Origin of the sequence: Lysinibacillus telephonicus (genome assembly GCF_003966145.1) — a bacterium.
In the GTDB taxonomy this organism is placed as follows: domain Bacteria; phylum Bacillota; class Bacilli; order Bacillales_A; family Planococcaceae; genus Ureibacillus; species Ureibacillus telephonicus.
In genome coordinates, this window is the sequence record NZ_RXNR01000016.1 from 1 (window position 1) to 57,671 (window position 57,671).

The following is a 57,671-nucleotide window of genomic DNA, read 5'->3' on the forward strand; positions in this document are numbered from 1 at the left end:
GACTTGCATGTATTAGGCACGCCGCCAGCGTTCGTCCTGAGCCAGGATCAAACTCTCCATAAAAGAAAATTTGATAAAAGCTCTAAATTACACTGGCATCATATTTGATGTCCAAAATTTTTGTTTCGTTCACTGACGAGGGTCAGTTACTAAAAACTATATTTCATTAACGTTTTGTTGTTCAGTTTTCAAGGTTCATTTTGTTGTCATGTCTTAGCGACTTACTTATAATAACAAGGTTTTATATTTAAGTCAACACTTTTTCGTAAAAATATATTTTAAAGTTAAATAAAGATTAATAAGCTATTATTATATTAACTATTTAAAGAATAAGGAAATAAAATATACTTCCCTATTCTTTATTTGTAATAATTCTTGAAATGTAAAAACTACGGTTTTTTGCTAGATCAATTATCTCGCCTGTAGTCGATAATTTAACGAGAGGTCGAGTAGGCGAATAACTATTAAGGAACATAATCTCTCCGCGTTCTAAATTAGACAATTCAATCTTAGTTCCAATTGGTAAGCTTGCTACATTATCAATAAGTGCTTGTACAACTTTTATATTGAATTTGCCGAATTCGGATTCCTTTATCATTTCAATTACTTTAAAAGGAGATTCTTTCGAGCGATAAAGACGCTGACTTGTCATGGCATGAAATGTATCTGCAACGGCAATGACTTGAGAAAACAGAGAAACCTTATCCATTTTTGCTCCATCCATATATCCGCTTCCATCTAAGCGCTCGTGATGTTGATAAATCGCTACCTTCATTTCTTCTTTTATCGCTGGCAGGCTTTTTACCATTTGAAAGCTATAAAGAGGATGTTTTCGAATTTCAATGAACTCTGCTTGATTCAATGCTTCCTTTTTTTCTCTTATGCGAGTTGGTATTTTAGCCATCCCACAATCAGCCAATGCTCCGGCTATAGCCATTTGAAGTATATATCCACGTTCATACCCCATTTTTTGGGTCAATGCTGCGGAAATCAATCCAGTTGCTATGCAATGGTGATATAAATAATCCTTCGGGTTTGAATAAGCATTTAGATCAAAAATTATTGAACGATCTTCTATTATATTTTCAACTAATGGCAAAATAATTCCTCGAACCTTTGTAATGTCTACTTTCGAACCAGCTTCCCAGCCTATAAATAATTTTTTATATTCTTTTACAGCCGTACGATAGTTCTTCTCAAATGTATCAGCCGTTTTTAGGTTATCAATTAAAGTTGCTCCATAGGAAGTTCCCTCTGGTTCCAATTTATCTCTATCTTTATCTTCTTCAATTTCGGTATAAATAGGAACTTTAAAAATATGAAAAGCCTTGAATACATGTAAATGTTCCGATGAAACTTTTGTATTCTTATAAACGATTGGATATTGAGTATTAGCATAAATATCTTCTGCTACAATTTTCCCAATACGAAGGTCATTAATACCTACATATTTAGCTTCCAATCTTAAAACCCCTCTCCATATATATGTTAATTTGATTGTATCGAATTACTTTACTGTTACTTTTATGTGAAAATTATACTATATATATCTAATAAAATAATTGAACAAATTAAAATTATTTTATAACTTACAAAGATGTTAAAGAAAAAAACCAGAAACAAGTAATATTACTTGTTCCTGGTTTTAAAGTTTTCTATATTATTCATCTTCAGATTCAGAAGAATCATTTGCAGTATTTTCTACATTATTAGAAAGCTCTTCTGTTTCTATACTTTCTAATTCTTCTGTTTGTTCTTCTGTATCTTCTTCATCTTTTTTAACGCGTGCTACAGTTGCAACAAGCTCATCATCCGCTAGACGAATCAAACGAACTCCTTGTGTGCTGCGACCAATAATTGAAATATCATTGACATCCATACGGATCAACATGCCGTTAATTGTAATTAACATTAAATCTTCAGTTCCGTCTACTGTTTTAACCGCGCACATTGGACCATTTTTATCTGTAATTTGAATTGTCTTTATTCCAACACCACCGCGGCTTTGCAAACGATACTCAGATTCTGGTGTTCGCTTACCATAACCTTTTTCAGTGACTACTAAAATTTCTTGGCCAGGTTCGATAATTTCCATTCCAACTACATAATCACCTTCACGAAGTTTAATACCTCGTACCCCAGCAGCAGAACGTCCCATTGAACGGATATCTTCTTCTTTGAAACGAATTAGCATTCCTTCATGAGTACCGATTATCACTTCTTTTGTTCCATCAGTTAGACGAACAGAGATTAAATCATCCTCTTCATGTAAACTAATTGCAATTAGACCATTTGTGCGAATATTAGCAAATTGCGAAAGTTGTGTACGCTTCGTAATACCTGTTTTCGTTGTAAAGATGAAATATGCATCTTCTTTAAACTCATCAACTCGAATCATGGCTGTTACTTTTTCTTCTTTATCTAAACTCAATAAGTTAACAATTGGCAGCCCTTTCGCTGTACGTCCGTACTCCGGAATTTCATATCCTTTTGAACGGTATACTTTCCCTTTTGTTGTAAAGAATAAAATTGTATCATGCGTAGAAGTGAATAATAAATGTTCAACGAAGTCATCTTCATGTGTTCCCATTCCTTGAACACCACGACCACCGCGTTTTTGGCTGCGATACGTGTTTGCAGCAAGTCTCTTTATATAGCCATTATGCGTTAATGTAATAACAGAATCTTCACGTGGAATTAAATCTTCATCTTCTATCATTTCAATGCCGCCCATTGTAATTTCAGTTCGGCGTGTGTCATTATATTTTTCTTTAATTTCTAACATTTCAGTGCGAATAATAGCTAATATCTCTCCTTCATCGGCTAAAATAGCTTTTAATTTCGCAATTAACTCTTGAAGTTCCTGATATTCATTTTCAATTTTTTCACGTTCTAGTCCACTTAAACGAACAAGACGCATATCTAAAATTGCTTGAGCTTGTCGATCAGTTAAATTAAAGCGTTCCATTAATACTGGTTTTGCCTCTTCACCAGTACGTGAAGAACGTATAATACTAATAATTTCGTCGATATGATCAAGTGCAATTCGTAAACCTTCTAAAATATGAGCACGATCTTCAGCTTTTCTTAACTCGAATTGAGTACGACGAGTAATAACTACTTTTTGGTGCTCTAAGTAATAATGCAATACTTCCTTTAAGCTTAATACTTTAGGTTGACCATCAACTAAAGCAAGCATATTAACACCAAAGTTTGATTGCATCGCAGTATTTTTATACAAATTATTTAAAATAACATTGGCATTTGCATCTCTTCGCACTTCAATTACGATACGCATTCCACGACGATCGGACTCGTCGCGTAAATTAGTAATACCATCAATTCTTTTATCCCGAACTAATTCTGCAATTTTCTCAATCAATTTTGCTTTATTGACCTGATAAGGCAATTCATTAACGATAATTGTTTCTTTACCATTAGAACTTTGCTCAATTTCAACTTTAGCACGAACAACAATTGAACCACGACCAGTTTCATATGCACGGCGAATACCACTTCTTCCAAGTATTAATCCGCCAGTTGGAAAGTCTGGTCCTGGAATGTATTGCATTAATTCGTCTGTTGTAATAGCAGGATTCTCAGATAAAGCAATTACTGCATCAATTGTTTCTCCTAATTGATGTGGTGGAATATTAGTTGCCATACCAACAGCAATACCCGATGCACCGTTTAATAATAAATTCGGAATACGAGCTGGTAAAACAATTGGCTCTTTTTCATTGCCATCATAGTTATCTTGATAGTCAATTGTATCTTTATTTATGTCACGCAGCATTTCCATCGCGATTTTCGACATACGTGATTCTGTATAACGCATTGCTGCAGCGCCATCACCGTCTACAGAACCGAAGTTACCGTGCCCGTCTACGAGCATATATCGATAACTGAAATCTTGCGCCATACGTACCATAGCATCATAAATTGAAGAGTCTCCGTGAGGGTGATATTTACCCATAACGTCCCCTACAATACGGGCAGATTTTTTATAAGGTTTATCTGAATAATTCCCTAGCTCATGCATTCCATATAAAATACGACGATGTACTGGTTTTAAACCATCTCTTACATCTGGTAGAGCACGGGAAACAATAACGCTCATTGCATAGCTTAAAAACGATGTTTGTACTTCTTCACTAATTTTTATTCCCTTTACACCTGAGTGTTCAGTTTCAGACACTTGAAGAACCTCCTTTCAAAAAACTTATATATCTAAATTCTGTACATAAACTGCATTTTCTTCAATGAATTGTCTACGAGGTTCTACCTCATCACCCATTAATTGTTCAAATATTTTGTCCGCTTTCATTGCATCATCTAATTCTACTTGAAGCAATGTACGATTTTTAGGGTCCATTGTTGTATCCCATAACTGTTCAGCGTTCATTTCACCCAAACCTTTGTAGCGTTGTACTACTGGCTTTGGCATACTTGGTAAACGATTCAATATTTCTTGCAATTGTTCATCCGAATAACAGTACTCCACATGCTTACCTTGCTTAATTTGATAAAGCGGTGGTTGAGCAGCATACACATAACCCGCTTCAATTAGTGGACGCATGAAACGGAAGAAGAATGTAAGTAATAAAATACGAATGTGAGCGCCGTCTACGTCAGCATCGGTCATGATAACAATTTTATGGTAACGTGCTTTTTCTAAATCGAACTCTTCCCCTATACCAGTACCAAAAGCAGTAATCATAGCACGAATTTCAGCATTCGATAAAATACGGTTTAAGTTTGCCTTTTCTACGTTCAAAATTTTACCGCGCAATGGCAAAATCGCTTGGAAGTAGCGATCACGGCCTGATTTCGCAGATCCACCGGCAGAGTCACCCTCAACAATATAAATTTCAGACTCAGCAGGGTTAGTTGACGTACAATCTGCTAATTTACCAGGTAAACTTGATACTTCTAGTGCAGATTTACGACGTGTAAATTCACGTGCCTTTTTAGCTGCAACTCGTGCGCGAGCAGCCATTAACCCTTTTTCAATTATCTTACGTGCAACTGAAGGATTTTCTAACATAAACCGTTCGAAGCCTTCAGAGAATAGTGAATTCGTAATTGAACTTACTTCTGAGTTTCCTAATTTAGTTTTTGTTTGTCCTTCAAATTGTGGATCAGGATGTTTAACAGAAACAATTGCTGTTAAACCTTCACGTACATCTTCACCTGTAAGGTTAGCATCAGAATCTTTTAACATGCCATTTTTACGTGCATAATCATTAATTACACGAGTCAAAGCTGTTTTAAATCCCGATTCGTGTGTACCGCCTTCATACGTATTAATATTATTAGCAAATGAGTAGATGATAGAAGAGAATCCAGCATTATATTGCATAGCAATTTCAACTGAAATTCCATCCTTTTCGCCTCTAACATCAATTGGATCATGAATAGGTTCTTTTGATTTATTTAAATGCTCTACATATTCACGAATTCCGCCCTCGAAGTGGTAGCTATCAGAACGTACTTCCTCTTCACGTTCATCTTGAATTGTAATGCGAATACCACGATTCAAGTAAGCTAATTCTCGAATACGAGTAGCTAATATTTCATACTCATAAACTGTAGTTTCTTTAAAAATTTCTGGATCTGCTTTAAAGCGAGTTGTTGTACCAGTTTCATCAGAATCACCAATTATTTGTAAAGGCTGTACCGTTTGGCCACGTTCAAATTTAATCGAGTGAATATGACCATCACGTTTTACATAAACTTCAGTCGCAACTGATAAAGCATTTACTACAGATGCCCCTACACCGTGTAATCCTCCTGAAACTTTGTATCCTCCGCCGCCAAATTTCCCTCCGGCATGAAGAACAGTCATAATTACTTCAACAGCTGGCATACCCATCTTTTCTTGAATACTAACTGGAATACCACGACCATTATCTTCTACTCGAATCCAATTGTCTTTTTCAATAGCAACAGTAATTTTTGAACAATAACCCGCTAAAGCTTCGTCAATACTGTTATCCACGATTTCCCAAACTAAATGGTGAAGCCCTTTAGAGCTTGTGGAGCCGATATACATCCCTGGACGCTTACGAACCGCTTCTAAACCTTCTAATACTTGTATTTGATCAGCATCATAAGCTTGTTGAACTTGTTTCTCTTCTAAAGCCACCATGTTCACCTACTCTTTCATTACATCAGTATGTGTCAAAATTTAAAACCTTTATCAAAATTTCTAAAACTTTCTATGCATAATTTTAGTATTTAATTATTTTCTATTTCTCCTTGTTTCACGTGAAACATTTTTGCATGTTGTATTGTTTCATGATGAATCCCATCAACACTTGTAGTTGTGACAAACGTTTGTACTTCACCTTGAATGGTATTTAATAAATGTGATTGGCGATAATCATCTAATTCGGACAAAACATCATCTAAAAGCAAAATAGGAGCTTCTTTTGTTTCTTGCTTTATCAACTCTATTTCAGCCATTTTCAAAGAAAGTGCTGTAGTCCGCTGTTGACCTTGAGATCCATAGGTTTGAACATCATAATCATTTACTAAAAATTGCAAATCATCCCGATGTGGTCCAACTAATGTAATCCCTCTTTCCAACTCTCTCTTTTTTACTTCAGCTAGTTTTTCTTCCAAATATGTAGCCATTTCCTTTTCAGTCCAACTAGAGTTCAAACCTGTAATTGGACGATATTTGATTGTTAATTTTTCTAGGCCACGAGAAATACCTGAATGAATTTTTTCAGCCCATTCCTGTAAAAGTTCAACAAATTGAAATCTTTTACGAATAATTTGGACAGCCGATTGAATATATTGTTCTGTATAAATAGCAAATAACACATCATCTATTTGTTGCTTGCCTTGATTAATTTTAAGCAAATGATTACGCTGTTTTAATAATTTTTGAAAAGTAAGTAACTCGTGCAAATAGACAGGTGATATTTGGCCGATTTCCATGTCAATAAAACGGCGCCTTACTTGAGGGCTCCCTTTTACTACATTCAAATCTTCTGGAGCAAACATAACAACATTCATTTGCCCAATATAGTTACTTAGCTTCAATTGCTCTAAATGGTTTATTTTACCTTTTTTACCTTTTTTTGTGATGGATAATTCTATTGGAAAGCTGCCGTATCGGTTTTGCACAACACCTTCTATTTTACCATAGTCTGCTTCCCAACGGATTAATTCTTTATCGTTACTTGTTCGATGAGATTTTGCCATGGCTAAAGCATAAATAGATTCCATAACATTTGTTTTGCCCTGTGCATTTTCTCCAATAAATACGTTGATTTTTGGAGAAAAATCTAACTTTAATGTTTCATAGTTACGATAATTTGTTAATTGTAAATGCTCGATGAACATTTAGTTTTCTCCGTTCTTATTGACGATTACAAATCTACCGCAGCCAGGGATATTAATTACATCACCATGTCGTAATTTTCGTCCTCGTCGATTATCTATTTCACCGTTTACGTAGACATCATTTTCTTGTAAAAACCATTTAGCCATACCGCCAGAACTTATAGCATCAGTCACTTTTAATGCTTGGCCAAGCGTAATAAATTCTGTATCAATTACAATTTCATCCAAAGTAAATTCATCCTCCGATTCACGAACATCTATCTAACTATCATACCTAAAAACCATAAAAAAATCCAAGGAAAGCAGAAATGAGCTAGTTTAATCATGACAGTTATTCGTAAATAAAAAATAAAAAAGATAGCCGAAATGACTATCTTTTATAATTAATAAGTTCTTACAGGTAAGATTAGTTGTAATATTGCATCATCGTGTACTGAACGTAAAATGAATGGTCTCATTGCACCTGTAAATTGAATGACAACATCTTGTCCATCAATTGCCTTTAACGCTTCCATCATATATTTCGCACTGAAGGAAATTTTTAAGTGTTCTCCTTCTAATGATTCAACTTGAATTTGCTCTTCTACTTTCCCTATTTCAGGAGAATTTGATGAAATTTCAATAACGTTCCCTTCTAATGTTTCAAAACGAACTACATTATTGCGATCTTCACGAGCTAATAGAGATGCACGATCAATCGCCTGTAATAGTGATTTACCATTGATAGTAATATCCGTTTTAAATTCTTCTGGAATTAAACGAGATGTTTCTGGATAATTCCCTTCTAACAAGCGTGAGAAAAATAATACATTTTCAGTTTTAAATAAAACTTGTTGATTTGTAATAACGATTTCAACCGCATCTGTTGACTCACCAAGTATTTTATTTAATTCATTTAAACTTTTACCTGGAATAACAACTGAACTTACATCAGTTGGCAAATGTTCAAGATTTGTTTTTCTTCTAGCTAAACGATGGCTATCTGTAGCTACGCATATTAATTCATTCCCTTGAATTTGCCAGTTAACACCTGTTAATACAGGACGGCTTTCAGATGTTGCAACAGCAAAAACTGTTTCACGAATAATGGATTTTAATAAATCAGCTGGAATTGAAAATTGACGATCTGTTGAAACCTCAGGCAGTAATGGATATTCTGACGCATCAGAGCCAATAAGGTGAAACTCTGACTTACCAGAGCGAATATGTGTTTGTAAGCCGTTTGAAACTTCAATTTCCACATCATTTGTTGGTAATTTTCTAACAATCTCGTTAAACATACGTGCTTGCAAGACAATTGAGCCTGTTTCAGAAATATTGATTAATTGATCTCCATTTTCTTCGACCGGAATAAACGTTTGAATTGTAATATCAGCATCGCTACCTGTTAATGTTACTCCTTCATTCGTTACATCAATTTTAATCCCCGTTAGAATTGGAATAGTTGTCTTTGAACTTACTGCCTTCATTACATCGTTTAATCCATCTAATAAACGATCTCGCATTATATCAAATTTCATCGGTATACCTCTCTTATTAATATATTATTTTTTAAAGAATTTAAATAGATATAGTAATAGGCCTTGTGGATTTGTGGATAACCTATTTTTTAGCTATAAAAATCAATCTATCCACATGTTGATAAGTTGTGCATAAAGTTGTGTGGTATTTTTAATGTTATCCACAACCCTATTTTCCTAACATGCTGCGAATTTGTTTAATATCTTGCTGGAGAAGTTGATCTTCCTTTAACATAGATGAAATTTTCTCATGGGCATGAATAACCGTTGTATGGTCTCGTCCTCCGAATTCTTCTCCTATTTTAGGCAAAGAGAAATCTGTTAACTCCCGTGATAAATACATAGCTACTTGTCTTGGGAATGCAATTGATTTCGTCCTTCTCTTAGCAGAAAAGTCTTCCAGCTTAATGTGATAATGTTCACCAACAGCAGTTTGTATATCTAATATTGAAATCATACGTGGTTTTGAGTTTGGAATTATATCTTTTAATGCTTCAGCGGCAAGCTCGGTAGTGATATCTTTATTAACCAATGAAGAAAAGGCAACAACGCGGATTAGAGCGCCCTCCAACTCACGTATGTTTGTATCTATTTGATTTGCAATATAATGCATCACTTCGTTGGATATATCTAGTCCATCAGCTTTTGCTTTTTTACGCAAAATAGCAATACGCGTTTCTAAATCAGGTGGTGTAATGTCCGTGATTAACCCCCATTCGAAACGAGAGCGAAGGCGATCTTCCAATGTTGGAATTTCTTTAGGTGGCCGATCACTAGAAATTACGATTTGCTTTGATTCAGTATGCAAAGTATTAAAAGTATGGAAAAATTCCTCTTGAGTTGATTCTTTACCAGCTAAAAATTGAATATCATCGATTAGTAAGACGTCGACATTGCGGTATTTATTACGAAAATCTACTGCTTTGTTGTCTCTAATTGAGTTAATAAATTCATTCGTAAATTTTTCCGAAGATAAGTAAACTACTTTTGCATTTGGATTATGCTCAAGAACATAGTGTCCAATTGCATGCATTAAGTGAGTTTTACCTAATCCTACTCCCCCATAAATAAAAAATGGGTTATAGGCATTTGCCGGTGCCTCAGCAACTGCAAGTGAAGCAGCATGTGCAAATCGATTCCCAGAACCAATTACAAACGTGTCGAACGTATATTTTGGATTCAACATTCCTGGTGAAATTTCAGCATGTTCATCATTACTTTTTGTTTGGATTACCGGTACAGGCAAATCTAAACTATCATCATCCTGATCCTTTTGAACAACAAATTTAATAAGCAAGTCTTCTCCTGTTAATTCAGATAAAATGCCCGCGATTAGGTGAACGTAATGATTTTCTAGCCAATCACGAGCAAATGAGTTAGGCGCGGCAATGGTTACTGTAGACCCTTTATAGGATAGTAACTTCGTAGATTTTAGCCACGTCTCAAAGCTTGGTTTTGAAATTTTTTGTTCTACTTGAGCCAGGACATTTTTCCATAATTCTTCTAAATGTTCCAAGCTTTTTTGACTCCTTTTTATGAATTTTTTCAAACATAAAACAATATAATTTTCTATATAAGTAATAATAGAATTAATAGTAAACACATAATCACAGCATGTGGATAACTGTTATCCATATACTGTGTTAAAGTTTGTCCACAAGTTATTAACATTTGTGGATAAAATATTTCCCGTACAACATTTCCACAAAAGAAAACACATTTATCGTAACAAAAAACTATAGCTATTTCAATAGTTGGTGAAACTTATCCACACAACTATTTTTTATTCACTATTTAATTGTCCACAGGCTATGAATTTGTGAAAAAGTTGTCGATAAGTTGTGTGGATAAAAATTAAATGGAAAATATTATCCACAACCTGTCATTTTATTCAGGTGACAAAGTTGTGGATAATTATTTTGTTTAAGTTAAGTGGGGAAAAACGATGCTTCAAATAATTAATTGACAAGCCATTTCTTTTTTATATATAATGTTATGGTCTGTATGTAGGATAGAATAATTAACTTTCATTTGGAGGTGTAATATATAATGAAACGCACGTATCAACCAAAAAAACGTAAACATAGCAAAGTACACGGATTCCGCGCACGCATGAGCACAAAAAACGGACGCAAAGTATTAGCAGCTCGTCGTCGTAAAGGAAGAAAAGTATTATCAGCATAAGTCCACTGAGCCTCTTCAGTGGTCTTTTTTTTCTTCATTTTTGGAAAGAATATAAAAGAAAGTAATGATTGAAGTAGGTGTAGAAATGAAGAAGCGACAACGAATAAAGAAGAATGACGATTTTCAGAAGGTATTTAAAAAAGGAAAGTCCTTCGCAAATCGCCAGTTTGTTGTTTATTGTTTACAAAAAGAGGATCAAAGTGAATTCCGAATTGGATTGTCGGTAGGCAAAAAAATTGGGAAGGCAGTAACTAGAGTGCAAGTCAAACGCTATTTACGACAGGCCTTCTTAGAATTAAAAGATGAAATAAGACAAGATATGGATTATGTTATTATCGCCAGAAACCCGGCGGCCGCTTTAGATTTTCATGAAACAAAAAAAAGTATAGAGCATGTTTTAAAAATTGCAAAAGTCTTAAAAAGAAAATAGTTTATGAATTTTAAATATCATTTGTAATATTTTGTTCGAATATTTAGAATAAGTTAACTGCTATTAATGATAATATATTAAAATGAAACAATTAGTAGAGTGAAAGCGTAAACACATGGTAAAATAACTACAATTAAATGAATAGTGCTGTAGGAGGAAGAAGGTTGAAAAAAAGATTTTGGATTGTTCTGTCTCTAGTTTCAGTAGCATTGCTGCTTACTGGATGTTCAGAGTTTAATCAGCCAATTTCATCTGAAAGCGAAGGCTTTTGGAATGAATTTATTGTATGGCCATTAGTATCAGTTATTAAGTATTTCTCAGATTTATTAGGTTCATATGGTTTAGGAATTATCGCTGTTACGATTATCATTCGTTTAGCAATTCTTCCATTGACAATTAAGCAAGTAAAAAGTTCAAAGAAAATGCAAGAAATCCAACCTAAAATGAAAGAATTGCAACAGAAGTATGCTTCTAAAGATGCCGTTACTCAACAAAAGTATCAACAAGAAATGATGGCATTAATGCAAAATTCTGGTGTGAATCCAATGGCAGGATGTTTACCAGTAATCATTCAAATGCCAGTTTTGATTGGTTTTTATCATGCGATAAGTCGAATGGATGCAACACCTGCTTTTGATTTAGGAACTTTTCTTATCTTCCCATTAGGGGAGCAAAGTATTGTACTAGCTGTCTTAGCTGGTTTAATTCAGTTTGTCGTACTAATGACGGGACCTGCAATTGATAATCCACAAATGAAAATCATGATGTATATTATGCCGATCATGATTATTAGTTTTGGTATCGTACTACCAGCGGCATTATCGCTATATTGGGTTGTCGGAAATATCATCTCAGTTATACAAAACCTTGTTATTTATAAACCTTTTAATAAAAATAAAACAGAACCTGCTGTAACTGGAGGAGCGAAAAAGTGAATCAAACTACGCAATTAGGCGCAACAGTTGAAGAAGCGATCTCATTAGCGTTACAAAAGCTCGGGGCATCCCGTAATGAAGTAGATGTTGAAGTTTTACAAGAAGGTAAAAAAGGATTTTTAGGTTTTGGGGCACGTCCAGCCGAAGTACGTGTCACAGTAAAAGAAGTTGACTCAATTATTGAAAAAAGTGAGGAAAGTCATCAGACTGAATCAGATAACATTGCTGTAAAAGAAGTGGTTGTTGATAATATTGAGTCAGAAGATGAAGCGGTAAGCGAAAAGCAGCAAGAAGAAGATCCAGTTGAAGCCGCGAAAAGCTATTTAGTCGATATTGCAAAAGAATTAGGGATTGAAGATTTACAAATCAAAGCAGTAACTGAGGGAAAAAACATTTTATTAAAGCTAGAAAGTGAAAAAGCTGCACTTTTAATAGGGAAACGCGGTGCAACATTGAATGCTTTGCAGCAATTAACACAACTTGTCGTAAATAAAAGTGCAAAATCTTTCTTATTGGTAAAACTAGATGTAGAAAATTACCGTGAACGTCGCCAAGCAGCATTAGAACAATTGGCAGAGCGAATGGCTGATAAAGCAGTTTATACGGGAAAAAAAGTATCATTAGAACCGATGCCTTCATATGAAAGAAAAGTAATTCATAATGCATTGGCAAATCGTATTGATATTGAAACATATTCTGAGGGAACAGAGCCAAATCGCCATCTAGTTATAGAACCAATAAAATAATGTTAACAAGTGCATACAGACATTTATTGAAAGACGGTCTAAATATAGGCCGTTTTTTTGTGAATATTTTTCTTATCAACCAGAGAAATCACGAATGACAATAACTAAATCGGTCTTTTTGGCCGTTTTTATTTTGCCTAAAAGATAGGATTTTAAACCTTATAAAAATCTTTTTAACAGTTATCCACTTGTGGAAAATGCTTTGCTTTCGTATTTCGAAAAAATATGGTACCCTAAGTTGTTAGTAAATAAAGTTCGTTGAAGTTATTCACATGTGGATAACTTCGTTTGATATAAAGTAAGAAATAGCCGGATAGTACACAATAATTACATCTAGATGTAATTATTTAAGTAGGAGGATTTAATCATGGAATATGATACGATTGCCGCGATATCCACACCGATGGGAGAAGGCGCTATTGCCATTGTTCGTTTAAGCGGTGATGATGCAGTAATGATTGCTGATAAAATATTTAAAGCACCAAGTGGGAAAAAGTTAACTGAAGAAAAAACACATACAATTCACTATGGTCATTTAATCGACCCGACTACAGAGGAAGTAGTTGAGGAAGTAATGGTATCGCTTATGCGTGCTCCAAAAACGTTTACTCGTGAGGATGTAATAGAAATAAACTGTCACGGTGGGATTGTTTCAGTAAACCGAGTGCTGCAGCTTGTATTGAAAAATGGTGCAAGACTTGCTGAACCAGGTGAATTTACAAAACGTGCCTTTTTAAATTGTCGAATTGATTTATCTCAAGCCGAGGCTGTAATGGATTTAATTCGTGCGAAAACAGATCGAGCGATGAATGTAGCTCTTGGCCAAATGGATGGAAAGCTATCAAGATTAATTGGAGATTTACGCCAAGCATTAATTGAGACATTAGCGCATGTAGAGGTTAATATAGATTATCCTGAGTATGATGATGTAGAAGAAATGACAATCCCGGTATTACTTGAAAAATGTACTTGGGTGCGAAATGAAATTGCGAAGCTTTTACAAACTTCAACACAAGGGAAAATTTTACGAGAAGGACTTTCAACAGTTATTTTAGGTCGACCAAATGTAGGAAAGTCTTCGCTGTTGAATAGTTTAGTACACGAGAATAAAGCAATTGTTACTGATGTTGCAGGTACAACTCGTGATATTATAGAAGAGTATGTCAATGTACGTGGCGTACCTTTGCGTTTAGTCGATACTGCTGGGATTCGTGAAACAGAAGATATCGTTGAGCGTATAGGGGTAGAAAGATCACGTCAAGTATTGAAAGAAGCAGACTTAATCTTACTTGTTTTAAACTCTGCAGAAAATCTAACTGAAGAAGATGAACGTCTGTTTGAAACAATTAAAAATATGGACTTCATCGTAGTTGTAAATAAAACAGATTTACCGCGAAAAATCGATTTGGAGAAAGTAAAGGAACTAGCGAATGGGAGACCAATCGTGACTACTTCCATATTGCAAGAACAAGGTGTCATAGAATTAGAGGAAGCAATTGCTAAAACTTTCTTTGAAGGCCAGGTTGAATCCAGTGACTTAACATATGTTTCAAATGCACGCCACATCGCATTACTTCATCAAGCAAAAGCTACAATTGAGGACGCCATTAACGCAGCAGAATCAGGTGTACCTGTTGATATGATTCAAATTGATGTAACAAAAACGTGGGAGCTGTTAGGGGAAATCGTCGGTGATACTGTGCAGGAAAGCTTGATAAATCAGCTATTCTCACAATTCTGTTTAGGAAAATAAATTTAAAAAATAGAGAGGAAGAGACGGCATGACAACAACATATGAAGCTGGCCAATATGATGTAATTGTCATCGGTGCTGGCCATGCAGGTGTAGAATCAGCATATGCCGCAGCAAAAATGGGTGCGAAAACACTCATGGTGACAATTAATTTAGATATGATAGCCTTTATGCCATGTAATCCATCAGTTGGTGGACCAGCAAAAGGAATCGTAGTTCGTGAAATTGACGCATTAGGCGGTGTGATGGGGAAAGTAATAGATAAAACACATATTCAAATGCGTATGTTAAATACAGGGAAAGGTCCTGCAGTTCGTGCTTTACGTGCACAAGCAGACAAAGTCCTTTACCAACGTGAAATGAAACGTTTGCTAGAGGAAGAAGAAAATTTAACGATTCATCAATCAATTGTCGATGAATTAATCATTGAAGATGATACTGTTCGCGGTGTTATAACACAAACAGGTGCTATTTACCGAGCAAAAGCTGTTATTATAACAACTGGTACGTACTTGCGCGGGGAAATTATTATTGGAGAATTAAAATATTCAAGCGGACCAAATAATCAACAACCATCCATTAAATTAGCAGATAATTTGCGTGACCTTGGCTTTGAAATGGTTCGATTTAAAACTGGTACACCACCGCGTGTAGATAGTAAAACAATTGATTATAGCAAAACAGAAATTCAACCTGGTGATGATGTACCACGTGCATTTAGTTTTGAAACAACTGAGTTCATTATGGATCAAATTCCATGTTGGTTAACGTATACTAGTCCAGAAACACATCAAATTATTAACGATAATCTAGATAAAGCACCTATGTATACAGGTGCAATTACAGGTACAGGACCACGTTATTGCCCATCGATTGAAACAAAAATTGTTCGTTTTAACGATAAACCTCGCCACCAATTATTTTTAGAACCGGAAGGCAGAGATACTCAAGAGGTGTACGTACAAGGTCTATCAACAAGTTTGCCTGAACACATTCAACGTCAAATGCTTCAAACAATCCCAGGTTTAGAAAAAGCAGAAATGATGCGTGCAGGTTATGCAATCGAATATGATTCAATCGTTCCAACTCAACTATGGCCAACATTAGAAACAAAACGTATTAAAAATCTTTATACAGCAGGTCAAATCAATGGTACTAGCGGCTATGAAGAAGCAGCTGGTCAAGGGTTAATGGCAGGTATTAATGCTGCTGCAAAAGTTTTAGGAAAAGAAGAAGTAATCTTAAAACGATCAGAAGCTTATATTGGAGTATTAATTGATGATTTAGTAACAAAAGGGACAAATGAACCTTATCGTTTACTAACTTCACGTGCAGAATATCGATTATTGCTTCGCCATGATAATGCAGATTTACGTTTAACGGAATTAGGCTACAAATTAGGTTTAATTTCAGAAGAACGTTTTGCAAAATTCACTGAGAAAAAAGAGCAAATTGAAAATGAAATTGCTCGTCTTCGTGAAGTCATCATTAAACCAAATGAAACAACTCAAGCAGTTATCCGTTCTGTTGGCGGTGCAGAGCTAAAAGACGGAATTCGCGCTGCGGACTTGGTAAAACGAACTGAAATGACATATGATTTAGTTGCTTCGTTATCACCAGCAGAATATGAATTTAGCGAAGAAGTAAAAGAACAAATTGAAGTTCAATTAAAATATGAAGGATATATCCAAAAAGCATTACAACAAGTGGAAAAACTTCATAAAATGGAAAATAAAAAAATACCTGAAGACATTGATTATGATGAAATATCAAGTTTAGCAACTGAAGCTCGCGAAAAATTAAAAGAAGTACGACCATTATCAATCGCACAAGCATCACGTATTTCAGGTGTAAACCCAGCTGATATCTCTATCTTACTTGTTTATATCGAACAAGGGAAAATCGCACGAATAAGTAACGAATAAATGTTAAATGAGCGTTCGAGCACCCTCTATTTCCTCGGACGCTCGTTCATTTTTATAAAATAGGTAGTAGTAGTCATATCCTCAATCGATTAAAGGAGATCCAAATGAACGAACAACAATTTATTGAAGCATTAAGCAAACAGGGAATTGAACTTAACGAGAAGCAAATTGCACAGTTTAAAAAGTATTTTGAGTTATTAGTTGAGTGGAATGAAAAAATGAATTTAACAGCCATTACAGATTTAGAAGGCGTTTATTTAAAACATTTTTATGATTCCATTAGCGCGAGCTTTTACTTTGATTTTACAAAAGTAAATTCTGTTTGTGACGTAGGTGCAGGTGCAGGTTTTCCAAGTTTACCAATTAAAATTTGTTTCCCGCATTTACATGTGACAATTGTTGATTCCTTGAATAAACGAATTTCGTTTTTAAATCATTTGAGTGAGCAATTACAATTGGACAATGTTGAATTTGTCCACGCACGTGCAGAAGAATTTGGTCAAAATACAAAATATCGTGAGAGTTTTGATGTTGTAACTGCACGCGCGGTTGCACGCTTATCAGTACTATCAGAACTTTGTCTACCATTAGTTAAACAAGGAGGATATTTTGTAGCATTAAAGGCTGCAGCGGGTCCAGATGAGTTAAAAGATGCTAAAAAGGCGATTACAACTCTTGGTGCATCTCTAAAAGAAGAATTTGCTTATCTATTACCTGTTGAAGAAAGTGAACGAACTCTTTATATTTTTGATAAAATAAAACAAACACCAAAAAAATATCCACGAAAACCTGGTATACCTAATAAGACACCGATACAATAAAAATAGAATCATACGACTCGGGTATTTATAGCTATTAGGGGCTCTGTAAAACTTTTAACTATGCTAGATGAGCCCCGGCTATTTTCTTGTTTCACGTGAAACATTTTTTGTAAAATCATAAAATTTTTATTATATTTTAGAAATAATTTCCCCATTTGATGCATACATATTTTATATTTATGTTATTTTAATAGATTTGCTTCTATAGGACTCTGTACAATTCATAGATAATAAGAAATAATATTTATATGAGTATTGAGCAAGATAGTTTCTAAAAGGTGGTGCCTAATGAATGAAAAGTCCTTTTTCACGTTTTTTCGGAGGCGGAGAAAAACTAGTTTCTGAAGTTAAAAATGAAGTAGAAGAAGTAGAGCAGCTAGAAAACAGTAAAACTACTGAAGAAGTAGTAAAAATTCCAATAGATAAAGTTATTCCAAACCGGTTCCAACCTCGTGCTGTTTTTGACGAAGAAAAAATTGAAGAATTATCAAGAACCATTCATACACACGGTGTGATTCAACCTATTGTTGTTCGTCATTTTGATGAGGAACGCTATGAAATTATTGCAGGTGAGCGTCGCTACCGTGCGATGAAAAAACTAAATTGGACTGAAGTGCCGGCAATTGTTCGTAATTTAAATGATAAAGAAACTGCTTCTATTGCACTAATAGAGAATCTTCAACGTGAAGAATTAACAGCAATCGAGGAAGCATTAGCTTATCAGCAATTGTTAGAACTTCATTCACTTACACAAGAAGCACTTGCTCAACGTTTAGGAAAAGGTCAATCAACAGTAGCAAATAAATTGCGTTTATTAAAATTACCGCAATCGGTACAAGAGGCAATATTAAAAAGAGAGATTACAGAACGTCATGCAAGAGCCCTTATTTCAATTAAAGACGAAGAAACTCAAATTAATATTGTTAATTTGATAAAAGAAAATGATTGGAATGTTCGTCAGCTTGAGGATTATATCCAACAACTTACTTCTCCGAAAGAAGAAGAAGAGAAAAAGGAAAAACCTAAGCGCAAAGCAATTAGTAAGGATATTCGCATAGCATTAAATACAATCAAACAATCTCTTTCAATGGTCACAAAAAGTGGTATTCAACTAAAAACGGAAGAGGAAGATACAGATGATTACTACCAAATCACTGTAAAAATCCCTAAGAAAAAGGCATAAATGCAATTGGTTCCTAGAATTAACTATAGGAACCTTTTTTCTATAACAAAATCCTAGTTTTCTTTACTGTGAAAAATTCCTGTCTTTAATTTTCAAAAATTTCATACTTTCTTATTAAAATTAAATAATATATGTTTAGATTATGATACAACTAGAATCTAAATTTGATAAAATGAAAGAAGTCAGTCCAATCCTATTGGTTGGTAAGATAATACAGAATGTTTTAAGAAATTGATTGATGAAAGCAGGTGCAAGGATTGGGAAGAATTATAGCCATAACAAACCAAAAAGGTGGTGTAGGTAAAACTACAACATCTGTAAATTTGAGCGCTTGTCTTGCTTATTTAGGGAAAAAAGTACTGCTAATAGACATTGATCCACAAGGTAATGCAACAAGTGGTGTTGGGATAAATAAAGGCGAAATTCAAAGTTGTATCTATGATGTATTAATTGATGATGAAGATGTAAAAAACGTTACACAGCAGTCAAAAGTAGAAAATTTACACGTAGTACCGGCGACCATTTCTTTAGCAGGTGCTGAAATTGAACTTGTCTCCACGATTTCCCGTGAAGTGAGATTAAAACATGCTTTGCAAAATATAAAAGATCAGTACGATTTTATTATTATTGATTGTCCGCCTTCACTAGGGTTATTAACAATTAATGCATTAACTGCATCTGATGCTGTTATAATCCCAGTACAATGTGAGTACTACGCTCTAGAAGGTTTAAGTCAGCTCCTATCAACTGTTCGTCTAGTTCAAAAACATTTAAATCAGCATTTATATATAGACGGTGTTTTATTGACAATGTTGGATGCCCGTACAAATCTAGGATTACAAGTAATTGAGGAAGTAAAAAAATATTTCCAAGATAAAGTATATAAAACCATTATCCCGCGTAACGTTCGTTTAAGTGAAGCACCAAGCTTTGGTGAGCCGATTATTATCTATGATGCAAAATCTCGTGGAGCAGAAGTGTATTTAGAGTTAGCAAGGGAAGTGATAAAAAATGGCTAGAGGGTTAGGAAAAGGAATTGGAGCATTATTCCCAACGGAAACATTAGAAGAATTGCATAACGAAGACACAATTGAAAAAATTGAACTGCAAAAACTTGTTGTTAATCCATTTCAACCACGTAAAACTTTTGATGATGAAGCAATTGAAGAACTGGCACAATCCATTGTTGAACACGGAATTATTCAACCAATCGTAGTGCGAAAAAAGGGGAAAAAGTTTGAAATCGTTGTAGGTGAAAGAAGATTTCGAGCTGCTAAATTAGCAAATATACAAGAAATCCCCGCTATTGTAAGGGATATGACAGAAGAGCAAATGATGGAAGTAGCTATTTTAGAAAATCTTCAACGTGAAGATTTAACTCCTATCGAAGAAGCAGAAGCCTATCAAAGCTTAATTGAAAAATTGAATTTCACTCAAGAAGAATTGGCGAAACGATTGGGTAAAAGTAGACCTCATATTACAAACCATATGCGACTACTGCAATTACCAGAGGATGTACGTAGTTTAGTAAATGATGGAACACTATCAATGGGACATGGTCGTACACTCTTAGGTTTAAAAAACAAAAGAAAAATATCTGAAGTGGCGCAAAAAGTTATTAAACTTTCGTTAAATGTTCGACAATTAGAAGCTTTGATTAAACAATATAACGAAGAAGTTTCACGTGAAACAGAGAAGCCAGTGAAGAAAGATATATTTGTACAAGCGAAGGAAACACAATTACGCGAATATTTCGGTACAAATGTACAAATAAAGAAATCAAAAAATAAAGGGAAAATAGAAATTGAATTTTACTCGGAAGATGACCTAGAAAGAATTTTAGAGATATTACAATTAGAGCAAGAATAGGTAGTGAGCGCCAGGATTTAGGCGCTCTATTTTTCTGCTTAGTTAAGGAAGTATAAAATTTTGAACAGCGTCAAGCAGACAAATAGTCCCTCGAGTTTGTAGTTTGTCCTCGGGTAAAAGCTGAAAAAGGTATGTTTTTCGCCATTCTGACATACATGGATGTACGGGTGGCTACATTGTCTTACACTTTTGTTAATGTCGAACAGAGCTTAATGTGAATCCTATCGGCAAGACATAAGGTGTCACGCATAGACGACGTAGCTAAAGTGCTTGCGCTTTCTGAGAAAGAGGTTAATCAATGATATTGTTAGGCTCGTTAGTGAATGCATTATTAATTATTTTAGGTTCAATTATAGGGAGACTATTTAAAAACATCCCTGATACCATGAAAAATACTGTATTATCAATTATTGGCCTAGCTGTTGCAGTATTAGGAATACAGATGGGTTTTAAATCAAGCAATTTTATTATTGTTATTGTTAGTCTTGTTTTAGGTGCTGTGATTGGGGAATGGCTTGATTTAGATAAACAATTAATTCGTTTAGGTAAATGGGTTGAATCAAAACTAGGGAAAAAAACGTCTCAAAATAGTATCTCCGAAGGATTCGTAAATGCTACACTTATTTTTTTAATAGGATCCATGGGGGTACTCGGTGCGTTAGATAGTGGCTTAAGAAATGATCATTCAGTTCTTATAACAAAAGGGATAATTGATGGTTTTACCTCAATTGTATTATCATCAACGTTAGGAATTGGTGTTTTATTATCAGCAATCCCTGTATTTTTGTATCAGGGGATTATTGCCGTTTTCTCTGGATTTATAAGTGCATACATATCTGAAGCAGCATTAAATTTATTTATACAAGAGATGACGGCAACGGGAGGGGTCATGATTTTTGCTATTGGATTAAATATTGTAGGATTAACGAAAATTCGAGTAGCCAATCTGTTGCCGAGCATTGGAATAGTCGGTATTATCATCCCCATCATATTTCTTTTTCAATAAATGGCGCTGCCAAGATAGTAAAAGTGCACGAGCAATTTTATTACTCATTGAATAAGTCACATTTAAACGTGTATTTTGTAAAACAAGCATTTCCATAAAGCCTCCAACATTGACGATTCCTTTTATAGAAATGTCTCCGATTGGAGGTAATTCCTTTTTAACAGCTTTTCCAGGGAATAACGGCCCTTCCTGAACAACAATTTGACCAATATTTTTCTCATTGCCTAAACATGCGTCAATTGCAATAACAAATGGAGCAGTGGGTCTTTGTTGAATTTCTTCCAAGGTAGATGCTAAATTGATTGCATGTAGTGGGTTTTCAAGAGTACCAATTACTTCAAATGGAAACGAATGAAAATTTGATAAAAAACTGCCGGTTAATGGACCAAGGGCATCACCTGTTGAACGATCTGTACCAATACAACAAAAAATAAGCTGTTCATTATCGAAAGGAACATGTTGTAAAAATAAATCGCTTAAATGCCATAACGCACCAGTTTGCTCATGATGAACAGAAGCGTTTAACGTTTCATTTACTTTCTGCATGGACGATTCTCGCTTTCTTTATAAAATGTTAAAAATTTATCTTTTATGGTAAAAAATAAGCTATATTGTTATGAAGTATATTCAAATTTTTAGTTAGTTATACAAGGAGTGGAAAAATGGCTGAAGAAGTTATTGAAACAAATGCAAAAGGATTTGCAAAATGGACAGAAAAGACATGGGATTATCTAACGAGTGAGGAATTTTGGAGTGTAATATTACTCGCTTCTATTAAAATAATTGCAATTATTATTGCTTCTTATTTAGTCGTATTTATAGGGAAGAGAATTATTAGTCGCGTTTTAAGTTTAAGAATAAAGTCGCCATTAGGAAATTCAGAAAGGCGCCAACAAACAATTATTAAATTGCTTCAAAGTGTGCTTTCTTACTTAGTGTATTTTTCAGCAATTGTAGGGATTCTATCTGCTGTTAATATTCAAATTGCTGGGTTGCTTGCTGGAGCTGGGATTGCTTCTGTTGCAATCGCTTTTGGAGCACAAAGCTTAGTAAAAGATATTATTACAGGATTTTTTATTATTCTTGAAGATCAATTTGGCGTAGGTGATTATATCCGTTTAAATAATGCGGAAGGTACTGTCACTGAGATTGGATTACGTACTACAAAAATTCTAGGAATTACAGGTGAACAATATATTATTCCAAATGGCCAAATTTTAGATGTAGTGAATTTTTCCGTAAATAACTCAAAAGCAATTATCGATATGCAGGTCGGTATTGATGCTGATATAGAAAAAGTTGAAAAGTTATTAACGGAGTACTTAAAAACATTGCCTGCAAAATATGAAGAATTAATAGATGTACCGACATTTCTAGGTGTTCAAAATGTAGTAGGAACAGAAGTGACGATTCGAATTGTTGCCGAGACTAAGCCGTTGGAGCATTATGGCATTGCTCGTATTATTCGCAGAGATGTAAAAGAAATTTTAGATAAAAATGGAATACCGATGGCGTACCCGAAAATGATGCTTTATGATCGAGGTAATAAAGAATCAGGGAGGAATGAAGCATAATGGAAGCAAAATCATTTGAATTACATGATATTGTGGAGATGAAAAAACAGCATCCATGTGGATCAAATGCATGGAAAATTATTCGTATGGGAGCAGATATACGAATAAAATGCCAAGGATGTGGTCACAGCGTCATGATTCCTCGCCGTGAGTTTGAGAAAAAAATGAAAAAAGTCTTAGTAAAGGCAAATCAAGAATAAATTCATGACTAATTAGACTTTTTCACAACTTATCCAATATAATAAACAAAGGTTTAAAACGAAAATACATTAACTTGATAGAATTTTAGAAAGGTCGTGTCAAACGAATGTCTTTAACAGCAGGAATCGTAGGATTACCGAACGTTGGAAAATCAACATTATTTAACGCAATTACAAAAGCAGGTGCATTAGCGGCTAACTATCCATTCGCTACAATTGACCCTAATGTTGGGGTTGTAGAAGTTCCGGATGCGCGTCTAGATAAATTAACTGAACTAGTAGAACCGAAAAAAACAGTACCTACTGCCTTTGAATTTACTGATATTGCAGGGATTGTAAAAGGAGCTTCAAAAGGAGAAGGGCTAGGAAATAAATTCTTATCTCATATTCGCGAAGTAGATGCAATTTGCCAAGTAGTCCGTTGTTTTGAAGATGAAAATATTACCCACGTTTCAGGCTCAGTAAACCCAATTGATGATATCGAGGTTATTAATTTAGAGCTTATTTTAGCTGATATGGAATCAGTTGAAAAACGTCTTCAACGTGTAAGTAAAATGGCAAAGCAAAAAGATAAAGAGGCTTTGATTGAAGAGCCAGTACTTTTGAAAGTTAAAGAAGCATTAGAAAATGAAAAACCTGCACGATCTGTTGAATTATCTGATGATGAGCTAAAAGTTATAAAAGGGCTGCACCTTCTAACGATTAAACCAATGTTGTATGTTGCAAATGTATCTGAGGATGAGGTAGCGGATGCAGTGAACAATCAATATGTAAAACAAGTTCGTGAATACGCAGCAGCAGAAGGAGCACAGGTTATTACAGTTTGTGCCAAAATTGAAGAAGAAATTTCAGAGCTGGACAATGAAGAAAAAGCGATGTTCCTTGAAGAGCTTGGAATTGAAGAATCTGGTTTAGACCAACTAATTCGTGCATCTTATGACTTATTAGGCTTAGCAACATATTTCACAGCGGGTGTACAAGAAGTTCGTGCATGGACATTCCGCAAAGGAATGAAAGCTCCACAATGCGCGGGTATTATTCACTCTGATTTTGAAAGAGGATTTATTCGTGCGGAAACAGTTGCTTATGATGACCTAGTTGAAGCTGGTTCAATGGCAGCTGCGAAGGAAGCAGGAAAAGTAAGATTAGAAGGAAAAGACTATGTCGTTCAAGATGGCGATGTAATGTTGTTCCGCTTTAATGTTTAATTAGAAACGCACAAGCGTTCTGATTATCTCAGAATCGATGAGCTTATCCCACTTTAAACTTGAATGCAAATCGTCTCAAGGCTGGATAGCTTTCATAAGATATAATTATTAATAAAAGCAGGTAGTTCGATTTTTAATCGATATCTACCTGCTTATTTGTATAAATATATAACCTTGGCAGCTCGGGATCATCCTTCACTAGTACATCCTTTGGGAATTTACGAAGTTCCTTATACATGAAAAAGTCTCCGATTGCTCCGGCAATTAAAAAAGCTCCTAAAAGTACAAATAAATACGAATCATAAGCGAACCCTATTAATGATGGAATAACACCTGTTGTCCAAAATGGCAGCAGCAATGCTTTCTTCATAGCATCATTTCGCAAAGGTTTCGTAGTGGTTGCATAGGCAACACCTAGCTTTAAATTTAAACCATAATTTAGATCGCTATATTTTGCCTTTCCAAAAAGCATAAACCCTATTAAATGAAAAATTTCATGCAATACAATTAATACAATATAACCAAGGAAAAAAAGCACAATACTCCAAAAAGAAAATGAAACAGAGTATCTCTGATGTATGATACTATTCATGATGAAAAAGACAATACTTAAGACAAGCGTAAACCATATATTATATTTTGCGACTTTTTTCATTTCGAGTTCAATAATTATTGGCTGAGTGTTTTCAAACATCGTTTCACCGTCCTTTCTTTTAAAGTATAAAACTATCAGAAGATTATAGAAAGTAAAAGCACTAATTACTAGAGGAGAGAAAGTGGGACGCTTGCGCTTTTCTTATTGCATCTAGTTTAATTATATGATACAATTCTACGATGTGAGTATAGTATTACTTGCTCCTTGCTCTCTATTTAAAGAGAGCCAAAGTCCATAAGGAGGTGCAAAATAGATGACAAAGTATGAATTAATGTACATTGTTCGCCCAAACATTGAAGATGAAGCGAAAAAAGCATTAGTTGAACGCTTCAACGAAGTATTAACTTCAAACGGCGCTGAAATCATCGAAGCTAAAGAGTGGGGTAAACGCCGCTTAGCTTATGAAATCAACGACTTCCGCGAAGGTTACTACCAAATCGTGAAAGCTAACGCTGGTTCAGAAGCTATCAACGAATTTACTCGTCTAGCAAACATCAGCGAAGACATCATTCGTCACATCGCTATTCGTGAAGAAGCATAATAAAAACTAACTAAAACGCTGAAAAAGGAGGTTGTAATTGTGATAAACCATGTCGTATTAGTTGGAAGACTTACGAAGGATCCAGAACTTCGTTATACACCAAGTGGAGTTCCGATGACTCGCTTTACAGTCGCTGTAAATAGAGCATTTTCGAACCAATCTGGTGAGCGCGAAGCTGATTTTATCGGATGTATCGCTTGGAGAAAACAAGCCGAAAACTTAGCAAACTTTATGAGAAAAGGAAGTTTGATTGGTGTTGAAGGCCGCATTCAAACAGGCAGCTACGAGGGTCAGGATGGAAAACGTGTTTACACAACAGACGTTGTAGCGGATTCTGTACAATTTTTAGAGCCGCGAAACGCTGGTGGCGGAGCAAATATGCCAAATCAACAGTATGGAGGGCAATCATATGGGGGCAACCAACCTACATATAACACAAGCCAACCAAACCAACAATTTGGTAACCAGGGTCAAGATCCTTTTGCTTCATATCCACAAAGTCAACCTTCTGGAAATCAGCAAAATTATACACGTGTAGATGAGGATCCTTTTGCATCAAGCAAAGGTCCAATCGAAGTTTCTGAGGACGACTTACCGTTCTAAATGGAAAAGCGGAAGCGGTTCGTTAAGGCTCGAGACACGTTGGAAACTCCGACTAGAAGGCGCTTTTTGCCTTCGCTGGAGGAGTTGAAGCGATGCGAGAGCCTAGCCGCTAGCTAGACATTAAAAAAGCTTCGTGCACTTGGTCGTCAAACGCTCGAAGCAAGACAGGAAACTTAAAAAATAATAAAGGAGGATATCGAAATGGCACAACGTCGCGGAGGCCGCAAACGCCGTAAAGTTTGCTACTTCACTTCTAACAACATTACGCACATCGACTACAAAGATGTAGATTTACTTAAAAAGTTCATTTCTGAACGCGGTAAAATTTTACCACGTCGCGTAACTGGTACAAGTGCAAAATACCAACGTAAATTAACTACAGCTATTAAACGTGCTCGCATCATGGCACTACTTCCATTCGTAGCTGAAGATAAATAAGATATCTAAATTAAAGCACAACAAGGTTTAATCAAACTTTGTTGTGCTTTTTTTATAGGATTCCTACAATAGGCACTTTAAATTGCTTTGCCATATATATAAAATTTAAAAATCTAGCCGATACTGTATTTTTTATAAACAATAACTATTTCGGGTGGAACTGGTTAGGCTAATTTCTCCTGTTTAAGGGCATTAGAAAATGTAGAATTTGCAAGAAACAGTAATAGCTTGATGACTCTATACAACATTATGTAACAGCCTTATAAAATGCTAATCGTTGTAAGTCCACATACAATAAGCTTTTTGTTCAAAGCATTAGTGGAACACTAGCTATACGTATTTTCATTAAATAAAATCTTCTAATGTTCTAAAGGGGCTTTTTAATTTGAAGAAAATATTATTATTTTTCTCAATATTGTTTTCTACTACTGTAATTGTAATAGGAATATATTTGTTTTTCGGATTACCTTGGAAGCATCACGAATTAAAAGATGAAATGGTTCAGTATTTAGAAAATCGTTATAAAGATGATTTTTCTTTAGGAACACTTCATTATCAAATTGTAAATAAAAACGTGTATCATACAATGGCTACAGCAAAATCTACAAGTGTTTCATTTCATATTGAAATAACGCCCGATGGTAAAACAATAGAGGATGCTTATTCCATTGAATATTGGTCAGAAGCAGGAGAAAAATATCTTAAACCTATTGTAAAACAACATTTTCATGACATGTCATCGTTTTATAGCGATATTTATCTTCTTCAAGAAGAAGTATTCCAACTAGATACTTTAAATAATAATCGCGATGTCGCTTATTGGAATGTGTCAGTTGGGTTAGGTTATTCCTTAGACTCAGAGAATAAGACCGAAGAATTACAAAAAATAATTAATTTAATTCATGCATTAGAAAATGAGGGATTCATTATTAAATCATTATCCTTTGATTATCTAGGTAATATAATTATTATCCCAGATGTATACCAAAAAACATTTACTGAGGTAGATGATTTAATACCTTATTTAAAATCCCTTTAGATTCTTAGTGGTTAACACAGAGGGGTTACTTTTCTTGAAGTCTATATTCAAAGCCGAAGATAAAATAAGGTTAAAAATTTCTACTAAAACAGAGTGGAAATGAATATAATCAAAAAATCGACAAAATTCTAATTAGATTTTGTCGATTTTTTTATAGCTATGAATGCTGTAGTTATCTTCATTATCTATAAAAAGACGTGCTTGCAAAGCCAGTTAAAATAAAACTGGTATTTTATTGTTAATGTGGGAACTAATCATTTATCCCTATCCGCTTTTGTCCAATGACTAAAAAAATGGTACAATAAACGAATGAAAAAAGATTTTTTTAATAGCAAAAGGAAGGTTATAGATGCCGAATAATCAAACAAGAAGGCTTGCTCATGGCGCAATGATGATTGCATTATTTGCGATATTTATTGCAATCGCCTTTTATGTACCAATAATCAGTGTCATTGCTACTGTTTTTGCTCCACTACCAATTGCATGGTACAGCGCTAAGTATGATCGTAGTTCTTCTATATTAGTAGCAATTGTAGGATGTATAGTCTCCCTCTTTTTTGGAGGTTTAGTAATTTTACCGTTTTCACTTATTTTTGCATCAGTTGGGGTTGTAATAGGCGACGTACTTCGTTTAAAGAAAAGCAAAGTATTTTTATTTATGTCTTCAGGTATAACTGTACTAATTACTTTTGCTTTACAATATGTTATTTCAATAAAGTTATTCGAAACAGATTTTATACAAGAATCAATGCAGCTCATGCGTGAAAGTTATTCAAAGTCCATAGAGCTATCACAAAGTTTAACTGGCCAAACACCCATTGATCCGGTTACGCTGGAGGCAATGTTTGATATGATGGAGGCTTCTTTACCGGCTTCTATTACAATGGGGGCATTCTTCTTTGCGTTTATTATTATTTCAATTAATTTGCCGTTGTTAAAACGGTTAGGAATTAATGTACCGAAATTTCGTTCATTTAAAAATACCCGATTGCCTCGAGCAATATTATGGTATTACCTAATTGTATTAGCAATCAATTTATTTATTGGCCCTGAAACTGGTACACCTTTATATGTCATAGTTTTGAATTTTTCTCTAATATTATGGGTGCTTTTAACAATTCAAGGAGTATCTTTTGTTCATTTTGCCCTTGATGCTTTCGGTTCACCTAAATTTTTAAAGGTATTGGCAGCCATTATGGCAATTCCACTATATTCCTTTTATGTATTAATAGGAATATTGGACTTAGGTTTTGACATTCGTTCATTTGTCAAAGGAAAGATTCAGAAGTAGGGAGCTGATAAAATGGATACTTATAGGAAGCGACTCATACGACATCCTCTTATGTATCTAACGGTGATTGGTTTAATAGGTTCCATACTATTGTTCTTTTGGAATTTTTGGTTTGGAGCGGCCTATGCGGTCGTCATTGCCATCGGGTTAGTATATGCGTGGAGAATTGAGAAAATTACCTTTCAAGACACAGAAAAACATATAGAATCGCTCTCATTCCGAATGAAGAAAGTAGGAGCAGAAGCCCTATTAGAAATGCCAATCGGAATTTTGCTCGTGAATGACAAATTTGTTATTGAGTGGGCAAATCCATATATGTCCCAAATCCTTGATGAAGAGACATTGATTGGCCAAGAAATGTTTATTATTTCAGAAGATCTATACAGCCTTACAAAATCAGAAGAAAAGCGTGAAAAGACGGTTTCAATTGGTGATCGTCAATTTAAAGTTGTTTATAAACAGGAAGAAAAACTGCTTTATTTCTTTGATGTAACTGAGCAACTAAAAATTGAATCGAAATATTACGCAGATCGAACAGTTATTGCGATTTTATTTATTGATAATTATGATGAATTAACACAAGGCATGGATGATCAAGCAAGAAGTTTAACGAATACAATTGTTACTTCAATTATCAATGAGTGGGCTTTTGCACATGGAATTTTTGCAAAGCGGATTTCATCTGACCGATTTTTAGCTGTTTTAAATGAATCCATTTTAAGTGAACTTGAAAAGAAAAAATTCTCCATTTTAGATGATATTCGTGAAAAAACAGCTCAAAAAAACTTGTCACTAACATTAAGTATAGGTGTGGGTACCGGCTCCTCTTCTTTAATAAAACTAGGGGAATTGGCGCAATCGAGTTTAGATTTAGTTTTAGGACGCGGTGGAGACCAAGTTGCTATTAAACAACCGAATGGGAAATTAAAGTTTTATGGCGGCAAAACAAATCCAGTTGAAAAACGTACTCGGGTACGTGCGAGGGTAATTTCACATGCACTGCAGGATTTAATTAATGAAAGTGATCAAGTATTCATTATGGGTCATAAAAATCCTGATATGGATGCCATTGGGGCTGCCATTGGTGTACGTAAAATGGCTCTAAAAAATAAAGTAGAAGGCTATGTTGTTTTAAATTTTGACGAACTAAATGGCAGTGTTAGTCGTCTAATGAATGAAATTGAAAAGAACTCGGACTTTTATAATTACTTTATAACGCCAGATGAAGCACTTTCATTAATGACGGATAAATCTTTAGTAGTAATTGTTGATACACATAAACCGAGTCTTGTAATAGATGATCGTTTGCTAAAAAGATCAGAAATCGTCGTTGTGATTGACCATCATAGACGCGGAGAGGAATTCGTTCAAAACCCAACGTTGGTTTATATGGAGCCCTATGCTTCGTCTACAGCCGAGTTAGTTACAGAGCTTTTAGAGTATCAGCCTGAAGATGAAAAATTATCAAAGCTTGAAGCGACTGCGCTTTTATCAGGTATTATTGTAGATACAAAAAGCTTTACACTTCGAACAGGTGCAAGAACGTTTGAAGCTGCTTCCTATTTAAGAACATATGGTGCAGATACAATTTTAGTTCAACAGTTATTGAAAGAAGATATAGATACGTATATTGAACGTTCTAAAATAATACAAACAGTTGAGTTTGTCTACCCAGGCATTGCAGTAGCGTATGGCGGGGATAACAAACAATATGACTCTGTTTTAATTGCACAAACAGCAGATATTTTATTAACGATGAAGGATGTTTCGGCTTCTTTTGTCATTGCACATCGTTCAGATGGATTGATCGGAATTAGTGCCCGATCTCTAGGGGATATTAACGTCCAGCTTGTCATGGAAAACCTTGGCGGCGGAGGGCATTTAACAAATGCAGCTTGTCAAATAAAAGCAGATACAATAGAAGAAGCGGTGCTTTATTTAAGAAAAGCAATTCTTGAAACGCTTGAAGGGAGTAATGAGGAATGAAAGTAGTATTTTTAAAAGATGTAAAAGGTAAAGGGAAAAAGGGAGAAGTTAAAAACGTTGCAGACGGTTATGCACAAAACTTTTTAATAAAAAATGGTTATGCAGTTGAAGCAACAAATCAAGCACTTAGCCAATTAGAAGGACAAAAGAAATTAGAAGCTAAAAATGCTGCTGCTGAATTACAAGCAGCTAAAGATTTAAAAGAAAAGCTTGAAAATATTACAGTAGAAATTAAAGCGAAATCAGGTGAAGGCGGCCGCCTATTCGGCTCAGTATCAACTAAGCAAATTGCAGAAGCACTTCAAAAAGATTTTGGAATTAAAATAGATAAACGTAAAATGGATTGTAACGAAGGTATACGCTCTTTAGGCGTTACTAATGTACCCGTAAAACTTCACCATGAAGTAAAAGCAACATTAAAGGTACACGTTACGGAAGAAGCGTAAGGAGAGAACTCTATGAACGAAGGCGTTTTAGACCGCGTTCCACCGCATAATCATGAAGCAGAGCAATCGGTTATCGGTGCGATATTCCTTGAACCACAAGCCTTAATAACAGCATCAGAAATTTTAATACCTGAGGATTTTTACCGAATTGCTCATCAGAAAATTTTCCAAACGATGCTCGATTTAAGTGATCAAGGTAAAGCGATAGATGTTGTCACTGTTACAGAAGAACTTTCAGTAAAAAAGGAACTTGAAGATGTTGGGGGGCTTTCTTACTTAACAGAACTTGCAAATGCCGTCCCGACTGCTGCAAATATTGCTTACTACGCTAAAATCGTTGAAGAAAAAGCTCTTTTACGCCGCTTAATTCGTACAGCAACAAAGATAGTAGAAGATGGCTATACTCGTGAAGATGAGGTAGAAGCGCTTTTAGCGGATGCTGAAAAGAAAGTGATGGAGGTCGCTAGCCGTAAAAATGCCGGTGACTTCAAACATGTCAAAGATGTACTCGTTCAAACGTACGATAATATTGAACAGCTCCAATTCCGTGATGGAGATGTAACAGGAATTCCAACTGGTTTCCATGATTTAGACCGTATGACAGCAGGATTTCAACGTAATGATTTAATTATTGTGGCTGCCAGACCATCCGTTGGTAAAACCGCATTTGCATTGAATATTGCACAAAGTGTTGCGGTAAAAGCTCGCGAAAACGTTGCAATATTTTCTCTCGAAATGGGTGCAGAGCAGCTTGTAATGCGTCTCCTTTGTGCGGAAGGTAATATTGATGCTCAGGTGCTGCGTACAGGTGCTCTGACTTCGGAGGACTGGGGTAAGCTAACGATGGCGATGGGAAGCCTATCAAATTCAGGTATATATATTGATGATACACCTGGGTTGCGTATAAGCGAAATTCGTGCAAAATGTCGTCGTCTGGCTCAGGAACATGGATTAGGTATGATACTAATCGATTACTTGCAATTAATTCAAGGAAGCGGCAAAAGCGGTGAAAACCGTCAGCAGGAAGTTTCCGAGATTTCTCGTTCATTAAAAGCTCTTGCTCGTGAATTAAAGGTGCCTGTTATCGCACTATCACAGCTATCTCGTGGTGTAGAGCAACGACAAGATAAGCGCCCAATGATGAGTGATATTCGTGAATCGGGAAGTATTGAGCAAGACGCCGATATCGTAGCATTCTTATATCGTGATGACTACTACGATAAAGAGTCGGAAAACAAAAACATGATTGAAATCATTATTGCAAAGCAGCGTAACGGCCCAACAGGTACAGTTACACTTGCATTTAAAAAGGAGTTTAATAAGTTTATTAATATCGACTGGTCGCAGCATCAACAGCCAGTACCAGTTTAATAGGCTTAACTTTATAACACTATAAAACTATTTTCAGAACACGAACAATAATTCTATGTTGGAATTATTTGTTCGTGTTTTTTGCTTTTCTTCATTGACTTATACTAGCTATCACTGTTACAATTATTCTGTTTGATAAAGTAAAACTTCAATCGTTGTTTACCAAATGGTTGTTAGTTTAACTAATCGAGTATTTCCGAACAGTTAATGTTTTTTAAGTGGGAATTTTACTGATCGTGAATATGGGATAAAGGACGTAAACGCGTCTAGCGGAGGTGCTGATATGACATCAGTTGTAGTTGTGGGGACACAATGGGGAGACGAAGGTAAAGGAAAAATTACGGACTTCCTATCTAAAAAAGCAGATATAATCGCTCGTTTTTCCGGCGGAGATAACGCTGGTCATACAATTAAAATTGGCGATGAAACTTACAAATTGCATTTAATTCCATCAGGTATTTTTTATAAAGAAAAAACTTCAGTTATGGGCAATGGAATGGTAATCAATCCAAAATCATTAGTAACTGAACTAAAAGGATTGCAAGAACGCGGTATTGATACTTCTAATTTACGTATTTCAAACCGTGCGCAAGTAATTCTTCCTTATCACATCTATCAAGATAAAGTAGATGAAGCGGCTCGCGGCGATAACAAAATCGGTACTACTTGCAAAGGTATTGGTCCATGTTATCAAGACAAAATTGCTCGTATAGGTATTCGAGTAGCAGATTTACTTGATCGTGAAATCTTTGAACAAAAACTTCGTGAAAACTTAGAAAAGAAAAATCGTCTTTTTGAAAAATTTTATGAAGTAGAAGGTTTAAAATTCGAAGATATCTTTGAAGAATATTACGGCTATGGACAAGAAATTGCGAAATACGTAACGGATACTTCAAAAGTATTAAACGACGTACTAGATGAAGGTGGTCGTGTATTGTTTGAAGGTGCACAAGGTGTTATGTTAGATGTTGACCATGGTACGTATCCATTTGTTACATCTTCAAACCCTGTAGCTGGTGGTGTTACAACTGGTACAGGTATTGGTCCTTCTCACGTTTCCCGTGTAGTTGGGGTATGTAAAGCATATACTTCTCGCGTTGGTGACGGTCCATTCCCAACTGAATTATTTGATGAAACTGGCCACCATATTCGTGAAGTAGGTCGTGAATATGGTACAACAACAGGACGTCCACGCCGTGTTGGTTGGTTCGATTCAGTAGTAGTTCGCCATTCTCGTCGTGTAAGTGGTATTACAGATTTAGCACTTAACTCAATCGACGTATTAACTGGCTTAGATACTGTGAAAATTTGTACTGCTTATAAATATAACGGTGAAATCATCACGGAATACCCTGCAAGCTTAAATGTAATTGAAGCTTGTGAACCAGTATACGAAGAACTTCCAGGTTGGACAGAAGATGTGACAGGTGTTCGTACATTAGAAGAACTTCCTGAAAATGCTCGTAAATATGTAGAACGAGTAGTAGAGCTAACTGGCATCAACCTAATGACATTCTCAGTAGGCCCAGCTCGTGAGCAAACGAACATTGTTAATCCAATTTGGGATTAACAATATTCGTTCTGCACCGAAAGCGAAGCGGCAGGTGCAAACAAGGTAGTTCTGCACCGAAAGCAAAGCGACAGGTGCAAACAAGGTAGTTCTGCACCGAAAGCGAAGCGGCAGGTGCAAACAAGAGAATGAATAATCCAATTTGGGATTAACAATATTCGTTCTGCACCGAAAGCAAAGCGACAGGTGCAAACAAGGTAGTTCTGCACCGAAAGCAAAGCGACAGGTGCAAACAAGGTAGTTCTGCACCGAAAGCAAAGCGACAGGTGCAAACTTCATAAAGTATTTAAATTAAATCATAAAAAAGAATTCGCAACACAACTGTGATAAATGACAGACAGGTCACTAGTATACAGAAGTGAAGCGAATTCTTTTTGTTAATATTAGAATTATTCCTTCCAAATTAAAGGACAAAATAAAATTACTGCTCTCCTTTTAGTTATGCTTTGACTTTTTCATTTGTTAATAATGTAACATTACGATCTTTTTCTACTCCAATTTGATGAGGAGATAATTCAAAATGATCAATAGCTGTCCCCACTTTATTAGCAGCACTTTTTAAAATTTCATTGGATAATGTAATTTCTTTAATTTCTATTTGTTGTTCTGAAATTTCAATAATACGTGCACCGATTTCATCCATGACTGCTGAGAGTTGAACATATGTCCAATTGCCTTGTTGAACAATTGAATTATAGTGATTATGGCCATTTATATAAATGTTCACACCTTGTTTTTTATTTAAAATATCCTTTAATGGAATATTTGGATCAACACTTAGACCCTTTTTTTCAGAGTTCGATGTTGTTTCATAAACAGGATGGTGTGCAAATACTAGGACTGGATTTGTTTTAGCAAGTTCCAATTGTTTATCTAACCACTGTAACTGTGTTTCCTCTAATGTCCCACCCCAATCTTCAAAATCTTGATCTTTTGCAGTATCTAAAAATATTAAAGATGCATCCTCATTATGAATTGCATGATATCTCTTCTGTTTCGTAATTTTAAGCATTTCATTCTTTGGCAACCCGTAACAATCGTGATTTCCAATGACATGAATAAAAGGTTTATTAAATTTATGAATAATATCATAAATCTCCTTCAGCTCATCCTCCACACCATAATTTGTTAAATCACCTATTGAAACATACAAATCTACCTCAAGATTAAAAAATGACTCTAAGTATCCAGAGAAAAATATAGATCTTTCTGTCTCTATTTGATCATAGCTCTCTTTAATAGTTGGATAATGTAAATCTCCGAAAACTGCAATCTTCATAATGCCCCTCCTTTAAACTTATTATTACTAGGCTAAGGGTTGAATATTGTGAAGGAATAAAGGCGGTGTTTCTTTATTGTTAACGTATTAATCTACTGTAAATTAACTGTAAAAATATTAAGGATTCAATTAGCAAGGGTGGTCAAAGCTGTATGATTGCTATAAGAACTTTTGAAACAAAGGAGGAGCTATTATTTAATGAATAAAGATTTTAAAAAATTACAGGTAGTAGAAAGAATAAAAAAAAAGAATAAGATTGCTGCTATTAAATGTATGAAGGACTTTGATATTGTATTAGATTATGCAGATGATTTAGCAGCTGCATTTCTTTTAATGGGGAATATTTCGAACATAAAAAGATACGTAGACGCTATACAGAATAAAGGGTTGCCAGTTTTTATTCATATCGAAAAAGTAGGGGGACTAGCATTAAATAATGAAGGGGTTGAATTTATTTCAAGCATCGTAAAACCTGTAGGAATTATTACGACGAAGCCAAACTTAATAAAAAAAGCACAGACACATGGTTTAATGGCAATTCAAAGAGTCTTTATGATTGATACAGAAGTATTTGAGAATACTTTGAATTTAAAAGAACATCGGCCAGATATAATTGAAATTATGCCTTCGCCCCTATATCACATTATTTCTGAATTAACTAGTAGGATAGAGATACCAATCATAACAGGGGGTCTTATTCACTCAACAGATGATATGAAAAAAAGTCTTAATGCAGGGGCAATTGCTGTTAGCACTTCAAACAATAAAGTTTGGAGAGAGAATGTGAATTTAAATTAACAAAGATAAACAAACATTAATAAAAACACAATATCGCCTTAATAATTAGATGATAATTTAAAAAAGACAAGTAGATAGAAACTTTGGTTTGAACTAAGAGAAACCTCAAATATTCTTTGAAGACTTTGAATCTTCAAGGATTGTTTGAGGTTTTTTTAATTAGTTTTATTCTATTTGTCTAATAAATAGGAGGAGTTGAAAATATGAAAAAAGTTTATTCATTAATGTTTCTTTTGCTTTTGGTGACCGGCTTAGCAGCTTGTACAGGAGAAAAGGAAGAATCATCATCTGAAGCAGCAACAAATTCAGAAGGAAAAACAGTCATTGAATATTGGCATGTTAATGCTGAAACACAGGGTGGTAAAACAGTTGAGGAACTAGTTTCCAGCTTTAATGAACAAAGTGAAACTGTTGAAGTTGTGGCGAAATACAATCCTGATATGTACAAAGGGCTAATGCAAAATTTACAAGCAGAGGCAGCAGCGGGAACATCACCTGCTGTAGTACAAGTAGGATGGGCGTTTTTAGATTATTTTTCTAATACATTTGAATACACAGAACCACAAACAATTATCGATCAGCATTTTCCGGATGATAAAACATTTTTAACAGATAACTTTTTACCAAATATTTTAGATTTGGCGGTTAATAACGAAGGTAAACAAGTTGGAATCCCCTACTCATTAAGTACACCAGTTTTATATCTTAATAAAGATTTATTACGTGAGGCGGGCTTAGATGAGAACGGTCCAAAAACTTGGGAAGAATTAAAAACTTTCGCCGAAGCAGTAAAAGAAAAAACGGGTAAATATGGGCTGTATATACAAGAACCTGCGGACAACTGGGCAACACAAGCACTTCTTGAATCAAACGGTGCTCAAATGATTACAAACGGTAAAGCTACTTTCGCATCAGAAGAAGGAATTCAGGCATATTCATTATGGGCAGACTTAGTAGCCTCAAAATCAGCTTTACATATCGGATGGGATCAAGGAGTTCAAAGCTTTATTGATGGCAATGTAGCGATGTTGTATACAACAATCGCACAACGCTCAAATGTACAAAACAACGCTAAATTTGATGTAGCTACTGTAAAATCGCCAGCTTGGGAAGGTAAACAAGTAAAGCTTCCAGCAGGTGGAGCAATGCTAGCTATCACTGCAAAAGGAGAAGAACAACAAAAGGCTGCTTGGGAATTCATGAAATACTTATATAGTGTCGAGTCTATTGCAAAATGGACTGAAGGTACAGGATATGTTCCACCTCGTGAAGGTGTGGCTGATGCAGAAAACGGCTTGAAACAATTCCTAGAAGAAAATGAAATGATGCAAGCAGCAATCGATCAAATGGATGTCGTTGTACCGTGGACTTCTTTCCCAGGAGATGCAGGTCTTCAAGCAGAACAAATGTTAATTGATATGAGGGACCAAGTATTAAGTGGCTCAATCACTGTTGAAGAAGGTCTAAAGCAAACACAAGAGCAGATCAATTCACTCTTACAATAGATAATACCTGTAAAGAGGAGGAAGGGTGTTCTAGTAGTCTACCTTCATTGACTAGAATGCCCTTTAAATTAAAAGAAATGGTGATGATATGACGACAACGATATTATCAATTAAAAATAAGGAAGGTCGCATTCAAAAGATTGCTCCCTATGCATTGTTGCTGCCTTCTTTAATTGTCTTAGGCTTTTTCATGTTTTGGCCGTTTTTATATACGATTTATTTAAGTTTTTTTGATTGGAATATGGTTAGTACAACAAAAGAGTTTGTAGGATTTGAAAATTATATTGATGTACTCAAAGATCCAGTCACTTGGAAGGTAATGGGTAATACAATGTTATACATTGTACTCCTATTAGCTGTGAACTTTGTTGTACCGTATATATTCGCCTATGTAGTAGAATTTGTTCTTCAACGTATGAAAGGATTTTATAAATCAGCATTTTTCTTGCCGGCATTTATTTCCTTAGTGGTAGGTTCAATCTTATTTACGTGGATTTTAAATCCTGTTTCAGGACCTGTTGCTATTATTGCAGGTTGGTTCAATATAACAATCCCCATTTGGAGTAAGTTAGATGGTTGGGTCATTGTTGTCATTACACTTATTACATCATGGAAAATTTGGGGTTATCATTTTATTTTACTCTTTGCTTCTATTAGTGGAATTTCAAAAGAAGTCATTGAAGCAGCACGTCTTGACAATATTCCTCTATGGAGAATTTTCTTTCGTATTGTTGTGCCAATGAGCAGCTCGACTGGAATTTATGTGTTTATTATTACTATTGTTCAAGGATTACAATTTGCATTTACACCTATAAAAGTTATCACGCAAGGTGGACCGAATTATGCCAGTTCAAACGTGATTTATCAAGCATTTCATGAGGCATTTGTGCTATATCGCACAGGGCATTCTGCAGCATTATCAACTATTACGATGATTATCTTTATCTTCTTGCTCATTGTTGAATTTAAATTTGTAGAAAGAAGGATTTATTATGAAAATAAATAAACGGTGGGAGATTCCTTGGCATATTATTTTTTTCATATTTATCCTGGTATTACTATATCCTATTTTTTATGCGCTTGGATTTTCTTTAAAATCGTTGCAGGACGCCTATAACAGTCCACTTTCAATAATTCCGAAAAATATAACGTTTGAAAACTTCAATCAATTATTCACAAGTTTACCAGCGTTAAAAATTACATGGAATACTTTTGTAATTGCTTCAGTTGTAACGATTTTTAAAATCATTACATCATTTCTGGCAGCATATGCCTTTGTATATTTCATTTTTAAAGGAAAAAACGTTATCTATTTTTTCCTAATTAGTACGATTTTTTTACCCTTTACGATCACAATGATTCCAAACTATTTAATTATATCGTCATTAGGTTTAGCTGATTCTGTTTGGGGCGTTATATTGCCGCAGCTTGCAGATGCAATGGGAATATTTTTATTAACACAGGCGATGCGCTCTATTCCTGTTTCGTTAATAGAAGTAGCTCGACTGGATAATATGGAACATTGGCGCATCATGAAAGATATTGTACTGCCTTTAGTACGTCCAGCAGTAACATCCACAAGTATTTGGTTTTTCATTATGGCTTGGAATGAATATGTATGGCCGGTATTAATTTTAAAAACGGTAGATAATTATACATTGCCACTAGCACTACAAATGTATATAAGTTCCGAGGGTGGAACGAATTTTACTGTAGCGATGGCAGTGTCAGTTATAACAATGATTATTCCACTTACTCTTTATTTAACATTCCAAAAATATATTATCGGTACATTTGTTTCTTCAGGTATTAAATAATGGAAAGGTTGAGATGATGAACGAAATACGCTTTGAGAAAGTAAAAAAAAGCTATGGAAAAGTGGAGGTTGTTAAAAGTCTTGACTTCTCTATTCGCGATGGAGAACGATTAATTTTATTAGGTCCCTCAGGATGTGGGAAATCAACTACTCTCCGTATGATTGCAGGGCTTGAAAGTATAACAGAAGGTAGGCTTTATATGGGAGGACGCGAGGTAAATGATGTACCAAGCGGACAGCGAGATGTTGCAATGGTATTTCAAAACTACGCTCTTTATCCACATATGACAGTTAAGCAAAATATTACGTATGCATTGCGTACACAAAAGATGACAAAAGACGAAATTGAAAAGCGATTAAAAGATGCCTTGCAAATGCTGGGACTTGAGAAGTTAGAAAATAGACTGCCGAAAGATTTATCGGGTGGCCAGCGTCAACGAGTCGCGTTAGCCCGTGCAGTTGTTAAACAGTCACCATATTTTTTGCTTGATGAACCATTGTCCAATTTAGATGCACAGCTTCGTGGGACAGCTCGAAAAGAACTGGTACGTATTCATGAAAAATTTAAGCAAACGATGGTATATGTTACCCATGATCAAATCGAAGCAATGACCATTGGAGATCGAATTGCATTATTGAATAATGGTATTTTGCAAATGCTTGATACCCCAGAAAATGTATATCATCGCCCAGCAAATATTTTTACAGCTACTTTTATTGGTTCTCCTGCGATGAATGTGCATGACGTTAGATTCATTGACGGACAGTTACAAATTGATGAGCAATTTTTCGGTATCGGAAATGAATGGAGTCTGCTATTAAAGAATTATCGGAATAAGCAAGTAAAGTTTGGTGTCCGACCAGAGCATATTCATTTAAGCACTGAAATGAGTGAAGGAAGGATTTGTGGAGTAGTAAATACTATTGAAAATTTAGGGGCACAATATGCGGTCTATGTTCAAATTGGCTCCAAAGAATGGATTGCCTTGTCACCTCATCGAGGATTTAGTAAAGGACAGAGAGTATATTTAGAATTTGACTATAACAATTATCACTTTTTTGATCCTGAAACAACAAACACAGTTGGTTATCCTTCTACATTAAATTTAAATTCAAAAATTCCATTAAAAGTTGAGGTATAGCAATAATGAAAATCTTTATTTCAGATTTAGTGTTATTAGGTCAAGATCCAGTGTCGAATGTTCGCGTATTAAAGGAGAACGGATTCAATGATATAGAAATTATGATGGATGGAGCATTTTGGGATAATTCACAGGAAGAACGGTTTGAGCTTGTACAAGAATTGAAGAAATTTGAAGTTAATTATACAGTACATCCTCCAGCGTGGGATATTAATTTAACAAGTGAAACTAAGTATATACGAGATGCATCTTTTCAAGCATATGCTGATGCAATCGAATTTGCTGGCTGGTTAGGTGCGAGCCATGTTGTGATTCATCCAGGCTTCACATTTGCCCCAGAATTTGATAAAAAAGTTGCAATTAAACATGCAAAAGAGTCGATTATTGAGCTTTGTGAGTTAGCTAATCATGCAAATGTAAAACTTGCTATAGAGAATGTAGGATATAACGGAACGAGTATTCTAACAATAGAAGAATATGTTGAGTTTTTAAAGGAAGTTCCTGAGGAGGCCGGTTATTTAATTGATGTTGGACATGCTCAGCTTAATGGATGGGATATTGCAAGTGTAATACGCCAAACATCATCACGCTTAATTGCATTACATTTACATGATAATGATGGCCAGGGAGATCTTCATTTACCAATTGGCAAAGGAGTTATTGAATGGGAAGTTATTTTCCATGAGCTGCGTGATTTAAATTTAGAAATTAGCTATATTTTAGAATATGGGCAAAATACAAGTTTAGAATATTTAAAGACTGGACAGGAGCGTTTAAAAAACGAGTTATCATGGAAGTTAATTTAAATTGTTATGATGCACTAGCTCTAGATTTGGATGGAACTATTTACGTTGGAGATGAAATAATTGAGGGTGCACAGGAAACGATTTATAAACTGCGCAGCATGGGAAAAAAATTATTGTTTATTTCTAATACACCAACACAAAGTCGAATAGATACTGTAATGAAACTGAAAAAGCTTGGTATTGAAGCAGCAATAGACGAAGTATTAACGGCAGCGTATCTTACGGCTTGTTATTTAAATGAGAATTGCTCAGACTGTAAAGTATTGATTGTTGGAGAGAAGTCCCTTATAGATGAATGTCAAAAACTAGGAATACCTTGTACGAATAATCCTTTGGAAGCAACTCATGTTGTTGTAGGACTTGATCGAACATTTACATATGAAACAATGAATAGAGCGATGCAGGCTGTTATCAATGGTGCAGCGTTAATTGTAACAAATCCTGATCCGAGCTGTCCTGTAGCGGAGGGACAATTTGTTGCGGATACGATGGCAATTGCTAAGGCTATTGAGGTAGCAGCTAGTGGGAAAATAACCGCAATCGTTGGTAAACCCTCAGCCTATTACGCATCAAAAATGGTAGAGTTGCTTAAATGTGAACCAAGTCGGTGTCTTATTGTAGGAGATCGATTAGAAACGGATATTTTATTAGGCATGCATCTAAATATTGAAACTTGTTTAGTGTTGTCTGGTATTGCAAAAAAGGAACACTTGGCAATTTCATCTATTCAACCAAATTACATTATTAATTCAATAAAGGATTTTATTTTATAGAAATAGGCTATTTTAAGTCTGGCTAGTTGCTTTTAAATATTTATAAAATGAAAAAAGAGTGTAGATAAAGTTGACTTTGTCTACACTCTGATTGTTTTGTATTCCCCTGTTTAGTGAATATCTCTTTTCTTGAAACGTCCACCTCTTACTTCACTAATATTGCCTATTGCGAGGAATGCATTATCGTCAATACTTTTTACTATTTCCTTCATTTTTGATTCTTCTAGTCGAGTAATGATGCAAAAAATTACTTTTTTATTATCTCCAGTATAAGCACCCTCGCCATGCAAGTATGTAACGCCGCGGCCTAAACGATCCATTATTGCGCGGCCAATTTCATCAATTTCATCACTAATGATATAGACAGATTTAGATTCTTCCATACCTTGAACAACAATGTCGATCATTTTTGCTGCAATATAATAAGCAACGATTGAGTACATTGCTTTTTCCCAAGTAAAGACGAAACCTGCAACAGTGAAAATAATAAGGTTAATAAATAAAATAATTTCCCCAACAGAGAAAGGAAGCTTTTTGTTGAACAGAATAGCTAGTACTTCTGTACCATCTAAGCATCCGCCAAAACGTATAACAATCCCAACACCAAGGCCTAAAATAATTCCACCAAAAACGGTAGCTAACAGTAAGTCGCTAGTAAATGGGTGTATATGATGTAAAAGTATAGTGGTTACAGAAAGAACGGTAATTCCGAGCGCAGTAGTTAATGCAAAAGTTTTACCGATTTGCTTATATCCTAAGAAGATAAAAGGAAGGTTTAAAATAAAGATAAATAATCCAAGGGGCAGCCCTATTAGATGAGATGCAATGATGGAAACTCCAACGATCCCTCCATCCATTACATTATTTGGAACTAAAAACAATTCAAGCCCAACTGCCATTACTATCGCACCAATCATAACCATGAAAATGCGTATAACTAGTTTACTAATACTAGCCTTTCTCTGGGCAGCCGGGTGTACAACAATATCGCTCATATTGTATCCCCTATCTATTGAATTAAATTAAATTTTCTATATATTTCAATTTTATATGAAAATAGCAAATCTACAAAATAAAATGATTTCGAAACTTTGTGACAAGAAATCTTCAAATAATACATTTATATTACAAAAGACTCAAATTGTTCAATCCAAAAAAAGTTTATGGTACATTAAAAAGGTGTAATTTACTACATGGAAAATTAACCCTATCTTTTTTAGGGTTGTCTTTGGAAGGGGCTTGTACATGAGTTCGAAGTGGAACATCAAAAGAGACTTTACAAAGAATCAATTTTTAAGTCTTGAACAAAGTAAAAAATCAATTATAAAAAAGTCTGCTGTCACAGCAGTTTTATTATCAACTGTAACTTTTAACTTAGCATTTGCAAATGAAAATAATACTAATGATTCACTACAAAAGATATACCATGTGTATATAGATAATAATTATATTGGTCCAGTATCAAACGAAGAAGCAGTATCAGAAGTTATTCAAACAAAAGAAAAAGAAGCTAGCACTCAGTTTAAAGAATTTGATATTGAGGCTGGTACAAATGTTACTATCATTCCAGAAAAAGTATTTTCTTATCAAACGAATGATTCTGTGACCTTAGAGAAATTACAAGAAGAACTAGCTGTTGAAACAGAGGCTTATGCACTTCAAGTCGATGGTCAACCTATCGTATATTTTAAAAATCAGAAAGACTATGAAGAAACACTTCGCCTATTAAAACTTGAATATGTAACTGAAGATCAATTACAGCAATATGAAAAAACTGCTTCTACTAATGAATTACCCAAATTAGAAGTTGATGAAACTCGTATAAATGAAATTTCTATACAAGAAGATATTTCAGGCAAAGAAACGAAAGTAAATCCTGCTAAAATTCTAACTCCAAAAGAAGCAGTTAAGTTTTTACAAACTGGTACTCTTGAAAAAGAATTATATAAAGTACAAGAAGGAGACGTACTTAGCAAGATTGCTAGCAAACATAATTTGAAAACGTCTGAATTATTAGACTTAAACCCTGACTTAGAAGTAGACTCGCTTCTGCAAATTGGACAAGAAATTAATGTAACAGTTGAAAAACCGTTAGTTAATGTTCAAGTTGTTTATGAAAAAGTGAATATGGAAAAAATGGACTATGCCAAAATCGTAGAAGAAGACGATGAAATGTTTAAAGGCGAAAAAGTAGTCAAACAAGAAGGGTCTTACGGTAAGAAAGAAGTAACAAATTTAATTACAGAGTTAAACGGTAATCGCGTTAAAAAGGCTGTTACAGATGAAAAAGTAATCTCAGAACCTACTAATAGAGTTGTTGTAGTTGGAACAAAAGTAGTTTCTTCTCGTGGAACTGGCAATTTCGCTTGGCCAACAAATGGCGGCTATATTTCTAGCCAAATGGGATCTCGTTGGGGAGAATTCCACAGAGGAATTGATATTGCTCGACCATCTAATTATGATATTAAAGCATCAGACAATGGTGTCGTTACATTTACAGGCTGGGATGGAACTTATGGTAATAAAATCGTTATTGACCATAATAATGGATATGAAACAGTTTATGCTCACTTATCAGAAATAAAAGTAGAAGTCGGACAAGTGGTGCCACAAGGTTCTTTAATTGGTATTATGGGTTCAACAGGTAGATCAACAGGAACTCATTTACACTTTGAAGTACACGAAAATGGCTCATATAAAAATCCGTTATCTTACTTAGACTAAAGAGATGGCTGTCCCATAAGCTTAATGCTTGTAGGACAGCCATTACGATTTTTTATACTTTTAAGCAGGATCGCTGCTGTGATAACCCCGTCGCTAAGGATGTATCCCATTCGTTTTTGGGATACATCTTTTTTTGTAAAAAAGGACCATTGAGTAGGCTAAACTGTTACATGCCTTCTTCAACTTATTTAGCCTTTTTAGGAAGTACCGGCCTATAGGGCATACACAAAGTAGAAAGTGATTAATCTAGAAATGTAGCAGGTTGCAGTGTTTCCCTAAATCCCAGCTAAAAAGACGATGGATTTTTCAAAAATTGTCGAATTATTTCCCAGAAAATAATAAGTATGTGCAGATACGCTGTAAGCTACAGCTTATTTTAAATTATAATTTTACCCAAAGCACCTTTGTCTTTCTCGTTATAGAGCTTTGTTTGATATAATGTAACTTATAATGCTTTAACAATAAAAGCATGATAGGGTGAAAAGTATAAAACTGAACTAAATTAACTTGAACAATAGATAAATTGAAAAAAAGGAGAGAAAAAGTATGACAAAAACGATATTAGTTGTCGATGATGAAAAGCCAATTGCAGATATTCTGCAATTCAATTTAGTAAAAGAAGGTTATCAGGTAATATGTGCGTATGATGGTGATGAAGCGTTAGAAAAAATTGAAGAGCAGCAACCAGACTTGATGTTACTTGATATTATGCTTCCAAAGAGAGATGGTATGGAAGTTTGCCGAGAAGTAAGAAAAAAATATGATTTTCCTATCATTATGTTGACTGCAAAAGGATCTGAAATTGATAAAGTACTCGGTCTTGAAATGGGTGCAGATGACTACGTTACAAAACCATTTAGTACGCGTGAATTAATTGCTCGTGTAAAAGCAAACATGCGAAGACTAAAGGCTTCTTCTCAAGTTGAAGAAATTAAAGAAGAAACGAATGACATTACAGTTGGAGCTTTAATTATCCAACCGGAAGCATACTTAGTTTTGAAGCGCGGCGAATCAATTGAACTTACACACCGTGAATTTGAATTATTACATTATTTAGCTAAACACATTGGTCAAGTAATGACACGTGAGCATTTACTTCAAACTGTTTGGGGATACGATTATTTTGGAGATGTACGTACAGTAGACGTAACGATACGCCGTCTACGTGAGAAAATAGAAGATAATCCAAGTCATCCAAACTGGATTGTAACACGTCGTGGTGTTGGATATTATTTGCGAAATCCTGAACAGGAGTAGTATGAATGCATAAAGTAAGCTTTTTTAAATCGATTCATGTAAAAATCGTATTAATCTATGTTTTGCTCATCATCATTGCATTGCAAATAATTGGAATATATTTTTCGTCTGAATTAGAAGAGAACTTAAAAACAAACTTTCAGGAATCGATTTTTCAAAGAATCGATTTAGTACAATATAGCCTTCGTGAAGAGATGTTAAAAGAACGTGATGAAGAATCACCGACATTAGAACAGAGCTTAAGCTTAATTTTACGAGAGTTTACAACAGGTGATATTAATGAGATTCGCGTTGTTGATAGTAGAAATAAGGTGCTAGCTACCTCTGATATTGATAATCAATCGATTGTAGGGCAGCGTTCCAATGATGACATCGTCACAAAATCTATATCAGCTGAAACGTATTTAGAAGAAATTGCCTTAGACCCGGATACTAGAAAAAGAGTTTGGGTGCTGGCGACGCCGATTTTTGACGCAATAGGCCCAAATGGAGAAGTGATTGGGTCAATTTATATTGAATCAAATATTGAAAAAGTTTTTGAACAAATGAGTGATATTAACGGGATTTTTGCTGTAGGGACAGCGATATCACTTGCAATTACGATTATTCTTGGTATATTGATTGCCAAGACGATAACAAAACCAATATTAGATATGCGTAGACAAGCACAAGCGATGTCTCGGGGAAATTTCTCGCGAAAAGTTCGTGTTTATGGTAATGATGAAATTGGACAGCTTGCAATTGCATTTAATCATCTAACAAATCGTTTGCAAGAAGCTCAGTCAACAACTGAAGCTGAGCGAAGAAAATTAGCATCTGTTTTAAGTAACATGACGGATGGAGTAATTGCAACTGATCGAAAAGGTAAAATTATTTTAATTAATGATCCGGCTCTTAATTTCCTAGATGTTACACGTGAAACAACTTTAGGTCGACCAATTGCCTCTGTACTTGGCCTGGACCAGGAGTATAGTTTTGAAGATTTAATTCATATGAAAGAATCGATTAATTTAAATTACAGTACACAAGAAAAACCTTTTATACTAAGGGCTAATTTTTCTGTTATACAAAAAGAGACTGGTTTTGTAAACGGTTTAATAACAGTATTGCATGATATTACAGAGCAAGAAAAAATTGAAATGGAGCGGCGGGAATTTGTTGCAAACGTTTCACACGAATTACGTACACCATTAACTACAATGCGAAGTTACTTAGAGGCTCTTGCCGATGGGGCATGGAGAGATGAAGCCATTGCACCTACATTTTTAAATGTAACCCAGACAGAAACAGAGCGTATGATTCGCCTTGTTAATGATTTATTGCAGCTTTCGAAAATGGATAGCAGAGATTATAAATTAAATACAGACTTTGTTGAGTTTAATAAATTCTTCAATCGCATTATAGATCGTTTTGAAATGTCAAAGTCTCAAAATGTGAAATTCATACGTTATATCCCTGAAGTATCATATTTTGTAGACATTGATACAGATAAACTAACTCAAGTAATCGATAATATTATTTCCAACGCCTTAAAGTATTCACCAGATGGCGGAAATATTCGATTTGGGTTTACTGTTCAAGATAATATGTTAAAAGTGATGGTATCTGATGACGGGATGGGTATCCCTAAAGAAAACGTAAGTAGAGTTTTTGATCGATTTTATCGTGTTGACCGTGCTCGCTCGCGGGAAATGGGTGGTACAGGCCTAGGTCTTGCAATCGCAAAAGAAATGATTGAAGCACACGGCGGTAAAATCTGGGCAGAAAGTGAGGAAGGAGTAGGGACGACAATCTTCTTCACATTGCCATATGAATTAGACGAGGCGGGTGATTGGGAGTGAAATATGTTGAACCTTTAAAATCTACTTTCCTTTTACTCCTAGTTATTTTGAGCTTGATTTTAACGTTTTCTATTTGGAGTTATACACCACCCTATCAAGTGATTGAAGAATCACAGGTAGAACAAATTACTGTGGGCGATCAGAAAGAACTACATCAAGTTGTTAAACCTTATCGCTTGTTAGTAAATCAAAATGGAAACTTTTCTGGTACAATTTCAAATTCCGTTATGGATGATTTGATGGGGACTTTTCTTAATTTACATGCATCAGAGTTAAGCTTTGTTCAAAGTAATTTAACAGAAGAAAAAATCAATTCGATGATTCGGACAGATAACCGAATGACTCTTTTTTTCTCAGCAGAAGTACCAATTAATGCATTCCGTTCCATTTTAGAGTTTACACAAAATGATTTGCCTGAAGTATCATTTAATTCGTTAATTATTGATTGGAGCAAATTCAGTCAAACTCGTACTCTGCAGCTTCTATTTGTAAGTGATAAGAACCGTACACTTTTTAGTACAGAGGTTGCACTAAGTGATGAGCATTTTAATGCAACATTTAAAGATGCTATTCTTCAGACTGTTCCTTATGAGGAAATTAAAAGAGATGATAAATTATCATTATATGTTCCAGTTGATCCAATGGAGCTAATACAATTCACGTATTATATCGATGAAATCTCACCAGATAAGTTTAAAGAGTTGCTGTTTAATGATCCAAATATTGTGAAAAAGAATATAGAGAGCTTGAATTCATCCAAATATACTGATGGCATGGCATTTATGACTTCGGACACAAATACAAAAACGATTAATTATGTCTATCCAGCATCAGAAAGCATTGGTGAAATAAAAGAATCCATTTTATTGCAGGATAGCTTCGATTTTATCAATGACCACGGCGGACTAACAGGAGATTTCCGCTACGTATACATGAATGCTCGAAACCATATTACAGAATACCAACTATTTTTAGAAGGAATTCCTGTGTTCAGTAGTGTAACTTCTACACGCATTGCAACTACTTGGGGAGATAAACAAATTTTCCGATATAGACGGCCATATTATTTACTCGAAATGGATATCACTTCGGAAAAAACAATACAAACATTGCCTTCAGGAGCAGAATTAATTCAATCAATTGAAAATTTAAATGAAATTGATGACATTGTTGTTGGTTATTATTTAAAGAAAAATGAAAATGAGCTTTTATATACATTAGAACCAAATTGGTTTGTTATTGATAATGGCAGTTGGACACGGGTAACGACGGAAACAATAGGAGGAACTGGATATGGATTGGAGTAAATCAAAATCTATATTCATCGTCGTATTTCTTATACTGGATGTTTTTCTCTATTCCCTTTATTTAAATCGGCATACAGAAGCCCAGCAAGTTCCAATATTAGGTGAGAAGAACATTGAAGCGCGTTTAAAAGACGATAATATAACATATGGAGCATTACCAACAAATACTGAAAAAGCTTCCTACATCTCGGGGAGAGTTAAAAACTTTGAGGAAGAAAAAGTACAACTTCAAAATGTTCAGACTGCGACAATAGAAAATAATAATAAACTTATTGTTCAACTAAGAGAACCAGTTAAAATACCTGGCACTTTGGAAGAAGCAAACTTTAGCGAATTTTTAAAGCAATATGTATATAATGGAGCGAACTATTCATTATGGATGGTTGATGAAGAAAATCGCAGAGCAACCTTCTTCCAAAGTGTGAATAACCGTACAATCTATTATAATATTAATGGTGTCTTAACAATTTATTGGAATGAAGACAATGAAATTGTAATGTATGAACAAACTATTTTAGAAAAAATAGAAGAATACGAGGAAGAAGAAACGCTTCTAACACCAATTCAGGTTATTCAAGCACTCTATGCAAAAGGAATGTTAAAACCAGATTCTCGAATTACAAATATGAAACTAGGATATTCGACACTCGTTCAACTAACTAAAACTCAAGTGTTTGTTCCTACTTGGGAGGTTCAAGTTAATACAGCAGACGATGACACGGAAGAATACTTTGTGAATGCAGTTGAAGGTAAAGTAATTGACGTTCAAATAGATTCTTCGAAGGTTGAAGAGGTAGAAAATGATGTAGAAGAAGCCCTTGAATCTGAAGAGGTGAAAGAAGCGAAGGAAACTAACAAAGAAGTAGATACAGAATAGGGAGTAATTGTATGCGATTTAGTGTTTTAGCGAGCGGCAGTACTGGAAATGCAATTTATGTAGAGAATGATGAACATGCATTTTTAGTTGATGTCGGATTAAGCGGCAAAAAAATGGAGCAACTATTTGCTAAAATAGGTCGCGATATGAAAAATTTATCAGGAATTTTAGTTACACATGAGCATAGTGATCATATAAAAGGACTAGGTGTAGTTGCTCGAAAATACAATGTGCCTATCTTTGCAAATGAAAAAACATGGTTGGCTATGGATGAGCATGTTGGGAAAATCCCAGAAGATCAGCGATTTTTATTTAATATGGAGACTGTCCAATCATTTGGTTCATTAAGTATTGAGTCTTTTGCTGTTTCTCATGATGCTGTAGATCCAATGTTCTACGTATTTCACGAAAATGATCGGAAGCTTGTTATTATCACGGATACTGGGTATGTAAGCGACCGTATGAAAGGAATAATACGTGGGGCAGATTCATTTGTTTTTGAAAGTAATCATGATATTGGAATGCTTCAGATGGGGCGTTATCCTTGGTCTGTTAAACGCCGAATACTGAGTGATGTTGGACATGTATCCAACGAAGATGCTGCAGTTGCGATGAGTGAAGTTGTTTTTGAAAAGCCAACACAAATATATTTATCCCATTTAAGTAAAGATAATAATATGAAAGACTTAGCTCGAATGAGCGTAACACAAACATTGCAATCGTGCGGCATTATAGCAGGTGAATTTGTCCAATTGCATGATACAGATGCGGAAGAACCAACGATGCTTGTGACGGTATAATGAATAACATTTAAATAGGTCATCCGAAAATTCATTTTAGGACGAAATTGAGCAAGAGTGGGCTTATCCACCACAGGGACAAGACCTATAAGCAAATAATTACTAAAGAAAGGGCTATCCAGAAATAACATTTTCTGGATAGCCCTTTCTTTTTTAATTTTGTTTTATTTCATTTTCATGTAATTTTAATGTTCACATTGTATCATAATGACAACAAGAGAACGAAAGGATGGATATATATGAGTTATTATAATGACGATGATAAAAAACAGTATGACGAAAATGAATCTGTTAGCTCCTACTCGCCCTTACAAGAACGTTTAAAGCGAGAACAAGAGGAAGAAAATATAAGACGTACGAATAAAAAAAATGGAAGCAAAGCCGGATACTTTGTAAGTGGTCTGATAGGTGCCATTGTTGGTGCTCTTATTATTTGGCTGCTGCTGCCATCGATGGTTGGGCAGCTTCCTAGCAGTTCCAACGGCAATGTAAATAATGATGCAGGCACACCAATTACACAAACAGCTACAGAAGTTACAACTGATGTGACAGAAGCTGTAGAAAAAGTATCGAAAGCAGTAGTTGGAATTACAAATATCCAAGAGGTAACAGATTTTTGGAGCCAACAATCAGGTACACAAGAAGCTGGAAGTGGATCTGGTGTAATTTATAAAGTTGATGGCGACAAGGCCTATGTTGTAACAAACTACCACGTTGTTGAAGGAGCAAAACAACTTGAAGTAACATTGGCAGATGGTTCAAAAGAAGAAGCACAGTTAGTCGGCAGCGATATTTGGACAGATTTAGCGGTCGTATCAATTAGCAGTGAAAAAGTAGATACAGTTGCAAAGTTTGGCGATTCTGACGTATTAAAACAGGGTGAATCTGTTATCGCAATTGGGAACCCACTTGGTCTAGATTTCTATGGTTCTGTTACAACTGGAGTAATCTCTGGTACTGATCGCGCAGTACCTGTTGACTTAAACTCCGACGGATATGAAGACTGGGAAACAGAAGTATTACAAACAGATGCTGCTATCAACCCAGGAAATAGTGGTGGTGCATTAATTAATATTGCCGGTGAATTAATCGGTATTAATTCAATGAAAATTGCTCAAGACACAATTGAAGGTTTAGGATTCTCGATACCAATTAACACAGTTATTCCAATTATAGAAGAACTGGAGAAAAACGGTGAAGTTAAACGTCCTACAATGGGAATTGGATTATTAGATTTAACAGATGTACCTGCATTTTATCAAAAACAAACATTACGTTTACCAGAAGAAGTGACAACAGGTGTAGTTGTGTCAGAAGTAGTTCAAGGTTCTGCTGCTGATAATGCGGGTATGCAGCAATACGACGTAATTGTAGAATTAGATGGCCACAAAATCGAAAACTCTATTGATTTGCGCCAGTATTTATATAATGAAACCGATATTGGCTCTACACTAAAGGTTAAAGTATATAGACAAGGTAAGCTAGTAAATTTAGAATTAAAGCTAACTGAAGGAACAACAGTATAAGTATTCTGTGGATAACTTAAAGTTATTAACAAAAATAAGACACAACGGGTAGTGGAAGAAAATCCTTTTCTTTCCTACCTGTTTTTAGTTTGTTACAATGGTTTGTGGATAACATAAGTAGAAATGTGAATAAGTTTGTGGAAATTTCAGAATTTAAGGAGACGATAAAAAATGAAAGCATATAGCTGTGAAACCCATATAAATCACGCTTTGGATGTGGTAGTAGCCGAGACGGAAGAGTATCCAATTATGGATATTTTAAATGAAGAAGAAAAGTTATCCACAAAATGTTCTTACTGTGAAGAACAAGCAACATATGTTGTATCAAGTAAATAACTTTACACTACATATAGATTGGTGTTGTGGATATGTGTATAACTTCTGTGGATAATTTGTTTGTAAACGAATTGTAAACGTGGATAAGTTGTTTATATTTAAATTTTCTAACTAAAAGAACAATAATAAATGCCCATCTATGAAGTATTTTAAATAAAATGACAGTATGGATTATCAATGTGGGTAAATAGATTATTAATGGATGGTAAAGGTGGATAAGTTGTGAATATCACAATCATTTCAGTCGGAAAGTTAAAGGAAAAATACTTAAAGATGGGGATTGAGGAGTACGTTAAGCGATTAAGTTCCTACGCGAAAATTGATTTAGTTGAAGTAGCTGATGAAAAAGCTCCTGAGCAATTAAGCGATGCCGAAATGGAAATCGTAAAGCGCAAAGAGGGCGAACGAATTTTGGCGAAGATATCAGAAGGCATGCACGTGATTGCACTAGCCATTGACGGTAAAATGAAATCCTCAGAAGAATTGGCTGCTGAGTTGGAATCTTTGATGACCTATGGAACGAGTAAAATAGCATTTGTTATTGGCGGATCTTTAGGACTTCATGAGGATGTATTGCGACGCGCGGATGAGAAATTAAGCTTTGGCAAAATGACCCTACCGCATCAACTAATGAAATTAGTGCTTGTTGAGCAAATTTATCGGAGTTTTAGGATTATTAAGGGGGAACCTTACCACAAATAGGTAATGGTTAGGTTTAAAATATAACCCTTTCAGAAGAAGAGGGGTTTGGTCATTGGTACTATGTAGGCTTGGATCAGTAGGATCCAAGTCTTTATTTGGAATGTGGGCTATAAAGGAAAAGTAGATATTTTTTAGCTCTTTTTTGGTTGCTTCTATTCTTTCAATAGAAGTAACAAGAAGTTGCCTAAATTCCAAAACCGATAAATATTCTTTCAATTCCAGGAACTCTTGAAGCTGTAATTTAATGAACTCAGGTGTGACGGTATTGAGATTTGTACTTACATGAGTATTCTCAGTTATTGCTTCTTGCAACAGCTCTTTTGTATTGTCAATATCTGAACGTAATTCATTCAACCGCTGTTTTGCTTCTTCCACAGTGTAAACTTCTGACTCTACTAAGTCTTGAATACGCTTTTTTCTATTTTCAAGTTCAGTAAGCCTATTGTGAAGTAACTGGTACTCTGAGGATTGCTTATTAATATTGAACTGTTCCTTAATATTAGCATTGATTTCTTCCGTAATTCGTTCAATGATTACATCTGATAAAAGTGTATTTTGTAGTCTTTTAAATACTTCTTTTTCTATCCAATCAGCATCAATTAAATTTGGGCTACATACAGTTCGTCCTTTATTATGATACATCCCACACGCATAATAGCGTTTCTTCGTACCATCCCTGCGTTTTGCTCCGTATAGACTTGTCATATATGCTCCACATTGCGGGCATTTTAGGATAGATGTTAGTGGAAAAGTACCGCTATACTGTCTTGGCGTTCCTGTTGCACGTTGCTTTCGGATAAGCTGTGCTTTATCCCAGGTATCCTCTTCAATGATTGGCTGATGGTTCCCCTTAGTTAAAATATACTCAGTATTTTTCCCTTTTCGTCGATTAGTTTCCCAATTTACATATTGATTAAAGCGGATATAGCCTTTGTAAATAGGATTATCAAGGATAATAGATACAGTGGAAACAGAAAAAGTATTCCCTTTCTTTGTACGTTTGCCAATTTTGTTCAAGTAATTGGAGATTTTTTTCGTACCCCATGCTTCGTTAACAAACTTATTAAAGATAATTCTTACGGTTTCGGCTTCTTCAGGAACTACGACTAATTCTTTATCAACAGTCTCGTATCCTAAAACCTTTCCCCCATTCCATTTTCCATTCCTTGCACGCTGTTTCATGCCCATCTGAACGTTCTCAGCCAATTCCTCACGTTGATATTGGGCTACGGATGCTAAGATATTAAACTGAAGGTTGCCGTGGGGGGTCCCGTATTCACCTTCTTTTATACTTATAAAGCGAACCTTGGCCTTGTGAATTTCCTCCACTATTTTTAGGGAATCGGATAGAGAACGACTAAGTCTACTAACCTTATAAGTGATAATAGCATCTAATTCACCTTTATTTACATCTCTTAACATACGATTCAAATCTGATCTTCCCTTCGTACTTTTCCCACTGACGCCTTCATCTACATATACCCTAAGGACTATTTCTTTTCCAAAAATTTTGTGAGCGATTTGAGTTCCTTCTACTTCCTGTGCCTCCAAAGAAAACCCTTCTTCGGCTTGCTTGTCTGTAGATACTCGAATATAAAGACCTATAACCTTGGTTCTTTCCATAATTAGGCACTCTCCTTTTGTAATTGATGTTTTTTGGTAATGGCAATCATAAGAAGTTCAGCAATAATACTAATACTGTCTGATTGAACTTGTTCCTGTAAAATAATTGAGGGATTGGATTGAAAACTGGTAGAATTCTGTTGAAGTGTGTTCATAATGGGGGAACCTCCTTTAATTTGTGGGGAAGTTGTACGGGGATTAGGGTGTACAACTGTTGACTATAGTATATGGACTTCCAGATTAAGAATGGTATAAAAATTTTATACTTTTTTAGTGGGGGAATAAGAAATTGAAAGAGTATGGTTTTATAGGGGATATAATCAATTATCTATTACATGGAGTCTCGGAACATATAATAGAAAATTTGCATATATGCAAAAAGGATGTTATTCAGCATGGTCTATCAGCAGAGGAATTAGATAATATCTCCTCATTGGTTAGCCAAAATGGGGAGGGTATGGTAACACTTGGACAATTTATAAACGAAATGCTCTATAAGGTACAAATGACACAACAAGAGCTCGCAGACAAAGCGGGATTTTCAAAAGCTTATATCAGTCACTTAATCAATGGAAGAACGAATCCACCAAAATATAAACTGATAAGACTTGCTTTTGCTATGAAGCTGACAATCGAGGAAACAAATAAACTCCTAAAAATTAGAGGCTTTTCGTTGAACACATCGTTAAAGGATAAAATTATTGTCGCTTGTTTGGATTTGGAGATATATGACTTAATTAAAGTGGAAGAGGCATTGAACACTGTGGCTAATGCAAATGAATCGCTCTATGATTGAATGATAATATGGGTAAAAGAAAAGTGGCAGTCCTTAGGGCTGCTACTTTTCTTTTTTAATTTAACTAAGACAATGTAGAACCAGTTTTGCCATTATCAACTTTTGACAGTTTTCTAAAATAAATAAGAATCTCCCAAACCTTCCTATAACACATTGTTAATCGCAATGTGTCAATAGTCCTTTAAATAGGTTGGGGTCGGGAAAATCTTTTTACAGTCCAGAGTAGATTGACATTAGATTTTACCATTCCCGCTAATTTTTCCAAAGGAGTTGATGATTTATGATTCATTCTGTTGAAATCTTACTGCCAGTTACGTATGAAGAGGTACAACAACTTTTTAAACACAATAGAATAAAAGCAGAAGCATACGAAAAATTTGGAGCGGTCGTAAAAAAACTATCGCAAAATGTAAAAAATGAACACCCAGGTTTTTCATATACATGGCTTTCTTCAATTGGTAAAGGCTTATGGAATGTTCATTTAAAAGTAGATATTGTAAAACTACTTAGGAAAAGTGAAATTACAGAAAAAGACTACCCAAGAGTTGAAGCTCTCATTAGGAAATTTCTGATTTCTCAATTTGGAAATTCATCGCATTTTGACGAGCATACTCTAACAAGAATTGATTATAAACTGGATGTAGTCATACCCAATAAAAATCACCAGAAGTTGATTTTTCACTTATACGAGAAATACACAGAGAGGTATCGTTTCAAAGAAAAAATTAAATGGGGTAAAGATGAACAAGGTAACCCCTTAAAATATGAAACTTCCCAATATCACAAATGCAAAAGTATAGAGTTCATTATTTATTCAAAGGAAGAGGAACGCATTGCAAAAGGTGAAGAGATACAGCCCTATGAGAAAGATGTAGTTCGCTTCGAGTTAAGACTAAAAAATGATCACTTAAATGCTATGAAGAGAAATGATGGCAAAGGCAAGAATAGAGTAAAAAAGTTGTCTGAATACTTTAAAGCAGACCTTTACCGAAAATATATGATTAATCATGTCACACCAATTATTAGAAAGGGGGATTATTATAAAATTACGAAGGCAGAGAAGATACTTGACGATAGTAATTTTTCAAGAAAGAAAAAAGAAAAACTTCGTTCA

General features: G+C 35.0%; 54 protein-coding genes and 1 rRNA gene (1 of these 55 running past the window's edge). 41 read left to right on the forward strand and 14 right to left on the reverse strand.

What is annotated here, in order from left to right; translation table 11 throughout:
* The 8 genes from EKG35_RS07385 to dnaA all read right to left on the reverse strand — a co-directional run.
* A 16S ribosomal RNA gene (locus EKG35_RS07385) occupies positions 1 to 63 on the reverse strand; the annotation flags it as partial.
* Between the two features lie 289 nt (positions 64 to 352).
* Positions 353 to 1,462: an HD-GYP domain-containing protein gene (locus tag EKG35_RS07390; protein WP_126293804.1), complete on the reverse strand. Its 1,110-nt coding sequence runs from the start codon at positions 1,460 to 1,462 to the stop codon at positions 353 to 355.
* Between the two features lie 198 nt (positions 1,463 to 1,660).
* Positions 1,661 to 4,198 carry a DNA gyrase subunit A gene (gene gyrA, locus EKG35_RS07395; RefSeq protein WP_126293805.1) on the reverse strand — a complete coding sequence of 846 codons (2,538 nt, stop codon included), beginning with the start codon at positions 4,196 to 4,198 and terminating at the stop codon, positions 1,661 to 1,663.
* 24 nt (positions 4,199 to 4,222) lie between these two features.
* On the reverse strand, positions 4,223 to 6,151 hold the full coding sequence (gene gyrB, locus EKG35_RS07400; RefSeq protein ID WP_185807675.1) for a DNA topoisomerase (ATP-hydrolyzing) subunit B: 1,929 nt from the start codon (positions 6,149 to 6,151) through the stop codon (positions 4,223 to 4,225).
* A gap of 89 nt (positions 6,152 to 6,240) precedes the next feature.
* Entirely contained in the window at positions 6,241 to 7,356 is a 1,116-nt protein-coding gene (recF, locus tag EKG35_RS07405) for a DNA replication/repair protein RecF (protein WP_126293806.1), read from the reverse strand.
* Positions 7,357 to 7,584 carry a S4 domain-containing protein YaaA gene (gene yaaA / locus EKG35_RS07410; protein WP_126293807.1) on the reverse strand — a complete coding sequence of 76 codons (228 nt, stop codon included), beginning with the start codon at positions 7,582 to 7,584 and terminating at the stop codon, positions 7,357 to 7,359. It abuts the gene before it with no gap.
* Between the two features lie 155 nt (positions 7,585 to 7,739).
* On the reverse strand, positions 7,740 to 8,876 hold the full coding sequence (gene dnaN, locus EKG35_RS07415; protein ID WP_126293808.1) for a DNA polymerase III subunit beta: 1,137 nt from the start codon (positions 8,874 to 8,876) through the stop codon (positions 7,740 to 7,742).
* Between the two features lie 169 nt (positions 8,877 to 9,045).
* Complete coding sequence (dnaA, locus tag EKG35_RS07420) at positions 9,046 to 10,392, reverse strand: chromosomal replication initiator protein DnaA (protein WP_126293809.1); 1,347 nt, start codon at positions 10,390 to 10,392, stop codon at positions 9,046 to 9,048.
* Between the two features lie 533 nt (positions 10,393 to 10,925).
* Here dnaA and rpmH point away from each other — a divergent pair.
* The 11 genes from rpmH (at position 10,926) to EKG35_RS07475 (ending at position 21,727) form a co-directional block, all read left to right on the forward strand.
* Positions 10,926 to 11,060: a 50S ribosomal protein L34 gene (gene rpmH / locus EKG35_RS07425; protein ID WP_004233310.1), complete on the forward strand. Its 135-nt coding sequence runs from the start codon at positions 10,926 to 10,928 to the stop codon at positions 11,058 to 11,060.
* 85 nt (positions 11,061 to 11,145) lie between these two features.
* Positions 11,146 to 11,490, forward strand: a complete 345-nt coding sequence (gene rnpA / locus EKG35_RS07430; protein WP_126293870.1) for a ribonuclease P protein component — start codon at positions 11,146 to 11,148, stop codon at positions 11,488 to 11,490.
* Between the two features lie 164 nt (positions 11,491 to 11,654).
* Positions 11,655 to 12,425 carry a membrane protein insertase YidC gene (yidC, locus tag EKG35_RS07435; RefSeq protein ID WP_126293810.1) on the forward strand — a complete coding sequence of 257 codons (771 nt, stop codon included), beginning with the start codon at positions 11,655 to 11,657 and terminating at the stop codon, positions 12,423 to 12,425.
* Complete coding sequence (gene jag, locus EKG35_RS07440; protein ID WP_126293811.1) at positions 12,422 to 13,171, forward strand: RNA-binding cell elongation regulator Jag/EloR; 750 nt, start codon at positions 12,422 to 12,424, stop codon at positions 13,169 to 13,171. Before yidC ends, jag begins: the two co-directional genes overlap by 4 nt.
* A gap of 367 nt (positions 13,172 to 13,538) precedes the next feature.
* Positions 13,539 to 14,924, forward strand: coding sequence for a tRNA uridine-5-carboxymethylaminomethyl(34) synthesis GTPase MnmE (gene mnmE / locus EKG35_RS07445; protein ID WP_126293812.1), 1,386 nt, complete (start codon positions 13,539 to 13,541; stop codon positions 14,922 to 14,924).
* Between the two features lie 28 nt (positions 14,925 to 14,952).
* The gene (mnmG, locus tag EKG35_RS07450) at positions 14,953 to 16,848 is read left to right on the forward strand and encodes a tRNA uridine-5-carboxymethylaminomethyl(34) synthesis enzyme MnmG (RefSeq protein ID WP_126293813.1); all 1,896 of its coding nucleotides are present in this window, start codon (positions 14,953 to 14,955) and stop codon (positions 16,846 to 16,848) included.
* A 104-nt stretch (positions 16,849 to 16,952) separates the two neighbouring features.
* On the forward strand, positions 16,953 to 17,669 hold the full coding sequence (rsmG, locus tag EKG35_RS07455) for a 16S rRNA (guanine(527)-N(7))-methyltransferase RsmG (protein ID WP_126293814.1): 717 nt from the start codon (positions 16,953 to 16,955) through the stop codon (positions 17,667 to 17,669).
* A gap of 292 nt (positions 17,670 to 17,961) precedes the next feature.
* Positions 17,962 to 18,852, forward strand: coding sequence for a nucleoid occlusion protein (gene noc, locus EKG35_RS07460; protein ID WP_126293815.1), 891 nt, complete (start codon positions 17,962 to 17,964; stop codon positions 18,850 to 18,852).
* Positions 18,853 to 19,109: 257 nt separating this feature from the next.
* A complete protein-coding gene (locus EKG35_RS07465; RefSeq protein ID WP_126293816.1) occupies positions 19,110 to 19,871 on the forward strand; it encodes a ParA family protein in 762 nt (253 codons plus the stop codon).
* Positions 19,864 to 20,721, forward strand: coding sequence for a ParB/RepB/Spo0J family partition protein (locus EKG35_RS07470; RefSeq protein WP_126293817.1), 858 nt, complete (start codon positions 19,864 to 19,866; stop codon positions 20,719 to 20,721). The genes EKG35_RS07465 and EKG35_RS07470 overlap by 8 nt, the downstream gene beginning before the upstream one ends.
* Positions 20,722 to 21,019: 298 nt before the next feature.
* On the forward strand, positions 21,020 to 21,727 hold the full coding sequence (locus tag EKG35_RS07475) for a DUF554 domain-containing protein (RefSeq protein WP_126293818.1): 708 nt from the start codon (positions 21,020 to 21,022) through the stop codon (positions 21,725 to 21,727).
* On the opposite strand, the gene yyaC is transcribed toward EKG35_RS07475, so the two are convergent.
* The gene (yyaC, locus tag EKG35_RS07480) at positions 21,644 to 22,273 is read right to left on the reverse strand and encodes a spore protease YyaC (RefSeq protein ID WP_126293819.1); all 630 of its coding nucleotides are present in this window, start codon (positions 22,271 to 22,273) and stop codon (positions 21,644 to 21,646) included. The two genes, EKG35_RS07475 and yyaC, sit on opposite strands and share 84 nt — an antisense overlap.
* 116 nt (positions 22,274 to 22,389) lie before the next feature.
* Between yyaC and EKG35_RS07485 the strand changes: the two genes are divergently transcribed.
* The 3 genes from EKG35_RS07485 to ychF all read left to right on the forward strand — a co-directional run bounded on the left by EKG35_RS07485 (position 22,390) and on the right by ychF (position 24,709).
* Complete coding sequence (locus EKG35_RS07485) at positions 22,390 to 23,301, forward strand: mechanosensitive ion channel family protein (RefSeq protein WP_126293820.1); 912 nt, start codon at positions 22,390 to 22,392, stop codon at positions 23,299 to 23,301.
* Positions 23,301 to 23,501 carry a DUF951 domain-containing protein gene (locus EKG35_RS07490; RefSeq protein WP_126293821.1) on the forward strand — a complete coding sequence of 67 codons (201 nt, stop codon included), beginning with the start codon at positions 23,301 to 23,303 and terminating at the stop codon, positions 23,499 to 23,501. The genes EKG35_RS07485 and EKG35_RS07490 overlap by 1 nt, the downstream gene beginning before the upstream one ends.
* Positions 23,502 to 23,608: 107 nt before the next feature.
* Positions 23,609 to 24,709, forward strand: coding sequence for a redox-regulated ATPase YchF (gene ychF / locus EKG35_RS07495; RefSeq protein WP_126293822.1), 1,101 nt, complete (start codon positions 23,609 to 23,611; stop codon positions 24,707 to 24,709).
* 133 nt (positions 24,710 to 24,842) lie between these two features.
* Here the strand turns inward: ychF and EKG35_RS07500 are convergent, their stop codons facing one another.
* Positions 24,843 to 25,403 carry a DUF3267 domain-containing protein gene (locus EKG35_RS07500; protein ID WP_126293823.1) on the reverse strand — a complete coding sequence of 187 codons (561 nt, stop codon included), beginning with the start codon at positions 25,401 to 25,403 and terminating at the stop codon, positions 24,843 to 24,845.
* A gap of 214 nt (positions 25,404 to 25,617) precedes the next feature.
* Between EKG35_RS07500 and rpsF the strand changes: the two genes are divergently transcribed.
* The 9 genes from rpsF to EKG35_RS07545 all read left to right on the forward strand — a co-directional run bounded on the left by rpsF (position 25,618) and on the right by EKG35_RS07545 (position 34,649).
* Positions 25,618 to 25,905, forward strand: coding sequence for a 30S ribosomal protein S6 (gene rpsF / locus EKG35_RS07505; RefSeq protein WP_126293824.1), 288 nt, complete (start codon positions 25,618 to 25,620; stop codon positions 25,903 to 25,905).
* 39 nt (positions 25,906 to 25,944) lie between these two features.
* Positions 25,945 to 26,508, forward strand: coding sequence for a single-stranded DNA-binding protein (ssb, locus tag EKG35_RS07510; protein ID WP_126293825.1), 564 nt, complete (start codon positions 25,945 to 25,947; stop codon positions 26,506 to 26,508).
* A gap of 201 nt (positions 26,509 to 26,709) precedes the next feature.
* Positions 26,710 to 26,946, forward strand: a complete 237-nt coding sequence (rpsR, locus tag EKG35_RS07515; protein ID WP_016838914.1) for a 30S ribosomal protein S18 — start codon at positions 26,710 to 26,712, stop codon at positions 26,944 to 26,946.
* A gap of 385 nt (positions 26,947 to 27,331) precedes the next feature.
* Positions 27,332 to 27,985 carry a hypothetical protein gene (locus EKG35_RS07520; RefSeq protein ID WP_126293826.1) on the forward strand — a complete coding sequence of 218 codons (654 nt, stop codon included), beginning with the start codon at positions 27,332 to 27,334 and terminating at the stop codon, positions 27,983 to 27,985.
* 349 nt (positions 27,986 to 28,334) lie between these two features.
* A complete protein-coding gene (locus EKG35_RS07525; protein WP_126293827.1) occupies positions 28,335 to 29,276 on the forward strand; it encodes a YybS family protein in 942 nt (313 codons plus the stop codon).
* A 12-nt stretch (positions 29,277 to 29,288) separates the two neighbouring features.
* Entirely contained in the window at positions 29,289 to 31,262 is a 1,974-nt protein-coding gene (locus EKG35_RS07530) for a DHH family phosphoesterase (RefSeq protein ID WP_126293828.1), read from the forward strand.
* Positions 31,259 to 31,708 carry a 50S ribosomal protein L9 gene (rplI, locus tag EKG35_RS07535; protein WP_126293829.1) on the forward strand — a complete coding sequence of 150 codons (450 nt, stop codon included), beginning with the start codon at positions 31,259 to 31,261 and terminating at the stop codon, positions 31,706 to 31,708. The genes EKG35_RS07530 and rplI overlap by 4 nt, the downstream gene beginning before the upstream one ends.
* Before the next feature lie 12 nt (positions 31,709 to 31,720).
* Complete coding sequence (gene dnaB, locus EKG35_RS07540) at positions 31,721 to 33,079, forward strand: replicative DNA helicase (protein ID WP_126293830.1); 1,359 nt, start codon at positions 31,721 to 31,723, stop codon at positions 33,077 to 33,079.
* Between the two features lie 283 nt (positions 33,080 to 33,362).
* Positions 33,363 to 34,649 carry an adenylosuccinate synthase gene (locus EKG35_RS07545; RefSeq protein WP_126293831.1) on the forward strand — a complete coding sequence of 429 codons (1,287 nt, stop codon included), beginning with the start codon at positions 33,363 to 33,365 and terminating at the stop codon, positions 34,647 to 34,649.
* A 439-nt stretch (positions 34,650 to 35,088) separates the two neighbouring features.
* Here EKG35_RS07545 and EKG35_RS07550 read toward each other — a convergent pair whose 3' ends face one another.
* On the reverse strand, positions 35,089 to 35,928 hold the full coding sequence (locus EKG35_RS07550; protein ID WP_126293832.1) for a metallophosphoesterase family protein: 840 nt from the start codon (positions 35,926 to 35,928) through the stop codon (positions 35,089 to 35,091).
* A 198-nt stretch (positions 35,929 to 36,126) separates the two neighbouring features.
* On the opposite strand from EKG35_RS07550, the gene EKG35_RS07555 reads away from it, so the two are divergent.
* The 7 genes from EKG35_RS07555 to EKG35_RS07585 all read left to right on the forward strand — a co-directional run bounded on the left by EKG35_RS07555 (position 36,127) and on the right by EKG35_RS07585 (position 42,768).
* Entirely contained in the window at positions 36,127 to 36,726 is a 600-nt protein-coding gene (locus EKG35_RS07555) for a glycerol-3-phosphate responsive antiterminator (RefSeq protein ID WP_126293833.1), read from the forward strand.
* A 203-nt stretch (positions 36,727 to 36,929) separates the two neighbouring features.
* Positions 36,930 to 38,231: an ABC transporter substrate-binding protein gene (locus EKG35_RS07560; RefSeq protein ID WP_126293834.1), complete on the forward strand. Its 1,302-nt coding sequence runs from the start codon at positions 36,930 to 36,932 to the stop codon at positions 38,229 to 38,231.
* 88 nt (positions 38,232 to 38,319) lie between these two features.
* Positions 38,320 to 39,237: a carbohydrate ABC transporter permease gene (locus EKG35_RS07565; RefSeq protein ID WP_126293835.1), complete on the forward strand. Its 918-nt coding sequence runs from the start codon at positions 38,320 to 38,322 to the stop codon at positions 39,235 to 39,237.
* Positions 39,224 to 40,048: a carbohydrate ABC transporter permease gene (locus tag EKG35_RS07570; RefSeq protein WP_126293836.1), complete on the forward strand. Its 825-nt coding sequence runs from the start codon at positions 39,224 to 39,226 to the stop codon at positions 40,046 to 40,048. The genes EKG35_RS07565 and EKG35_RS07570 overlap by 14 nt, the downstream gene beginning before the upstream one ends.
* A gap of 13 nt (positions 40,049 to 40,061) precedes the next feature.
* Positions 40,062 to 41,189, forward strand: coding sequence for an ABC transporter ATP-binding protein (locus EKG35_RS07575; RefSeq protein ID WP_246020252.1), 1,128 nt, complete (start codon positions 40,062 to 40,064; stop codon positions 41,187 to 41,189).
* A gap of 5 nt (positions 41,190 to 41,194) precedes the next feature.
* A complete protein-coding gene (locus tag EKG35_RS07580) occupies positions 41,195 to 41,995 on the forward strand; it encodes a sugar phosphate isomerase/epimerase family protein (RefSeq protein ID WP_126293838.1) in 801 nt (266 codons plus the stop codon).
* Positions 41,980 to 42,768, forward strand: a complete 789-nt coding sequence (locus EKG35_RS07585) for an HAD-IIA family hydrolase (protein ID WP_126293839.1) — start codon at positions 41,980 to 41,982, stop codon at positions 42,766 to 42,768. The genes EKG35_RS07580 and EKG35_RS07585 overlap by 16 nt, the downstream gene beginning before the upstream one ends.
* A 110-nt stretch (positions 42,769 to 42,878) precedes the next feature.
* Here the strand turns inward: EKG35_RS07585 and EKG35_RS07590 are convergent, their stop codons facing one another.
* The gene (locus EKG35_RS07590) at positions 42,879 to 43,763 is read right to left on the reverse strand and encodes a YitT family protein (RefSeq protein ID WP_126293840.1); all 885 of its coding nucleotides are present in this window, start codon (positions 43,761 to 43,763) and stop codon (positions 42,879 to 42,881) included.
* Between the two features lie 250 nt (positions 43,764 to 44,013).
* On the opposite strand from EKG35_RS07590, the gene EKG35_RS07595 reads away from it, so the two are divergent.
* The 9 genes from EKG35_RS07595 (at position 44,014) to rlmH (ending at position 54,138) form a co-directional block, all read left to right on the forward strand.
* Positions 44,014 to 45,492: a peptidoglycan DD-metalloendopeptidase family protein gene (locus EKG35_RS07595; RefSeq protein ID WP_126293841.1), complete on the forward strand. Its 1,479-nt coding sequence runs from the start codon at positions 44,014 to 44,016 to the stop codon at positions 45,490 to 45,492.
* A gap of 546 nt (positions 45,493 to 46,038) precedes the next feature.
* Positions 46,039 to 46,749, forward strand: a complete 711-nt coding sequence (yycF, locus tag EKG35_RS07600) for a response regulator YycF (protein WP_126293842.1) — start codon at positions 46,039 to 46,041, stop codon at positions 46,747 to 46,749.
* A 5-nt stretch (positions 46,750 to 46,754) separates the two neighbouring features.
* The gene (walK, locus tag EKG35_RS07605; protein WP_126293843.1) at positions 46,755 to 48,590 is read left to right on the forward strand and encodes a cell wall metabolism sensor histidine kinase WalK; all 1,836 of its coding nucleotides are present in this window, start codon (positions 46,755 to 46,757) and stop codon (positions 48,588 to 48,590) included.
* Positions 48,587 to 49,897 (forward strand): YycH family regulatory protein, encoded by a 1,311-nt coding sequence (locus tag EKG35_RS07610; RefSeq protein WP_185807676.1) that lies wholly within the window; start codon positions 48,587 to 48,589, stop codon positions 49,895 to 49,897. Before walK ends, EKG35_RS07610 begins: the two co-directional genes overlap by 4 nt.
* Positions 49,884 to 50,774, forward strand: a complete 891-nt coding sequence (locus tag EKG35_RS07615) for a two-component system regulatory protein YycI (protein ID WP_126293845.1) — start codon at positions 49,884 to 49,886, stop codon at positions 50,772 to 50,774. The genes EKG35_RS07610 and EKG35_RS07615 overlap by 14 nt, the downstream gene beginning before the upstream one ends.
* 11 nt (positions 50,775 to 50,785) lie before the next feature.
* Positions 50,786 to 51,574, forward strand: a complete 789-nt coding sequence (locus tag EKG35_RS07620; RefSeq protein WP_126293846.1) for an MBL fold metallo-hydrolase — start codon at positions 50,786 to 50,788, stop codon at positions 51,572 to 51,574.
* 239 nt (positions 51,575 to 51,813) lie between these two features.
* Positions 51,814 to 53,100: a S1C family serine protease gene (locus tag EKG35_RS07625; protein WP_126293847.1), complete on the forward strand. Its 1,287-nt coding sequence runs from the start codon at positions 51,814 to 51,816 to the stop codon at positions 53,098 to 53,100.
* Positions 53,101 to 53,271: 171 nt separating this feature from the next.
* Entirely contained in the window at positions 53,272 to 53,436 is a 165-nt protein-coding gene (locus EKG35_RS07630) for a CxxH/CxxC protein (protein WP_126293848.1), read from the forward strand.
* Positions 53,437 to 53,658: 222 nt separating this feature from the next.
* A complete protein-coding gene (gene rlmH / locus EKG35_RS07635) occupies positions 53,659 to 54,138 on the forward strand; it encodes a 23S rRNA (pseudouridine(1915)-N(3))-methyltransferase RlmH (RefSeq protein WP_126293849.1) in 480 nt (159 codons plus the stop codon).
* On the opposite strand, the gene EKG35_RS07640 is transcribed toward rlmH, so the two are convergent.
* Positions 54,073 to 55,761, reverse strand: coding sequence for a recombinase family protein (locus EKG35_RS07640; RefSeq protein WP_126293850.1), 1,689 nt, complete (start codon positions 55,759 to 55,761; stop codon positions 54,073 to 54,075). The genes rlmH and EKG35_RS07640 overlap by 66 nt on opposite strands.
* A gap of 2 nt (positions 55,762 to 55,763) precedes the next feature.
* On the reverse strand, positions 55,764 to 55,916 hold the full coding sequence (locus tag EKG35_RS20840; RefSeq protein ID WP_185807677.1) for a hypothetical protein: 153 nt from the start codon (positions 55,914 to 55,916) through the stop codon (positions 55,764 to 55,766).
* A 134-nt stretch (positions 55,917 to 56,050) separates the two neighbouring features.
* Here EKG35_RS20840 and EKG35_RS07645 point away from each other — a divergent pair, with 134 nt between their 5' ends.
* Both EKG35_RS07645 and EKG35_RS07650 read left to right on the forward strand, forming a co-directional pair.
* The gene (locus tag EKG35_RS07645) at positions 56,051 to 56,557 is read left to right on the forward strand and encodes a helix-turn-helix domain-containing protein (protein WP_126293851.1); all 507 of its coding nucleotides are present in this window, start codon (positions 56,051 to 56,053) and stop codon (positions 56,555 to 56,557) included.
* Between the two features lie 280 nt (positions 56,558 to 56,837).
* Positions 56,838 to 57,671, forward strand: the 5' portion of a protein-coding gene (locus EKG35_RS07650) for a hypothetical protein (RefSeq protein ID WP_126293852.1). It continues 171 nt past the right edge of the window; the window shows 834 of its 1,005 coding nt (coding positions 1–834); it begins with the start codon at positions 56,838 to 56,840; its stop codon lies beyond the right edge, outside the window.

Excerpts from the sequence above, each read along its gene's own strand:
- EKG35_RS07580 (WP_126293838.1), top strand. The coding sequence starts at position 41,195 with ATGAAAATCTTTATTTCAGATTTAGTGTTATTAGGTCAAGATCCAGTG.
- EKG35_RS07595 (WP_126293841.1), top strand. The coding sequence starts at position 44,014 with ATGAGTTCGAAGTGGAACATCAAAAGAGACTTTACAAAGAATCAATTT.
- EKG35_RS07565 (WP_126293835.1), top strand. The coding sequence starts at position 38,320 with ATGACGACAACGATATTATCAATTAAAAATAAGGAAGGTCGCATTCAA.
- EKG35_RS20840 (WP_185807677.1), bottom strand. The coding sequence starts at position 55,916 with ATGAACACACTTCAACAGAATTCTACCAGTTTTCAATCCAATCCCTCA.
- yycF (WP_126293842.1), top strand. The coding sequence starts at position 46,039 with ATGACAAAAACGATATTAGTTGTCGATGATGAAAAGCCAATTGCAGAT.
- EKG35_RS07640 (WP_126293850.1), bottom strand. The coding sequence starts at position 55,761 with ATGGAAAGAACCAAGGTTATAGGTCTTTATATTCGAGTATCTACAGAC.
- rpsF (WP_126293824.1), top strand. The coding sequence starts at position 25,618 with ATGACAAAGTATGAATTAATGTACATTGTTCGCCCAAACATTGAAGAT.
- EKG35_RS07560 (WP_126293834.1), top strand. The coding sequence starts at position 36,930 with ATGAAAAAAGTTTATTCATTAATGTTTCTTTTGCTTTTGGTGACCGGC.
- rpmH (WP_004233310.1), top strand. The coding sequence starts at position 10,926 with ATGAAACGCACGTATCAACCAAAAAAACGTAAACATAGCAAAGTACAC.
- EKG35_RS07485 (WP_126293820.1), top strand. The coding sequence starts at position 22,390 with ATGGCTGAAGAAGTTATTGAAACAAATGCAAAAGGATTTGCAAAATGG.
- gyrB (WP_185807675.1), bottom strand. The coding sequence starts at position 6,151 with ATGGTGGCTTTAGAAGAGAAACAAGTTCAACAAGCTTATGATGCTGAT.
- walK (WP_126293843.1), top strand. The coding sequence starts at position 46,755 with ATGCATAAAGTAAGCTTTTTTAAATCGATTCATGTAAAAATCGTATTA.
- rsmG (WP_126293814.1), top strand. The coding sequence starts at position 16,953 with ATGAACGAACAACAATTTATTGAAGCATTAAGCAAACAGGGAATTGAA.
- EKG35_RS07525 (WP_126293827.1), top strand. The coding sequence starts at position 28,335 with ATGCCGAATAATCAAACAAGAAGGCTTGCTCATGGCGCAATGATGATT.
- EKG35_RS07470 (WP_126293817.1), top strand. The coding sequence starts at position 19,864 with ATGGCTAGAGGGTTAGGAAAAGGAATTGGAGCATTATTCCCAACGGAA.
- EKG35_RS07555 (WP_126293833.1), top strand. The coding sequence starts at position 36,127 with ATGAATAAAGATTTTAAAAAATTACAGGTAGTAGAAAGAATAAAAAAA.
- EKG35_RS07625 (WP_126293847.1), top strand. The coding sequence starts at position 51,814 with ATGAGTTATTATAATGACGATGATAAAAAACAGTATGACGAAAATGAA.
- EKG35_RS07585 (WP_126293839.1), top strand. The coding sequence starts at position 41,980 with ATGGAAGTTAATTTAAATTGTTATGATGCACTAGCTCTAGATTTGGAT.
- noc (WP_126293815.1), top strand. The coding sequence starts at position 17,962 with ATGAAAAGTCCTTTTTCACGTTTTTTCGGAGGCGGAGAAAAACTAGTT.
- dnaN (WP_126293808.1), bottom strand. The coding sequence starts at position 8,876 with ATGAAATTTGATATAATGCGAGATCGTTTATTAGATGGATTAAACGAT.
- EKG35_RS07500 (WP_126293823.1), bottom strand. The coding sequence starts at position 25,403 with ATGTTTGAAAACACTCAGCCAATAATTATTGAACTCGAAATGAAAAAA.
- rplI (WP_126293829.1), top strand. The coding sequence starts at position 31,259 with ATGAAAGTAGTATTTTTAAAAGATGTAAAAGGTAAAGGGAAAAAGGGA.
- EKG35_RS07475 (WP_126293818.1), top strand. The coding sequence starts at position 21,020 with ATGATATTGTTAGGCTCGTTAGTGAATGCATTATTAATTATTTTAGGT.
- EKG35_RS07570 (WP_126293836.1), top strand. The coding sequence starts at position 39,224 with ATGAAAATAAATAAACGGTGGGAGATTCCTTGGCATATTATTTTTTTC.
- rnpA (WP_126293870.1), top strand. The coding sequence starts at position 11,146 with ATGAAGAAGCGACAACGAATAAAGAAGAATGACGATTTTCAGAAGGTA.
- mnmE (WP_126293812.1), top strand. The coding sequence starts at position 13,539 with ATGGAATATGATACGATTGCCGCGATATCCACACCGATGGGAGAAGGC.
- EKG35_RS07620 (WP_126293846.1), top strand. The coding sequence starts at position 50,786 with ATGCGATTTAGTGTTTTAGCGAGCGGCAGTACTGGAAATGCAATTTAT.
- EKG35_RS07615 (WP_126293845.1), top strand. The coding sequence starts at position 49,884 with ATGGATTGGAGTAAATCAAAATCTATATTCATCGTCGTATTTCTTATA.
- EKG35_RS07630 (WP_126293848.1), top strand. The coding sequence starts at position 53,272 with ATGAAAGCATATAGCTGTGAAACCCATATAAATCACGCTTTGGATGTG.
- dnaB (WP_126293830.1), top strand. The coding sequence starts at position 31,721 with ATGAACGAAGGCGTTTTAGACCGCGTTCCACCGCATAATCATGAAGCA.
- EKG35_RS07575 (WP_246020252.1), top strand. The coding sequence starts at position 40,062 with ATGATGAACGAAATACGCTTTGAGAAAGTAAAAAAAAGCTATGGAAAA.
- EKG35_RS07490 (WP_126293821.1), top strand. The coding sequence starts at position 23,301 with ATGGAAGCAAAATCATTTGAATTACATGATATTGTGGAGATGAAAAAA.
- EKG35_RS07545 (WP_126293831.1), top strand. The coding sequence starts at position 33,363 with ATGACATCAGTTGTAGTTGTGGGGACACAATGGGGAGACGAAGGTAAA.
- EKG35_RS07530 (WP_126293828.1), top strand. The coding sequence starts at position 29,289 with ATGGATACTTATAGGAAGCGACTCATACGACATCCTCTTATGTATCTA.
- mnmG (WP_126293813.1), top strand. The coding sequence starts at position 14,953 with ATGACAACAACATATGAAGCTGGCCAATATGATGTAATTGTCATCGGT.
- EKG35_RS07550 (WP_126293832.1), bottom strand. The coding sequence starts at position 35,928 with ATGAAGATTGCAGTTTTCGGAGATTTACATTATCCAACTATTAAAGAG.
- recF (WP_126293806.1), bottom strand. The coding sequence starts at position 7,356 with ATGTTCATCGAGCATTTACAATTAACAAATTATCGTAACTATGAAACA.
- yyaC (WP_126293819.1), bottom strand. The coding sequence starts at position 22,273 with ATGCAGAAAGTAAATGAAACGTTAAACGCTTCTGTTCATCATGAGCAA.
- ychF (WP_126293822.1), top strand. The coding sequence starts at position 23,609 with ATGTCTTTAACAGCAGGAATCGTAGGATTACCGAACGTTGGAAAATCA.
- EKG35_RS07590 (WP_126293840.1), bottom strand. The coding sequence starts at position 43,763 with ATGAGCGATATTGTTGTACACCCGGCTGCCCAGAGAAAGGCTAGTATT.
- rpsR (WP_016838914.1), top strand. The coding sequence starts at position 26,710 with ATGGCACAACGTCGCGGAGGCCGCAAACGCCGTAAAGTTTGCTACTTC.